Raw genomic sequence first — 57671 nt, 5'->3', positions numbered from 1 at the left:
GATTGCAGCGAGTCCGGGGACGGGCGCGTCGAATCCGATCGTGTAGTCGAGCTCGGTGCCGCCGTCGGCGGTGGGCGTCAACTTCTGCACGCCCCAGTGCCCACGTAGCGGACCGCCCTTGGTGATGCGGTACTCGATCAGCGAGTTGGGCTCGGACGTGATGGTGGTTTCCTCGAACGCGGGCATCGGCCCGAGCTTGAGACTCCGGGTAGAGCCGACTCCGTTGCGCGAGGTGTCGCCGTCGCGCACACGGTCGATCTTCGCCAAGAACAATGGGCCCAGGTTCTCGTGTTCGGACAATGCCGCGAAGACGACGTCGGGAGGCGAGGAGAACCGATGGGTGACATGAACGCGGGTTGGTGTCGGCATGACTCACAGTAGCGTCGATCGGGCAAAGAAAAAGGACCCACGCGAGTGGGTCCTTTTTCTCTGTCCAACTGTCGGGGTGGCGGGATTCGAACCCACGACCTCTTCGTCCCGAACGAAGCGCGCTACCAAGCTGCGCCACACCCCGTGTACCGCTGGAGAAGTCTAACTCACGACTGCCTCGGAACGCGAAACGCCCTCGTCGGAGACGTTTTTCGGACCCATTCTGGGGGCCGGAGTCAGGGTGATCAGGGTGGCTTCGGGCCGGCAGCAGAAGCGTGCCGGCGCGTAGGGCGAGGTTCCGACGCCTGCGGAGACGTGCAGCTGGGTGTGAGCGCCCCACTGGGACGGACCCTTCACCCGGGATCGGTCGATCTCGCAGTTCGTCACCAGCGCGCCGTAGAACGGCAGGCACAGCTGGCCTCCATGGGTGTGTCCGGCGAGGACGAGGTCGTATCCGTCCTGGGCGAACTTGTCCAACACCCGCGGCTCCGGTGAGTGCGTGATGCCCAGGCGCAGGTCGGCCAATGGATTGGGCTGCCCGGCGATGGTGTCGTACCGGTCGCGCTTCAGGTGGGGATCGTCGACGCCGGCAGCCGCGATGCGTACCCCGGCGACCTCGAGCTCGCGACGCACGTGCGTCACGTCGAGCCAGCCGCGCTCGGAGAACGCCGCGCGCAGATCACGCCACGGCAGCGATTCGCCCGTCGTGCGCTTGTGGTTCTTGTCGAAGTACTTGAACGGGTTCTTCGGCTTGGGCGCGAAGTAGTCGTTGCTGCCGAACACGAACAGGCCGGGACGCGCAAGCATCGGTCCCAGTGCCTGCACGACACTGGGGACGGCGCGCTGGTGGGAGAGATTGTCGCCGGTGTTGACGACCAGATCGGGCTCGAGCCGGTCCAGTTCGCGTAGCCAGTTCTGCTTCATCCGCTGGCCGGGCATCATGTGCAGGTCGCTGATGTGGAGTACGCGCAGAGTCGCCGAACCCGGTTCCAGCACCGCCATCGACGTCTCACGCAGCGTGAACGCATTGCGCTCGATGAGCGTGGCATATCCGACGCTCAACGCCGCGGCTCCCGCGGTCCCGATCACCGAACTCTTCAGCGGCGACGCTCTGACGGCGTCTCGCGCGTGCTCGGCAACCGAGCGCAGTTGCGTGGAGGCACCGCGCAGTTGGGTCGAGGTAGGGAGAAACGAGGGACTGAATTGTGCGGACACCTCATCCACGATACGGCAGCAACCGGATATGGACGTGCGAGCCGGCGACTGCGCCGCGTAGCGTTTCCGCCATGTCCGAACTCAAGGCTCGCCTCCGTACCGACCTGACCGCAGCGATGAAGGCGAAGGACAAACTCCGCTTGGCAACGCTGCGCATGATTCTCGCCGCCATCCAGACCGAGGAGGTCTCCGGTAAGGAGGCCCACGATCTGACGGACGACGACGTTCTCAAAGTGCTTGCCAAGGAAGCGAAGAAGCGCGGCGAATCGGCCGAGATCTACACGCAGAACGGACGCGGCGAGCTCGCTGCCAACGAGCATGCAGAAGCACAGATCATCAACGAGTACCTGCCCACTCCGCTCACGGACGAGGAGCTGGCCACCATCGTCGACACCGCGATCGCGCAGGTCGCCGAGGACCTGGGGGAGCGACCGGCGATGAAGCAGATGGGTCAGGTCATGAAGGTCGCGTCGGGACTCGCCGCGGGCAAGGCCGACGGATCGCGACTGTCGAAGGCCGTCAAAGACCGTCTGTAGTGCGCTGCGCGCAGTGGTGTGATTACGTGCCCCAGGAGGGCCCTAATCACACCACTGCCGCTGGCACTAGCGAGGAACGGTGATACCGGGAATCGCCGGGATCTGGATGCCCGGCGGCAGGTCCGGTATCTGAATGCTCGGCAGGGCCGGTGCCGGGGCCGGGGCAGGTCGAACCGAACCGTCACTGACATAGATCGTGATGTTCGATCCGGGGACCGCCGAGCCCGACGGCGACGTCGACACCACGGTGCCGCGTGCAGCCTGAGCGGCCGTCGTCACCGCCGTCACCTGGAAGCCCGCACTCTGCAGCGTGGACGTCGCAGACGACTGGCTCTGACCGGTGACATCGGGAACCTGGCCGTTGGCCGAGCCGCGGACGTACTTCTGGTCGACGGGTGGCAGCGTGACGGGCCCGAAGTTGGTGGCGATCGGGGCCATCGCGTCGAACCACGTCCGTGCCGGCTCGTTGCCGCCGAACAGGTTGCCCGAGCCGCAGGGGCGCAGCGGGAACGAGCAGATCTCGCTGGGCGTCGGTGAGTCGCCGTAGGTGTAGACGGCCGCGGCGTAGTTGTTGGTGAACCCGAGGAAGCCGGAGGACCGGTTCGACTCGGTCGTTCCGGTCTTACCGGCCATCGGCAGGTTCCAGCCGGCGGAGGCAGCGGCCGATGCAGACGTTCCGCCTGCCTGGTCGTCCTTGCTCATAGCGTTGGCGAGGGTGTTCGCCAGACCGGGCTCGACGACCTGCTCACATGCCTGGTGAGCCACCGGAACGGGCTTTCCGTCGCGGTCGAAGATCGAGTCGATGGGCGTGGGCGGGCACCATTTGCCGCCGGACGCCAACGTGGCAGCCACGTTGGACAGCTCCAGTGGGTTCACCCAGGTGGGTCCGAGGGTGAACGAGCCGAGATTCTGACTCTTCTGGAAGTCGGCCATCGACTGATCGGTGCCCGACGAACCCGGATCGTTGTACGAGCGCAGGCCGAGGCGGACGGCCATGTCGACCGTAGGCGTGACGCCGACGGACTCGATCAGCTTCACGAACGCGGTGTTGGGTGACTGAGCCAGTGCGTCGGTGATGGACAGCGAGGGTGGGTAATTGCCCGCGTTCTCCACGCAGTAGGTGGCAGCGGGGCAGTTTCTGGCTCCGCCGTCGCCGACACCCTTGACCTCCACGCGTTTCGGCACCTGCAGAGTCGCGCTCGTGCCGAGTCCGCGCTCCATGGCGGCAGCGGTGGTGAAGACCTTGAAGATGGAGCCTGCTCCGTTACCGACCAGAGAGTGCGGTTGCGGCTGCACGGTTTCGTCGGCGTCGGCATCGAGGCCGTAGGTGCGGCTGCTGCCCATCGCGAGCACCCGATGCTGGTCCTGGCCCGGTGCGACGACGTTCATCACGGTGGCGACACCGTCGAGCGAGGGACTGGTGTTCCCGACCAGAGCGGCCTTGGTGGAGTTCTGCACAGCAGGATCGAGTGTCGTGCGGATGAGGTACCCGCCCTTGTCGATCTGCTCCTGGCTGATTCCGGCATTGGCGAGGTATTCCAACGCGTAGTCGCAGAAGAACCCGCGGTCGCCTGCCGCGATGCATCCTCGGGGCAGGGTCTGGGGGTCCGGCAGCACGCCGAGCGGCTCGGACTTGAGGGCCTCCAGCTCGGCGGCGCGTTCGGGGAGGTTCTGGATCATCGTGTCGAGCACGGTGTTCCGGCGGTCGATGACGCCCTGTTCGTTGGTATACGGGTTGAGGGCGGAGCTGGACTGCACCATGCCCGCGAGCATCGCGGCCTGGACGGCGCTGAGCTGGCTGGCGTCGATGCCGAAGTACGTCTGGGCCGCGTCCTGGATGCCGAAGGACGCGTTGCCGAACGGCACCAGGTTGAGGTACCGGGTGAGGATCTCGTCCTTGGTGAGTTCCTTGTCCAGCGTCAGCGCCATCCGGATCTCGCGGATCTTACGAGCGGGCGTCGTCTCGATGGCTGCGCGACGCTCGGCGTCGGTCTTGGCCACCACGAGCAGCTGATAGTTCTTCACGTACTGCTGATCGATGGTGGACGCGCCCTGTTCCACCTGCCCGCTGGTGGTGTTGGTCAGGAACGCGCGCAGCGTGCCCTGCCAATCCACGCCCTGATGCTCGGCGAAGCGGCGGTCCTCGATCGAGACGATGGCGAGCTTCATCTCGTTGGAGATCTGGTCGCTCGGCACCTCGAATCGGCGCTGCTCGTACAACCACGCGATGGGGTTGCCGTTGATGTCGGTCATCGTCGAGACGGCGGGCACTGCGCCCTCGACCAGCTCGGCGGAGACGTTGTCGACGGTATCGGCGGCGCGGTTGGAGGCGTACCCGAACCCGCCGGCCAAGGGGAACATCACGCCGGCGAGCAAGGCACCGGCGAGCGCTGAACATCCGGCGAGCTTCGCCACGGTTTTTCCAACTGACACAGAGCACAGCGTACGTGTGCGGCGCTCGGACCGGCAGAGGCCCACACGCGCTGTGTGCTGCGCCCCTGCTCGGGACGGGCGTACCAGAAATGTGACCTTGCCGTCTTGCATTCGGGGCTCGCGTTACCTAAATTATGAACACGGTGTGATTCGCATAACACTTGATAATGAATGTGGGGCAGCTCCCAGAATTTGTGCTTCGTCCGACGAGGTACAAACTGCTTGGAGCCTCCGGGACGTCCAGTGAGGACGTCCGCAACGCAAAGGGGTATCCGCATGCACACGACAACCGCGCCGACGCGACTCGATGTAGAAGAAGCAGAAGCACGCATCGCCTGGGTTTCCCACGCCCGGTGCAAGGGCACCGACCCGGATCAGCTCTTCGTCCGAGGTGCAGCGCAGCGCAAGGCGGCGACCATCTGTCGGCACTGCCCGGTGCTGATGCAGTGCGGTGCGGATGCCCTCGACAATCGAGTGGAGTTCGGCGTCTGGGGCGGCATGACGGAACGCCAGCGCAGGGCCCTGCTCAAGCAGCACCCCGAGGTCGATTCCTGGTCCGAGTTCTTCGAGACCCAGCGCCAGCAGCAAGCAGCCATCTAGCCGCCTGCCGGGCGGGGCCGATTCAGCCCTTGCGGGTCAGCTGATCGGCCACCGCGCGGAGCGCAGCGAGGTCGGAGACCTCGAACGGCAGCGAGGGCACGCCGACGATGGGCACCCGGGGGTGGGCACCGGTGAAGCGTCGAAGCAATCGCACCTCCCGCGCTGCCGTCACGGCGCGTTGCGCGTGGATGCGGAGGACGGCGGCGGTCAACTCCGCGCCCGGGTCGTCGATTCGATCGAGGAGATCGGCTGCCGTCGCGGCGTGATCCGCCTGAACCGACGACAGCGTCGGGTGCGTCCGGTTCACCACCAGACCTGCCAACGGCATCTTCTCCGCCGACAGTCGCTCCACGAAGAACGCGGCCTCTCGTAGAGCGTCGGGTTCCGCTGCGGCCACGACGAGGAAACTGGTCCCGTCCTCGCGAAGCAACTGGTAAGTACGCGTCGCACGCTCGCGGAAGCCGCCGAACATCGAATCCAGTGATTGAACGAAAGCCGATGCGTCGGAAAGCATTTGGCTACCGATCACCGTGGAGACGCCGCGCATGGCCAGGCTCATCGCGCTGGTGACCACGCGGGTGATGCCGCGGCCGGGAGCGGTGAGCAGCCGGATGAAACGGCCGTCGAGGAACGAGCCGAGTCGCTGCGGCGCATCGAGGAAGTCCAGTGCATTGCGCGACGGCGGAGTGTCCACCACGATCAGATCCCACGACTTGTCCAGGGACAACTGCCCCAGCTTCTCCATCGCCATGTACTCCTGCGTGCCCGAGAAAGACGACGCCACAGTCTGATAGAACGGGTTGGCCAGCACCTGCTCGGCCTTCTCCGGCGTCGAGTGCTCGATGACCATCTCGTCGAACGTGCGCCGCATGTTCAGCATCATCGCGTGCAGTTCACCCTTGGCACCGGCACCCAGCTTCACCGGCTGCGGGCTGTTGTCGAGATCGCCGAGTCCGAGAGCCTGAGCCAGACGGCGAGCCGGGTCGATCGTCAGGACCACCACCCGCCTGCCCTGCTCGGCAGCGCGCAGCGCCATCGCGGCCGCGGTGGTCGTCTTGCCCACACCCCCGGCTCCGCAGACGACGACGATCCGCGACGTGGGATCGGTCAGGATGCGGTCGACATCGAGTTCGGTTGCTACTGGTCGAGTCATCGGACACCCTGTTCTGCCAGCTTGGCGGCGAGTTCGTACAAGCCGCCGAGATCGACACCGTCGGCCAACATCGGCAGCGACATCTGTGCAACGTCGAGCTCGTCGAGCGTGGTCGCGCTCTCCACCTGAGCCGAGAGCGTCGACGCATGCTCGATCGATTCGGTGAGCAGGCCCGCGAAGTCGGCCTCGGACAGGGTGATTCCGGTCTTGGCGAGGCCGTCCTGGATGGCCACGGCATCGATCTCGCCCTCGGCAATCGACTCCAGCGTCTCGGCCGGGAGGTACGTCGGTTCGGTGCGGTTGACGATGACCGTGCCGAGTCGCAGGTCCGCCGCTTCGAGCTCGCGCACCGCGTCGGCCGTCTCCTGGACCGGCAGCGCCTCGAGCAGCGTCACCAGGTGCACGACGGTGTCGGCCGAATGCAGCAACCGCACCACGCCCTCACTCTGCGAGCGAACCGGCCCGCCCTTGGCGAGATCGGCCATGGCCTTGGTGACATCCAGGAAGTTTCCGATGCGGCCGGTCGGCGGCGAGTCGACGACGATCTCGTCGTAGATGCGGTTGCCCTTCTTGTCGGTTCGCACCACACACTCCTTGACCTTGCCGGTCAGCAGTACGTCACGAAGACCGGGTGCGATGGTCGTCGCGAACTCGATGGCACCGATCTTGCGCATCGCGCGTCCGGCGAAGCCCAGGTTGTAGAACATCTCGAGGTACTCGAGGAATGCGGTCTCGATGTCGATGGCCAGTGCATAGACCTCGCCGCCGCCGTCCGCCGAGGCGACGCGCGTCTCCTGCGGGGGAAGCTGCGGCACGTCGAAGAGCTGTGCGATGCCCTGCCTGCCCTCCACCTCGACCAGTAGCACCCGCCGACCGCCTGCAGCGAGTGCGAGCGCCAATGCGGCAGCAACCGTCGTCTTACCGGTCCCGCCCTTGCCGGATACGAAATGCAGCCGCGCGGCATCTGCTTTCGCCGGCCATCCCTCTTCGTTCGATGTACCCACACCCCGACCATATAGAGAGTCGGGGCCGGTCGTCCGACGGAACCGACAATCACGTGTTCGCAGTGACGCACCCCTCGCGGTCGCTGAACGATAGGCTCACGTGCATGAGCGAAAAGATCATCTGGGAGTACTTCACCGCACCGGTTCTGATTCATGCGACCAAGCAGATTCTCGACAACTACGGCTCCGAGGGCTGGGAGCTCGTGACGATCATGGCGGGACCCAACGGCGGCGACACGTTGGTCGCGTACTTCAAGCGCCCGAAGGCCTGAGCGCGCGTGGCAAAGTGGAGCGAACGACTCTCCGAGCTGGGTATCGAGCTGCCCGACGTCGTCCCGCCGCTGGCGGCCTACGTCCCCGCGGTGCAGGTGGGTTCGCTCGTCCACACCTCCGGCCAGCTGCCGATCGTGGACGGGAACCTGACCTCCGTGGGCAAGGTCGGCGGCGACGTCACGGCTGAGGACGCCACCGCAGCGGCTCGCATCTGCGCCCTGAACGCGCTCGCCGCCGTGCACGCGCTCGTCGGCATCGACTCCGTCGCCCGCGTGATCAAGGCGGTCGGCTTCGTCGCCTCCGCTCCGGGATTCACCGGTCAGCCCGGGGTGATCAACGGGGCGTCGAACGTCATCGGTGAGATCTTCGGTGACGCAGGTAAGCACGCCCGCTCGGCCGTGGGTGTCGCCGAACTGCCCCTCGGCTCTTCGGTGGAAGTGGAGCTCATCGTCGAGCTCCGCTAGCGCGTCCGTCGTGCCGGCGCACAGGTTGTCCGCGCCGGCACGCGGAACGCCGCCGAAGTGCACCTTCGTACTCGGCGCGGGTTGCGCGCCGAGGTCCGCGTGTTCGTGGGTTACGGAATCAGGACGATCTTTCCCGGGAAGCTGGTATCGAGAGCCCGGTGCGCGTCGGCGATGTGCTCGAACGCGTAGGTGCGGTCCACGTGAACGACCAACTTCCCCTCATCCACAAGGGAACCCAGAGATTCGAGACCGACGTGATCGGGTTCGACCGAGATTCCCACGAAGGTGAAGCCCCGTTGCTCGACTTCCGCCTGCAGCGTTCGGTTGCTCCGGTCGACGATGGTGACCAGGGTGCCGCCGGGAACCAGCACCGACAGTGATCTCGATGCGTTGTCGGCCCCGATGCAGTCGAGCACGATATCCACCCCGGACACTGCACGAGTGAAATCCTGTGTCCGATAATCGATTACTTCGTCGGCTCCGAGACCGCGTACGAACTCCTCCCGCGGCCCGCTCGCGGTACCTATCACGTATGCGCCGAAGGCCTTGGCAATCTGCACGGCAAGGTGTCCGACACCGCCCCCGGCCCCGTGAACGAGAACGCGCTGACCGGGGCTGACGTGCGCCCCGTCCACCACGCTCTGCCACGCCGTCAACCCTGCCAGTGGTAGTGCGGCGGCCTGCTCGAACGACAGGGTACGAGGCTTTCGTGCGATTTGCCGAGACGGTGCAACCACCAGTTCGGCATAGGTGCTCGCAGGGCGCGGGAAGAACGGCATACCGAACACCTCGTCCCCCACCTGAAAACGCGTCACCCCCGGAACCACCGATTCGACGACGCCGGAGACATCCCAACCCAGGACGAAGGGAGGTTCACCCAGCAACGCGAACCCGCCACTGCGAATCGCTGTCTCGACCGGATTGAGTCCCACCGCGGCCACTCTGATGAGTACCTCGGTGGGAATGGGAACCGGAGCGTCGATCTCGACGATCTGCAGGACCGACGGATCGCCGAATGTGGTCTGTGAGATGGCCTTCATCGCAGTAGTTCCTCCGCTGTCGAATTTCCCTGCATCGCTTGCGTATCGAGGGTCGGCGTGGGTTTGCTTCCCTCGACGGCCCGTGGCACGAGCACCTCGGACAGTCGTTCTGCAAGCCCCCGCGCATTTCGTAGCGCTTTCATATCGTCGTCTGTCCAGGCTTGCCGTGCATCGGCGTCTTCCAGAGCGATGGAATAGGCATCGACGATTTCCGGGATGAGGCTCGATAGGTGCGATCCGACCAAGACTCGGCCGGAGATCGCTTGTTCGCCTGCCGACATCGTGGCCACCCCTCAGAGCGTGCACAAAGCCCCCGGCTTCGTGGGCAGCGTATCCGCCGCGAGTGGAGCCGCTGTGACCCTGTGATGAACTCCACTGCCCGATTAGTCAGGTTGCTGCGGCGGCAATGAATCTTTGCAGGTGCAGGCCTCGGTGCACCGAGCAGGCGTGGTCGACACCCTTGTCGACCGATTCGAGGAATTCGTCCAACAACACGGCGAAGCAGTCGGTCGACGAGGTGGATCGGTCGGTGAGGGTCTCGACGCCGTCGGTACCGCTCAGTTCGATGCGCATGAGGGACGGCATGATCGGCGTCCGCAGTGACAACTGCACTGTGCTGCGGGCCCCACCTTCGTGTTCGAGCGCCACCGTCCAACTGTCCGACGCCACCTCGCGGTGCGAGTAGGCAACGCGCGCAATGGTTCCCAGTGCAGCGTCGAGTAGATCGAACACGTGGGGCCCGATGTCGAGGATCGCCCCGTCGTCGTGCCGCCACTGCGAATTGGCGTACGCCCCGCCGAGGATCGCCCCGGAGAACCAGGTTCCCGATCCTGCTGCCCAGCTGCGTCCGGCCGCCGCGTCGAGGAATTGTCTTGTCTCCGGGGCGAATCGGAGAGTCAAGGTCACCATCGACCGCACGCCTGCTGCCGTGACGGCCGCCGCCAGTTCCTCCGCCTCGGCCACCGTGGCCGCAATCGGCTTGTCCAGCAACACATGTTTGCCTGCCTGAACTGCACGCAGCGCGTACCCGGCCTGTACAGCGGGCGGCACTGCGAACGCGACCGTGTCGACCGCACCCAGCAGGGCGTCGAACGACTCGAAGACCGGTGCTCCCATCTCGGCGGCGGCCTCGGGCCGCCGGGCCCACACTCCGGCGAAGTCGACGGCAGGATGAGCGAGCAACGAGGGGGCTTGAGTCTTGCGAGCCCAGGGGCCCGCTCCGACGAGTCCGATCTTCATGAGTGTCGACGGTAGTCCGCGTGGACAGCACTCGGGGTCGGCGACCTACAGTATTTCAATGGCCGTCTCGAACCCCCAGCATCCCGCGTACGGACTTCTTCGGCAGGTGACCCCCACCGCGTCGGTTCTGCTCGCCGACAACCCGGGGAAGATGACGCTCGACGGAACGAACACCTGGATTCTGCGAGCGCCGGGGTCGGATGAGTGCATCGTTGTCGATCCGGGTCCGAAGGATCGGGCCCATCTGGACGCCGTCGCCGCGTCGGGCGCGGTGGTTCTGACGCTCGTGACCCATCGCCACGCAGACCACACCGCTGGGCTCAAGCGATTCCACCGAAAGACCGCGGCTCCGGTGCGCGCACTGGGAGACAAGTTTCTGCACGGGGACGGCGTGAGCCTGGCCGACGGCGAGATCATCGAGGCCGCAGGACTTCGGATCGAGGTGCTGCACACGCCCGGTCACACCGCGGATTCGGTGAGTTTTGTGCTCGACGACGCAATCCTGACGGGAGATACCGTCCTCGGCCGCGGCACAACCGTGCTCGATCCGAAGGACGGCTCGCTCGCGGATTATCTGGAGTCGTTGGACCGGCTCGAAGCAGCCGGAGCGGGGAAGACCGTTCTTCCCGGGCACGGGCCGGAGTTGCCGGACACCGCCGAGGTGGCGCGAGCGTATCGCGCCCACCGTCGGCAGCGGCTGGATCAGGTTCGTTCGGCGCTCGCCGAGCTCGGCGAGAACGCGAAACCGATGCAGGTGGTACGGCACGTCTATGCGGACGTGGACAAGAAGTTGTGGCCGGCTGCGCGGATGTCGGTCAAAACGCAGCTGGCCTACCTCCGCGAGAGCTAGCGAGCTCGGCGTGCCAGACGCTCGGAGTCCGAGATCAGCACGGACTTGCCTTCGAGGCGCAGCCATCCGCGGTGCGCGAAGTCGGCCAGTGCCTTGTTGACGGTCTCCCGAGAGGCACCGACGAGCTGAGCGATCTCTTCCTGCGTCAGGTCGTGGGTGACGCGCAGCGATCCCGCTTCCTGAGTGCCGAAGCGCTGGGCGAGCTGCAACAGCGCCTTCGCCACGCGTCCGGGGACGTCGGTGAAGATGAGGTCGGCCAAGTTGTTGTTGGTACGACGCAACCGGCGAGCCAGGACGCGCAGCAGCTGCTCGGCGATCTCGGGTCGCTGGTCGATCCAGTCCTTGAGTGCAGCGCGATCCATGCTGACCGCGCGGACCTCGGTGACCGTGGTGGCCGAGGATGTGCGAGGACCGGGGTCGAAGATGGAGAGCTCGCCGAACATGTCCGACGGTCCCATGATCGTCAGCAGGTTCTCGCGGCCGTCGGGGGAGCGTCGCCCGAGCTTGATCTTGCCGGAAACGATGATGTAGAGCCGGTCTCCGGGCTCACCCTCGTTGAACACCACGTGTCCCCGGGGGAAATCGACAGGCTGCAGCTGCTTCGTCAGTGCCGCAACCGCAGAGGGTTCGACTCCTTGGAAGATGCCGGCCCGTGCCAGGACGTCGTCCACTTGCGCTCCTTTTGGGATGTCGGTGACGCGGCAACCCGCACCACCGAACGCGTTTGTTCACAGTTCGTGCCATGCACCGAACTGCGGTGCAGTTCAGGCGTCGACGTCGATCCGATGATCAAACACAACAATTACCTCAGGGGAGTCTACTTCGAGTCGGTGGAAACCGAGTGATCGACGCCACCACAGGTTGCCAGAGGTCTCGGGCGTCTGTTCCCGTTCACCCGAAATTCACCGAAATTACGACCAATGGGACGAAACGTCCGTTCAGCTGGCGCGTTGGTCGACCATGCCGTCGCGCGTGTCGACGGTCCGCGGCGGGGTCTGGCGGCGCTTGCGGGTGTTGAATCGGGCCAGTGCATGCGGGAAGCCCTCGTTCGCCAGAGTGGCGACCTCGGACTTGCTCGCCTGATCGAGGAACTCCTGCACTTCCTGCTCCCGGACGCCGAGCTTGCTGAGCCGGAACTCGACGCGTTCCATCGCTAGTGCGAAGAGCATGAGTAGTACCGGAAAGAGCACCACGGCGAGTCCTTGCATACCGGCCAGTTAACACCGAAAAGGTCTCGATACAAACACAGCTCACTGCTGCCGCGAGGAACGTTACGCATTCTTGTCCGTACAGTTGGGGAGTGGATTCGACAGCTCCGAAACGCCCCGACGTGCGCAAACGCGAGGAGACTCACCTCGGGCTCGTGCGCCGGGCCAGGCGGATGAACCGGACGCTGAACACTGCGTTCCCGCACGTGTACTGCGAATTGGACTTCACCACGCCCCTCGAACTCGCCGTTGCGACCATCCTGTCCGCGCAGTGCACCGACAAGCGCGTCAACATGGTCACCCCCGCACTGTTCGTGAAATACCGCACAGCCCGCGATTACGCCGAGGCGGATCGAGTGGAGCTCGAGGAGTACATCCGCACCACGGGCTTCTACCGCAACAAAGCGAACTCGCTGATCGGACTCGGGCAGAAGCTGCTGGAGAACTACGACGGTGAGGTGCCCGCGACGTTGAAGGACCTCGTCACGCTCCCCGGGATCGGCCGCAAGACGGCCAACGTGGTTCTCGGTAATGCCTTCGATGTTCCGGGAATCACCGTCGACACGCACTTCGGACGGCTCGTCCGGCGTTGGCAGTGGACCGAGGAGGAGGACCCGGTCAAGGTCGAGCACGCCGTCGGCGCACTGATCGAACGCAAGGAGTGGACGCTGCTCTCGCATCGAGTCATCTTTCACGGCCGACGCGTCTGCCATGCTCGTAGACCCGCATGTGGGGTGTGCGTCCTCGCCAAGGACTGCCCCTCCTTCGGGGCCGGTCCGACGGACCCCGCCGCCGCGGCCGCGCTGGTGAAGGGCCCGGAAACCGATCACCTCCTCGCCCTCGCCGGAATCGCGCCGTGAACAAGTCTGCTCTGCGTTGGTCACTGGTCGCACTGATCCTGGTGGTCGGGATGGTCTACGCGCTGTGGCCTCGCAACGACGCCGCACCCACCGCGCAGCCCATGGACTCTCCCGGCCTCGGGCAACGAGCACCGGGGACGGACGAACGTCGCGCAGTCGACACGCCCGAGGCCCTCGCACCACTGAGGCAGGACGCCGGTCTCGCGGGATGTCCGACGCCGTCGGGCACGTCAGCCGGCCCGCTGACGGGCATCACACTCGAATGCATCGGCGACGGTTCGTACGTCGACCTCGGCCAGGTGCTCGCCGGCCGACCCGCCCTGCTCAACATCTGGGCGTACTGGTGCGGGCCGTGTGCCGAAGAGCTGCCCTACCTGCAGCAATACGCCGAACGAGTGGGCGAGAAGATCGAGGTCTTGACGGTCCACAACGACGCCAACGAGGCCAACGGTCTGACGCGGCTCACCGACTACGGCATCACTCTGCCCGGAGTTCAGGACGGCGCAGGCCGCGTCGTCGCCGCCGTGGGAGCACCGAACGTGCTGCCCGTTTCCGTTTTGATATCTGCAGATGGCACTGTCGCCAAGGTGCTGCCACAACCTTTCCGTAGCGTCGACGACATCGCCGAGGCCGTGCGGGTGAACCTCGGGATCGATTCGTGAGTGCACCCGACTGGCTCGGGCGCATGCTCGACGTCGCAGGCAAGGCGGGCGGGCTGACCGACACCACCGGCATCAACCCCGTGCTGCAACGACAGGCGCAGCCGGCCGATCGAACCCGTTCGGCGGCCGTGTTGGTGCTGTTCGGCGGCCCGGCCGTCGCCGATCCCGCTGCACCAGGCGGCCTGCCCGCCGATGCCGATGTACTGCTGACTCAGCGTGCGTCGACGCTGCGAGATCACAGCGGGCAGATCGCCTTCCCCGGCGGGGCCACCGACCCGGGTGACGACGGCCCGATCGGCACCGCTCTGCGCGAGGCGCAGGAGGAAACCGGACTCGATCCGGCGGGCGTCGTGCCACTGGCGACGATGCCCGGAATCTACGTTCCGCCGTCGCGCTTCGACGTGGTTCCGGTGCTCTCGTACTGGGAGCGGCCGACCCCGGTACGCGTCGTCGATCCCGGTGAGACCGAGCGAGTGGTTCGAGTTCCGTTGCGCGAGTTGCTCGATCCGAACAACCGATTTCAGGTGCGACACCCCGCGGGCTACCAGGGTCCCGCGTTCGCTGTGCAGGGAATGCTGGTGTGGGGCTTCACGGGCGGTATCCTGGCGGGTCTGCTGGCTGTGTCGGGCTGGGAGCCCGAGTGGGACACGGGGGACATACGCGATCTGGAGGCCAGCTTGACTGCGGTAGGAGCGAGGCTCGATCGGTGACAGGTTCAGGGTGGGTCGATATCGCGGTGCTTGCCATCGCACTGCTGGCGGCAACGTCGGGATGGCGGCAGGGGGCGGTGGCGTCGGCGCTGGCGTTCCTCGGCGTCGTTCTCGGTGCCGTTGCCGGAATTCTGGTGGCACCGCACGTGCTCGAACATGTCGACGGTTCGCGAACACGAGTGTTCGTCGGTATCGCCCTGATCGTGGTGCTGGTGATCGTCGGTGAAGTTGCCGGCATGGTCCTCGGACGGGCACTGCGCAGCGGAATTCATTCGCGTGCAGCGCGATCCGTCGACAGCACCATCGGTGCCGGGTTGCAGGCCGTCGCGGTCCTCGCCGCCGCGTGGCTGCTCGCCATACCGCTGACGTCGTCCTCTCAGCCCGAGGTCGCGAGCGCGGTCCGAGGGTCGACGGTGCTCGGTCAGGTCGACGAAGTGGCGCCCGATTGGCTGCGGCAGGTACCCGAGGAATTCTCGGCGCTGCTCGACACCTCCGGGCTCCCGGACGTCATCGGACCGTTCGGTCGCACCCCGGTCGCCGAGGTCGCCGCACCCGATTCCGGTATCGCCGCTGGGCCGATTCCTGTGCAACTGCAATCGAGCGTCATCAAGATCAACGGCATCGCGCCCAGTTGCCAGAAGGCGCTGGAGGGCTCGGGATTCGTCGTCGGGTCCGATCTGGTGATGACCAACGCGCATGTCGTCGCAGGTACCTCCGAAGTGACCGTCGATTCGCCGAACGGGCCCCTGACGGCCGACGTCGTCCTGTTCGACCCCGAAGAAGACATTGCGGTGCTTCGGGTTTCGCAGCTCCAGGCCCCGGTGTTGCCGTTCGCGCCGATACCGGCCGAGTCCGGAACCGACGCCATCGTGCTCGGCTACCCCGGCGGCGGACCGTACACGGCGAGCCCGGCGCGTATCCGCGAGATCATCAACCTCAGCGGACCGGACATCTACCGCGCGGGCACAGTCCAACGTGAGGTGTACACCGTCCGCGGATCGGTGCGGCAGGGCAACTCAGGTGGACCACTGGTCAACTCGTCCGGTGAGGTACTCGGAGTGGTGTTCGGTGCCGCCGTCGACGACCCCGACACCGGATTCGTGCTGACCGCGACGGAGATCGCGGACGAACTCGCGCAGAGCTTCGCGTCGCCGGTGCCCGTCGCCACGGGCGACTGCATCGTCTAGCTTTCGCGGACGACCCTCAGGATCTCCTCGGACACCACGTCGGGCGCTTCCTGGTGCACGTAGTGGCCCACGTCCCGCACTGTTCGACGCGTCAGCCCCGGTGCCCAGTGCCGGTCGCGATCGAGGGTGGTCGGCAGGACGTACGGGTCGAGGTCGCCGCTGATCTGCGCGACGGGGATCGAAGTGCGTACGTCCACGGCGTCCATGAACCGGCGTCCCTCGGCACGGAACTGGCTGCGGAACGCCCACCGCTGATATTCGAGTGCGCTGTGCGCGGCACCCGGAATCCGGATGGCCGACCGCATCTTTGACGTGGTGTCGGTGAAATCGTCTGTCCGCTGCCACTCGGTGCCGGCGCGGCTGCTCATCAGCTCCTGCACCGCAATGCCGCCTCGCCGGGTCAGCAGCCTCTCGGGGCGCAATGGAACCTGGTAGCGAACGAAGTGCGGTAGCAGTGCGGCGCGCTGCGCCGAATCCTTCAACACGGCTCGTCGCAGAGAGATGGGATGCGGGGCGTTGATCAGCACCATCGAACGCACCGAGCGGGGGTGGAGCGCAACACCGGCCCAGCAGACGAGACCGCCGTCGGCGTGGCCGACGAACGTGGCGTGCGGATAGCCAAGGGCGCGAACGAGTCCGACGATGTCGCCGGCAAGAGTCCATCCGTCGTATCCGCGTGGGGGCTTGTCGGAGTCACCGTAGCCGCGCAGGTCGACGGCGATGGCGCGAACACCTGATCGCGCGAGCGCCTCGAGTTGATGTCGCCACGAGTACCAGAAGTCGGCGAAGCCGTGGAGCAGAACCACCAGCGGTGCGTCCGGTGCGTGTTCGCCGACCTCGACGACGTGGAACCGAATCCCGTTGGCGTGGATGTCGCGATGGATCCACTGTCCCGGATAACGGACCGTGGACGGATCGGGCTGATTCATACTGCTCGATTCGCCGGGCTACTACTTCTTGTAGCCGGGAACTCCGGGGATGGAATCGTGCTGGTTCGGCAGTACCGTCGACGCCTGCTTGAGCGAGTCGATGGTCTTCTCGGGCTTGCGGAGCTTCTTCACCCTGCGGTACCCCAGGAATCCGAACAGAGCCGCAGCCAACACCATGAATGCGAACACGATGAGGAACGCGGCCCAGCGGTACAGCCACACGTCGAGCAGCTCGGCGGCGAAGAAGAAGAAGAAGAACGAGCTGAACAGCAACACCGTCAGCGCGATGATGAAGAAGACGCTGCCCTGCAGACCCTTCTTGACCTCACCGGTGACCTCGGCCTTGGCGAGGGCGACTTCGGCGCGCACGAGCGTCGAGACCTGAGTGGTTGCGTCCTTGACCAGGTTTCCGATGCTGGCGCTACCAGGGGTGCGGGCATCGACATCGGTCAGAGGTATCGACGAAATCGTATTCGGGACGCCGTTGCCGTATCCCTTGTCATTGCTGACGCTCAACTCTCGACCCCTTGTAATTGCTCTGCTCGGTGTTGTGCGGAAGATCGTATCGACAGTAGTGCCTGGGTAGCAGGTTAACTGTTCCGCGGAGTGCGGGCGACGCTCGCCCTTGTTTGGACGCGTACCTCCGCGTCCGCGCGGGCAAACACGAGAATGTTGCACGAATCGGCAACGAACCGACCGGTCGCGTGAAATTCTCAGGTGTTCATCAGGTAATTTTCAGGGAACTTCCCCCTTCAGGAGCATTCGTGAGTTCAGCACACACCGTCGCCGCCGACGGTGCAATTCCCGCACCTCAGGTGCCGCGGTCACGCATCGTGATCGCCTCGATGGTCGGCACGTCCATCGAGTTCTTCGACTTCTACATCTACGCCACCGCCGCAGTGCTCGTCTTCCCGCGTCTGTTCTTCCCCGCGGGCAACGACACCACCGCGCTGCTGGCGTCGTTCGCCACCTTCGGTTTGGCATTCATCGCGCGGCCCGTCGGGTCGATTCTGTTCGGCCACTTCGGCGATCGCATCGGACGCAAGGCAACGCTCGTCGGCTCCCTGCTCACGATGGGTGTCGCAACGTTCGCGATCGGACTGTTGCCGACGTACGCCGCGGTAGGGCTGTGGGCTCCGGCTCTGCTGGCGATCATGCGCTTCACCCAGGGCGTCGGTCTCGGCGGCGAGTGGAGCGGTGCAGCGTTGCTGGCCACCGAAACCGCCAAGCCGGGCAAGCGAGCGTGGGCGGCGATGTACCCGCAGCTGGGAGCACCCATCGGGTTCTTCTTCGCCAACGGCATCTTCCTGCTCATCGTCATCGCGACGGGCTACGACTCCGTCAACTCGGGCACCGACCACGCGTTCCTCACGTGGGGCTGGCGAATCCCGTTCTTGCTCAGCGCCATCATGGTCATCATCGGCCTGTACGTCCGGCTCAAGCTGGAGGAGACGCCGGTGTTCAAGCTGGCCGTCGAGCGTGGACAGAAGGTCAAGACCCCGCTGGCGCAGGTGTTCAAGACCAGCTGGCGTCAGCTGATCATCGGCACTTTCGTCATGCTCGCCACCTACACGCTGTTCTACATCATGACCACGTGGGTGGTCAGCTATGGAACGGGCAAGGTCTCCGACGTCAACGGGCCGAAGCTGGCCATTCCGTACACCGACTTCCTGGAACTTCAGCTCATCGCGGTGCTGTTCTTCGCGGCGTTGATTCCGGTGGCCGGGCTGCTGGCGGACAAGTACGGCCGTCGTCCGACGCTCATCGTCATCACGTCGGCGATCGTGCTGTTCGGTCTGTCGTTCCACTGGTTCGCCGACCCGTCCTCTGCGTCGGCTGGCAAGATGCTGGTGTTCATGTGCGTCGGCCTCGGACTGATGGGCCTGACCTTCGGCCCGATGAGTGCCGTTCTGCCGGAACTGTTTCCGACGAACGTGCGCTACACCGGCTCAGGAATCTCGTACAACACCGCGTCGATCCTCGGTGCCGCAGTGGCACCGTTCATCGCGACCTGGCTGGTGAGCAGCTACGGCGTCGGCTGGGTGGGCGTCTACCTTGCCATCGCTGCGGCATTGACCCTGATCTCGTTGATCATCATGAAGGAAACACGGGATCAGTCGCTCGACAGCGTGTAGAGCGGCTGCGCCGCATGTGCACGGAACTTCGTAGCCCACTACGAAGTTCCGTGCACATGCGCGAAGCGCTTACCGGCCCTTCTTGATCGCCTCGAATACCTTCGGGTCGACGAGGGTGGAAACGTCACCGAGTTCGCGGCCTTCGGCCACGTCGCGCAGCAGGCGGCGCATGATCTTGCCCGATCGGGTCTTGGGCAGTTCGGGGACGATGGAGATCTCGCGTGGTCGGGCGATCGGTGAGATCTCCTTGGAGACCTGGGCTTTGAGTTCGGCGATCAACGCGTCGCCGGTGTTCTCCTCGCCGGCCCGAAGGATGACGAACGCGACGATGCCCTGTCCGGTTGTGTCGTCGGCGGCACCGACGACTGCGGCTTCGGCGACACTGTGGTGGGTGACCAGTGCCGATTCGACCTCGGAGGTGGAGATGCGGTGGCCGGAGACGTTCATGACGTCGTCGACGCGGCCGAGGACCCACAGGGCGCCGTCGTCGTCGTACTTGGCGCCGTCGCCGGCGAAGTACCAGCCCTCTTCGGCGTAGCGCGACCAGTACGTGTCTTTGTACCGCTCCATGTCGCCCCAGATGCCGCGCAGCATCGACGGCCACGGCTCGTCGAGGACGAGGTATCCGTTGCCGCCGTTGCCGAGTGGCTTGGCGTCGTCGTCGACGATCTTGGCGGAGATGCCGGGCAGCGGGGCCATCGCGGAGCCGGGCTTGGTGGCGGTGACGCCGGGCAGCGGGGAGATCATGATCGCGCCGGTCTCGGTCTGCCACCAGGTGTCGACGATCGGGGCGGTGCCGCCGCCGACGACGTCGCGGAACCAGCGCCACGCCTCGGGGTTGATCGGCTCACCGACGGAACCGAGCAGGCGGATCGAGGACAGATCGTGTGCCTCGGGAATCTCCTTGCCCCACTTCATGAACGTGCGCACGAGGGTGGGGGAGGTGTAGTAGATCGAGACCTTGTACTTCTCGATGACGTTCCAATGCCGGTGCTCGTCGGGCGAATTGGGTGTGCCCTCGTACACGACCTGGGTGGCGCGGTTGGAGAGCGGGCCGTAGACGATGTAGGAGTGTCCGGTGACCCAGCCGATGTCGGCGGTGCACCAGTAGACGTCGGTGCCTGCTTTGTGGTCGAAGACGTTGTGGTGGGTGTACGAGGTCTGCGTCAGGTAGCCGCCGGAGGTGTGGATGATGCCCTTGGGCTTACCCGTCGTACCGGAGGTGTACAGGATGAAGAGGGGATGCTCGGCCGGGAACGGCTGTGCCTCATGCTCTTTCGACGCCTTCGCGACGGTCTCGTGCCACCACAGGTCGCGTCCGTCGGTCCACGCGACGTCGGAGTCGGTGCGCTTGACGACGAGGACGTGTTCGATCGAGGCGGCTCCGTCGACGGCTTCGTCGACGGTGTCCTTGATGGGGGCGGGCTTGCCGCGTCGCCACTGGCCGTCGGTGGTGATGACGAGCTTGGCTTCGGCGTCGTCGATGCGTGAGCGCAGTGCGGTGGCGGAGAAGCCGGCGAAGACGACCGAGTGGGTCAGGCCCAGGCGAGCGCAGGCGAGCATCGAGACGATGGCCTCGGGGATCATGGGCATGTAGATCGCGACGCGGTCGCCGGAGACGAGGCCGAGGTCGGTCAGGGTGTTGGCGGCTTGGCTGACGTCGGCGAGCAGATCGGCGTAGGTGACGTCGCGGCTGTCGCCTGGCTCGCCCTCCCAGTGAATGGCGACCTGGTCACCATGGCCGTCGACGACGTGGCGGTCGACGCAGTTGTAGGCGACGTTGAGCTCGCCGTCGGCGAACCACTTGGCCACGGGGGCGTCGGACCAATCGAGTACCTCGGTGAACGGGGTGTGCCAGTGGAGTCGGCGAGCCTGTTCGGCCCAGAAGCCGAGTCGATCCTCTTCGGCGGCGGCGTAGAGCTCGGCTCCGGCGTTCGCCTGAGCCGAGAACTCGGCCGAGGGTGCGTAGGAGGCAACCGCGGTCTCGTCGGTTCCGGAGGTACTGGTCGTCATCTCGAATAGCTCACTTTCGTCCGGTGCATTTCGCTCATGAAACTGCACTTCCGTGCCGGTCTCGAGCCCCTTGTGAGGGTAGTCACATGTGATCGCAATCGCACCGTTGCAATCGCCTGCAACCCCCTGATCTGCGGTGATCGGTAGTTTCTGCACGATGGGCGGTCATCGTGGTTGTCGGCGAGCCGCCCCGGCGACGCGGATGTCCGAAGTGTGAGAAATCGACTTGCCGAAACGTTTCGATCATGTTTCCGGCTTACTCACGGGTCAGCAAAAACTGGGGGAGTTCACATGTTCGTTTCAGGATGTGTCTAAAGTCCATTCCATCAGATCGTTGGAACGGCCCACCTGCCGTGCCATGCGGTCGCCCACGAAACCCCGGGCGTCGCGCCCGAGGAACTGAGCACGGACGACCCCGTGTTCACATCTGGATGGAGGATTTCCTTGCGTATCAAACGTGCCGCGGTAGTCACCACGGCTGTGCTGATGAGTGCGAGCCTGCTCGCCGCCTGTGGCGGCGGGGGCTCCGGCTCCGGCGGTAGCGCCGACGGTATCTACAGCATCTACATCGGCGAGCCCGAGAACCCGCTGATCCCCGGCAACACCACCGAGAGCGAGGGCAGCCAGGTTCTCGAGGCGCTCTTCACTCCGCTGGTCACGTTCAACGACGAGGACAACAGCGTCGAGTACAACGGCGTTGCCGAGTCCGTCGAGTCCGAGGACAACACCACCTGGACCGTCAAGCTCAAGGACGGTTGGACTTTCCACGACGGCACCCCCGTCACGGCCGAGTCCTACACCAAAGCCTGGAGCTACAACGCGTTGAGCACCAACGCTTTCGGTGCCTCCTACTTCTTCGAGAACATCGAAGGCTACGCAGACCTGCAGGGCAGCGACACCACCGAGCCCGTCGCGACCGAACTGAGCGGCCTGAACGTCGTCGACGACACGACCTTCACCGTCCAGCTCACCGGACCGTTCGCGATCTTCCCGCTCACGCTGGGATACACGGCATTCGACCCGCTGCCCGAGGCGTTCTATGCCGACCCCGACGCCTACGGCGCTCGCCCGATCGGTAACGGCCCGTTCAAGGCCGACGAGGACTTCGTTCCCGGACAGGGATTCACCGTCACCAAGTACGACGACTACGCAGGCGACAATGCGGCACAGTCCGCAGGCGTCAACTTCAAGGTCTACACCGAGGTGAGCACCGGCTACAACGACGTTCAGGGTGGCGGACTCGACGTCATGCTCGACCTCCCCGAGGACGCGTGGGCCACTGCCCGCGATACGTTCGGTGACCGTTACGGTGAGCGTGCTCGCCCCGACATCACCTCGCTCGGCTTCCCCACCTACGATCCGCGCTTCCAGGATCCGAACGTGCGCAAGGCGTTCTCGATGGCCATCGATCGCCAGGCCATCGCGACCGCGATCTTCACCGATACCCGCACTCCGGCAGGATCTTTCGCCTCTCCCGTCGTCGACGGCTACCGCGAGGACGCCTGCGGTGCCAACTGCGAGCTCAACGCGGACGAGGCCAACCGCCTGCTCGACGAGGCCGGATTCGATCGCAGCCAGCCGGTGGACCTGTGGTTCAACGCCGGTGCAGGCCACGATTCGTGGATGACTGCGGTGGGCAACCAGTTGCGTGACAACCTGGGCGTGAACTACGCACTGCGCGGCGATCTCCAGTTCGCGCAGTACCTGCCGCTGCAGGACGCCCAGGGTATGACCGGCCCGTTCCGCTCGGGTTGGATCATGGACTACCCGTCGATCTACAACTTCCTGTCCCCGTTGTACTCGGCAGCCGCAACCCCGCCGGCCGGTAGCAACTACGTCTTCTTCAACGACCCGGCATTCGACGCCGCGTTGGCCGAGGGCAACAACGCAGAGGACATCGACGCTGCAACAACGGATTACCAGAAGGCCGAGGACATCCTGATCGATCAGATGCCCGCGACCCCGCTGTTCTACGGCCTGAACCAGGCCGTGTGGTCCGACCGCGTCTCCGACGTCAAGATCGACAACCGAGGCAACATCATCCTCGAGGACGTCGTAGTCAGCTGACGACGCACCCAGGTGGGTGGCAGCCGAGTGTGATCGGTTGTCACCCACCGGGTCTCGTTCAACCGTGGGGCGTAGCCGTCCCACACCGACCTGCGCCGGCAAGACCCGAGGCGCAGGTTCGTCCCTTGTTCAAGGAGAAGACACACAGTGGGTCGCTACATCACTCGCCGATTACTGCTGACGATTCCCGTCCTGATCGGCTCCTCGTTCTTGATCTTCGCGATGGTCTACGCGCTGCCGGGTGATCCCATCCGCGCCCTTGCCGGAGATCGTCCCCTCGCCCCCGGCGTCGTCGCCCAGCTGCGAGATGAGTTCAACCTCGACGACAACCTGTTCGTCCAATACTTCAAATACATCGCCGGCTTCTTTCAGGGCGACTTCGGAACCGACTTCTCCGGACGCCCCGTCCTCGACACCATCGAGCGGGCACTTCCGGTCACGGTCCGATTGACCATCGTGGCCGTCGTCATCGAGACCATCATGGGTATCGCCGCAGGCGTGCTCGCCGCCCTCAAGCGCGGATCCTTCTTCGACAACCTGGTGCTCATCTCGACGACGCTGCTGGTGTCGGTGCCGGTGTTCGTTCTCGGCTTCATCGCCCAGTTCACCCTCGGTCTCAAGTTGGGGCTCTTCCCGATCTCCGGCATCAACGACGGCTGGTCGAGTTACCTGCTTCCCGGATTGGTGCTCGCATCGCTGTCGATGGCCTACGTGGCTCGTCTGACGCGCACCTCGGTGGCTGAATCGATGGCTGCGGACTACATCCGCACCGCGAAGTCGAAGGGAATCAGCAATAGGCGCATCATCGTGCGACATGCGTTGCGCAACTCGCTGATTCCCGTTGTCACCTTCATCGGCGCCGATGTCGGTGGCCTGCTCGGAGGCGCCATCGTGACCGAGACGGTGTTCAACCTGCCCGGTCTCGGCCGCGCGATCTACGACGGCCTGGCCCGCCAGGAAGGTGCCGTCGTCGTCGGCATCGTGACGCTCTTCGTGTTCTTCTACATCTTCTTCAACCTCGTGGTGGACGTTCTCTACGCGGTACTCGATCCAAGGATTCGCTATGAATAAAGAAGATTCGAGCGCAGCTCAGCACGCCGCAGACGAGGGCCAGCCCGGTAACGTCGTCACCGGCGAGGCCGTCGAGTTGGTCGGTCAGGCCAGCCTGTGGGGCAACGCGTGGAAGTTCTTGCGTAAGAGCCCGTTCTTCATCATCGGCACGTTCCTGCTGCTGGTGCTGTTGGTGATGGCGGTGTTCCCGCAGCTGTTCGCCCGCGGCATCGACCCGCGTGTGTGTTCGCTGTCGAATTCCGGTCAGAAACCCAGTGCAGCACACTGGTTCGGCACCGACATCCAGGGCTGCGACTACTACGCCAACGTCATCTACGGTGCGCGGATCTCGCTGTCCATCGGTGTGCTCTCGGTGATCGGCGTGCTGATCATCGGCGTTCTGATCGGTGCTCTCGCCGGCTACTTCGGCGGTGCGATCGACAGCATCCTGGCACGCTTCACCGACGTGTTCTTCGGGATTCCGCTGTTGCTCGGTGCCCTGATCCTGCTCACCGTCACCGCCCAGCGCACCATCTTCACCGTGTCGTTGGCCCTGGTGGCCTTCGGTTGGATGACGGCGATGCGCCTGGTGCGATCGTCGGTGATCTCGATCAAGAACAGTGAATACGTCCAGGCGGCACAGGCATTGGGAGCGTCGACCTACCGCATTCTGGTGCGACACATCCTTCCCAACGCGCTGGCTCCGGTGATCATCTACGCCACCATCTCGGTGGGTACGTTCATCGCGGCCGAGGCGACATTGACGTTCCTCGGAATCGGATTGCAGGCGCCCGAGATCTCCTGGGGCCTACAGATCAACCTCGGCCAGGCCAGGTTCCTGACGGCGCCGCACCTGGTGCTGTTCCCGGCCGCGTTCCTCTCCGTCACGGTGCTCGCGTTCATCATGCTCGGTGACGCACTCCGTGACGCACTCGATCCGAAACGGAACTGACATGGGCATCCAGAAGGACACGGTCCTGACCGTCACCGATCTGACGGTCGAGTTCGAGGTCGAGAAGGTATGGCGCAAGGCCGTCGACACCGTCTCGTTCTCGGTCGCTTCCGGCGAGGTGCTGGCCATCGTCGGCGAATCCGGATCCGGTAAGTCGACGACGGCGATGGCCGTCCCGGGCCTGCTGGCCGATAATTCGCGGGTGTCGGGCAGCATCAAGCTCGGCGAGAAAGAGCTGGTCGGGCTACCCGAGAAGCAGCTTGCACCCATTCGCGGCAAGAATGTGGCGGTCATCTTCCAGGAGCCGATGACGGCTCTCAACCCGGTGTATTCGATCGGCTGGCAGATCACCGAAGCCATCCGTGCCCACACCTCGCTGTCGAAGAAGGAAGCGAAGGCGCGGGCCGTCGAGCTCCTGAAGCTCGTCGAGATGCCGGATCCGGAGACGCGGGTGAACTTCTACCCGCACCAACTCTCCGGTGGTCAGCGTCAGCGCGCGATGATCGCCCAGGCTCTGTCCTCGGACCCGTCGTTGCTGATCGCGGACGAGCCGACCACCGCCCTCGACGTGACGGTGCAGGCGGAGATTCTCGACCTGATGCGCGATCTGCGTAACCGCATCGACGCGTCGATCGTGCTGATCACCCACGACATGGGTGTGGTGGCAGACATGGCCGACCGCATCGCGGTGATGAAGGACGGCGTCATCGTCGAAACGGACGCTGCGCAAACCATATTCAAGAATGCGTCGCATCCGTACACGCAGCAGTTGCTCGCCTCGGTTCCGCACCTGGGCAGCAGCATCGAGGCCGTGGCAGCCGGGAAGATCGCCGAGCCCAGTGCCGTCGAGGACACCCGGGCACTGAACATCGTGGACGGTGTCATCGAGTACCCGGGTCGCACCGTGTTCCGGGCAGTCGACGGGGTCAGCCTCGATATCGAGATGGGTGAGGTCGTCGGTCTCGTCGGTGAATCCGGCTCGGGTAAGTCCACGATCGGCAAGGCCGTAGTGGGACTGAACAAGCTCACCGGCGGCTCGTTGTCGATCGCGGGGGTCGACATCACCAACCTGTCGAATCGTGAACTGCGTTCGGTGCGGAGCAAGGTCGGCATCGTGTTCCAGGATCCGGGTTCGTCGCTGAACCCGCGCTGGCCCATCGGGCAGTCGATTGCCGAGCCGATGCTGTTGCACACCGAGCACAGCGCGGCAGACCGAAATCGCAAGGTCGAGGAACTGCTCGACCGGGTTCACCTGTCGCGGACCATGCGCAACCGCTACCCCCACCAGCTGTCGGGTGGCCAGCGTCAGCGCGTCGGTATCGCCCGGGCGCTGGCTTTGGAGCCGACGCTGCTGGTGGCCGACGAACCCACGTCGGCACTCGACGTGTCGGTGCAGGCCAAGGTACTCGAGCTGTTCAAGGAACTGCAGCGGGAGTACGGGTTCGCATGCCTGTTCATCAGCCATGACCTCGCAGTTGTGGAGGTGCTGGCCAAGCGCATCGCGGTGTTGAACAAGGGCAAGTTGGCCGAGTTCGGTACGACCGATCAGATTCTGCGTCGTCCGACCAACGAGTACACCAAGCGGTTGCTCGCGGCCGTCCCGGTGCCCGACCCGGCCGAACAGGCCAAGCGTCGTCAGGCCCGCGCCGAGCTGTTGGCGGCAGGGGCGAAGTAGGGGGTAAGGGGAGGGGGTACCGTCGTCTGTCGTGACGGACCCCCTCGCCCCGCTGCTGGAACTGCCCGGAGTTCTCGACTCCGCCGAACGTGCGCGCGACGCCCTCGGCGCGGTGCATCGGCACAAGGCCAATCGCCGCGGCTGGCCGGCCACCGCTGCCGAGGCCGCTGTTCGGGCAGCTCGTTCGTCGTCGACGCTCGAGGGCGGTTCGATGGACTTTCCCCGCGAGGGCGAGGAGGGTGACCCCATTCTCGCCGGTGCGTTGCGGGTCGCGGCCGCCCTCGACGGTGATGCGCTGCAGAACACGCTCTCGACGTGGAAGCGCGCACCGCTGCAAACCCTCGCGCGACTCCATCTGTTGGCCGCAGCCGACCTCGTCGACGACGCCTCCGAGCTCGGCCGCCCCCGCAGCGAGGCCGGTGTCGGTGATCGACTCGACCTGCTCGCTCAGCTGGTGACCGGTGGAACGTCTGCGCCTGCCCCGGTGATCGCAGCCGTGGTGCACGGTGAATTGTTGACGCTCAAAGCTTTCGGATCCGCCGACGGCATCGTTGCGCGCGCTGCATCGAGACTGGTCGCGGCGTCGTCGGGATTCGACCCCCACAACCTCGGGGTGCCGGAAGTGAGCTGGATGCGTCGGGCAAATGCCTACCGAGACGGCGCGACGGGATTCGCCGAGGGCACCGCCACCGGCGTCGGGAGTTGGGTGATCCTGTGCTGCGGAGCATTCGAAGCCGGTGCAGCAGAAGCGACTTCGATTGCCGAAGCTGCGGTATAGCCCACGCACGTAAAAGGGCGGCGATGCCGACTTGCGTCGACGTCGCCGCCCGTTAGCACGGAGCGCCTGGTTACCAAGCGTGCTCAGGTGGGCTGTGGTGGAAAACCACGTGGCCTCGGCGAAGGTTCGACGGTGATGAGGTCATCCCTGCAACCGGTGCAGGGTTCTTGCTGATCATCGACGAATCTCGCAGGCCCACAGCGCTTCTGCCATTAGGTGGCCGCTCCGCGTGGGTGCCTGGTGTCCGTGCTGGGAAGGGCGGTCGGGAGAGCGAATCTTCTCTTCCGATTCGATCTTGGCCTTCCGTTCTTCCGTACGTCATTTGTACCCCGTGACGCGCCTCACATCAAGGGGTTGAGCCTCATCGTTTTCTACGGAGTAGTCCGTAGGTGACCAGACCGGCGGCCAGTGCGCTGAAACTTGCTGCGGCACTGACCGCTACGGTTTTTCCGGATGGGGTCTGAATCCGTGATCGCAGCGAGACCGGGTTCGAGAAGGTGAGGATCGGCCATCCGTTGGAGGCGGCCTCCTTGCGCAGTGCACGATCGGGGTTGACGGCCGTCGGGTGTCCGACGGCGCGCAGCATCGGAACGTCGGTGATCGAATCGGAGTAGGCGTAGCTCGACGTCAGATCGTAATCATGTTGTGCGGCCAGGGAGTTCATGGCGTCGACTTTTCCCGCGCCGTAGCAGTAGAAGTCGACCTCGCCGATGTACTTGCCGTCCACGGTCACCATCGTCGTGGCCATACTGTGGTCGGCACCCAGCATTTCGGCAATGGGGTGGACGATCTCGCCGCCGGACGCCGAGACGATCACGACGTCGTGTCCTCGGAGCTTGTGATCGGCGATGAGGTCGGCAGCTTCTGCGAACACGAGGGGGTCGACGATGTTGTGCAGCGTTTCGGCGACGACGGCTCGCACCTGTTCGACATCCCACCCGGCGGTCATGCTCGCGATGTGGGCGCGCATGCGTTCCATCTGATCGTGATCGGCACCGGAGAGCAGGAACAGGAACTGTGCGTAGCTGCTCTTGAGGACCGCGCGTCGATTGATGAGTCCTTGGTCGAAGAACGGCTTGCTGAATGCAAGCGTGCTGGACTTCGCGATGATCGTTTTGTCGAGGTCGAAGAAAGCCGCGACGCGCGCTGGGCGTCGGCCGGCCGGGGCGTCGTCGTTACTCGCGCTTTGGGTCACGTTTGTCACCATAGTGGCCGGTGGTGACCGGTGGATGTCGTGCGGTGACACTGGCGGACTCGGCTCGACACGGACGAGAAAAACCGACGGTTGAACTTGCAAACAAGGACGTCCACGGGTGTAGTATTTTCTACGAGCCCGGTTCATTCCGGGCGGTGTTCAGCCCGACCCCCCGGGGCTGAACCAGACGACCCTCGCCTCCTCCCCCCCTGGCGAGGGTCGTCCTCTTTTCCGGGGTAGGCCGAAATTTGGTACAGCAGTACCGATATTCATCCACAGGCCCGAATCTATCCACATTTTCCCAAGTCGCGCGCATCTCGAGCACATTCTCACGCAGGCTTGGTGTCATGGAAACGGACTCCCGGCAACGAAGCGTGCACCCGGCCGTGACGATGTCGATCGAACTTCGCGGCCTCCGCGAGGACGTGTATCGAATCGCTGCGGCCGCGGATTGTGTTGTGGAAGAGCAGAACTTACTGGTCGGTATCAGCTCGACGCGGTCGATCTGGGATCGCGCCGGGACTGTTCTGATCGATTTTGCGTCCGCCGAGACCGCTTTGTCGGCCGGATATTCGCGACGCGCGGGCGTCGTTCTCGTGACTGCTTCGACGCCGTCACTCGACGACTGGCGCACTGCCACCGCGCTCGGTGCCGAACATGTGATCTCGCTGCCCGCGGACGAGGATGTGTTGGTACGCATACTGGGCGAGCCGGCGTCGGCACCGACAGGAGACGGCGGAGTCATCGCCGTGGTCGGCGCGCGAGGTGGTGCGGGTGCATCGACGTTCGCAGCTGCACTCGGGCTCTGCGGTAGTCGCGCGAGCCGCCGCGTGCTGCTCGTCGAGGGCGACCGGTACGGCAGCGGGCTCGATCTGTTGCTCGGCTGGGAGAACACGCCCGGTCTCCGTTGGTCCGGGTTGGTCGTCGAAGGTGGTCGAGTATCCGCTGACGCCTTGCACGGTGCATTGCCCTCGCGGGACGGGCTGTCGGTGTTGGCGCTGGGCAGATCCGAGAACCGCAGCGTCGGGCTGACTGCCGTCGCTGTGACAGCTGTGCTCGACGCTGGACGCGCAGCAGGCGACCTGGTGGTGTGCGACGCCCCGCGCCATCCCAGCGACGTCTCCGACGCTGTGTACGACGCGGCGGACCTCGTCGCGCTGATGCTTCCGGCAGAGCTCCGTGCTGTGACCTCCGCCGAGGCGGTGGCCGCGTATGTGGCGGATCGAAATGCCAACGTCGGCCTCGTCGTGCGGGGGCCTGCGCCGGGCGGGCTTCGAGCGGACGACATCGCGGTGGCCCTCGAACTGCCGTTGTTGGCGTCGATGCGCGCCGAGCCCGGGTTGGCCGAGCGTCTGGAACGAGGGGGCCTGATGCTCGGTCGGCGTTCGCGATTAGCCGCTGCTGCGAACGAGGTGCTCGATACGTTCGCGCACAAGCCCGGTGGCCAGGGGTGGGCAGCATGAGTGCCGTCGTCACTGCGGAGCTGCTGGACCGCGTCCGTGATCGCTTGGCGGCTTCGGCCGTTGCCCCGGTCCCTGCTACCGTCGCCGCGGCCATTCGTGCGGAAGCGGGTGGGGTGCTCGGAGACACCGATATGCTTGCGGCCCTGCGTGTTCTGCAGACGGAGCTGACCGGAGCGGGCCCGTTGGAGCCACTGCTGTCCGAGCCGGGAGTGACCGATGTACTGGTCACCGCCCCGGATCAGGTGTGGATCGACCGTGGCCGCGGTCTCGAGCGCACCGAGGTTCGCTTCGTCGACGAGGCGGCAGTGCGTCGCCTGGCGCAACGGCTCGCGCTCTCGGCCGGCCGTCGACTGGACGATGCGCAGCCCTGGGTCGACGGTCGACTGCCGGGAGTGGGGCAGGGAGCGTTCGGCGTTCGCCTGCACGCTGTCCTGGCCCCGGTGGCGAGCGGGGGCACGTGTGTGTCTCTTCGGGTGCTGAGACCGGCGACTCAGGGGCTTGCAGCGCTGCGCGCATCGGGCGCCGTCACAGAAGACGGGTACGAGCTGTTGCGTCGAATCATGTTGGGCCGCCTGGCATTTCTCGTTGTCGGAGGCACCGGCGCGGGAAAAACTACCCTCTTGGCCGCACTTCTGGGTGAGGTGGATCCAGCCGAGCGAATTGTCTGCGTCGAGGACGCGGCAGAGTTGGCACCTGCCCATCCTCACGTGGTTCGTCTGGTTGCGCGAGCGCCCAATGTCGAAGGTGTGGGCGAAGTATCGGTGCGGCAGCTGGTGCGTCAGGCGTTGCGAATGCGACCCGATCGACTCGTGGTCGGTGAGGTGCGCGGGGCGGAGGTCATCGACTTGATGACGGCACTCAACACAGGTCACGACGGCGGAGCCGGAACCATCCACGCGAACTCCCCGGCCGAAGTGCCTGCTCGACTCGAAGCCCTCGCAGCACTGGGCGGAATGGGGCGAGATGCGCTGCACAGTCAACTCGCCGCGGCGGTTCAGGTGGTGTTGCACGTCCACCGCAGCGCCGACGGTACTCGACGACTACGTGAGATCGGAGTGGTCGACGTCGATCCCACCGGGCGCGTCCACATCGCGGCGGCCTGGTCGGCGGACGCCGATGCGACGCCGGGCGAGGCTCGGCTCCTCGAACTGCTCGACCGTCGATGCGGAGATTCCCGATGACGGCCGCGCTGCTGGTCCTCGCTGCTGCAGTGAGCCTGTGGCCGAACGGTTTCCGTCGGTTGCCTCGTCCGGTACGAACGACGCCCATCGCGCCGCGATGGATTGTGCCGGTGTGCTGCGCTGTGGTTGCGGCCGTGACGGTGTGGTTGTTCGGCGGAATCTGGGCCGTGAGCGCGGCAGCGGTGGCGGGTGGTACCGGTTGGCAGCGCTATCGTCGGCGACTCGAACGCGGCCGGCGCGCCGACGAATTGAACTGGCTCGCAACCGGGGTCGAGGTGGTCATCGGCGAGCTCCGCGTCGGGTCCCATCCGGCCACGGCCAGCGCGGTTGCTGCGGACGAATGCGGCGGTATCGCGTCGGCAGCACTGCGCGGTGCGGCCTCGCGATCGAGGCTCGGTGGCCGACCGGCCGACGGCATCGCGTCCTCCGATCCGCTGCTGGACCCGGAGCTGAACCGATTGGCGGCCGCGTGGCGGGTGGCCGATGAGCACGGACTTGCACTTGCCGAGCTGCTCGATGCGGTCCGCGAGGACATGCTCGGACGCAGACGATTCCGTGAACGAACCGATGCCTCGCTCGCCGGTGCCCGTGCCACCGCGCTGGTGCTTGCAGGTCTTCCGATCCTCGGCGTCGCACTCGGGCAGTTGATGGGCGCGAACCCGTTGCAGATTCTGCTCGGCGGTGGGCTCGGAGGAATGTTGTTACTCATCGGCACGGCGCTGGGCTGCGCGGGACTGCTGTGGACGGATGCGATCACCGGCAAGGTGACGACGTGATGTGGGCGACGATGCTCTGTGTGGCAACGGCGTTGATCATACTGCCCTCGGTCGCGGGCGGGTTGCGCAGGCTGGCACCCGAGAGCAGCGTCGATACCGACGCCGTCGATGCGCCGATACCCGACCCCCTCGCGGTGGCCACGACCTTCGATCTGCTCGCCGCATGTCTGCGGTCCGGCTTACCGATATCGACCGCCGCTGCGGCAGCGGCGCAGTCCGCACCTGCGTCGTTCGGTGTCGCGCTGCGCAAGGCAGCCGATCTGCTCGAACTCGGTGCCGATGCGCAGACCGCCTGGGACAGCGTCGCGCAGGATCCGGAGACCGAGGCTCTGGCCAGGATGGCACGGCGGTCTGCCCGAGCGGGGTCGTCCATGGCGTCGGCGATGACGGAACTCGCTGCGACCCAACGAACCCGGGCCGAAGACGCCTCGGCTGCTGCGGCCGAGCGCGCCGGTGTGCTGATCAGTGGGCCACTGGGTCTGTGCTTTCTGCCCGCCTTCATCTGCCTCGGCATCATCCCCGTGGTGGTCGGACTGGCAGGCAACGTATTGGGCGGCGGTCTGCTGTGACCGCCGCGCACACACATGTCCGGTGCGGAGATGCCGCATCGGAGAACAGGGAGGGGAATCGAGATGATCGAGAACGCACTGCAGGAGTTGAAGACTCGGATCATGCTGTTCGGCGTGGAGGACGATGGCATGTCGACCGCGGAGTACGCGATCGGCACCATCGCGGCTGCGGCATTCGGGGCGGTGCTGTACACGGTGGTGACCGGCAACAGCATCGTGACGGCACTGACGGGGATCATCGATCGAGCGCTGAACACTGCCGTCTGAGCTTGGGCGGTGACGGACTCTCGTTCGCTTGCGGACGAGGATCAGACGATGGTGCCGTGACGGTGGAGGCGGCGTTCGCGATCGCGTCCATCGTCGCGGTGATCGTGGTGTGCATCGGGGCGATCGTGTCGGTGACGATGCACATCGGCTGCGTCGATGCGGCCAGGGAGGCAGCGCGATTGGCGGCCAGGGGTGATATGGCCCAGGCTGTGTTGATGGGGGAGAGGGTTGCGCCGGACCGTGCTCGGGTCACGGTGACCGAGGATGGGGAGTTCTTCGTCGCGCGGGTGGAGGTGGCGAGTCCGCTGCCGGGATTGACGTTGTCCGCGGAGGCGGTTGCTGCTGCGGAACCGGTTGCGCCCGAATGAGAATGCAGGACGACGAGGGTGGGGCGACGGTGTTGGCGGCGCTGGCGATGTCGGCGTTGATTGCGGTGGTGGTGATGGTGATTCACGTCGGCTCGGCGGTGGGTGCTCGTCATCAGGCGCAGTCTGCGGCCGATCTTTCGTCGTTGGCCGGGGCGGGAGCGCTGGATCGTGGGATGGCGGATGCGTGCGAGCGGGCGCGATCAGTGGCGAGCAGGATGTCGACTGAGCTGCGAGAGTGCACGATCGACGAGTGGGATGTGATCGTGACGGTCGGCCAGCCGGTGTTCCTGGGTCGCTTCGGGATGTCCGACGCGATCGCCTCGGCACGGGCGGGTCCGGGGTGAGGGACAGCCCGTCCGCCGGCCCGCCCGCCAGAATCGCAAACGCGCGCGCGTTTGCCAGGTGCGCGTGGAATCGTCCCGTCTGGCCGACGATTTCGCGTGCGTTCAGCGAATGCGCGCGCGTTTGCCTCGAACCCAAGCCTCGAACCCCAGCCTCGAACCCCGGCCTCGAATCCCAGCCGCGAATCCACGGGCTGGGATGTCCGCAGCGGTCAGCGTGGCGTGAAAGTGCGGGACCCGGACTGCAGGGGAGCGAATCGGGTGAGTTGAGTGACGTGCTCCGGGGTCAGTTCCGCAAGTGAATTGACCTGCAGCAGTTGCATGGTGCGCACTATTTCCTCGCGCAGTATCTCGATCATCCGGTCGACGCCGGCGCGCCCTCCGGCCATCAGGCCGTACAGATACGCCCGGCCGACGAGCGTGAACGATGCACCCATCGCGATGGAGGCGACGATATCGGCACCGTGCATGATGCCGGTGTCGACGGCCACCTCGAAATTGGAGCCGACTTCGCTCACCACCTGAGGCAGCAGATGGAACGGGACCGGAGCGCGATCGAGTTGTCGGCCCCCGTGATTGGACAGAATGATCCCGTCGACTCCGAGTTCGGCGAGACGGGCCGAATCTGCCACTGACTGAACACCTTTGACGACCAGCTTGCCGGGCCAGATCTCCCGGATCACGTCGAGATCCTCGAACGAGATGGACGGGTCCATCGCCGAGTTGAGTAGTTCTCCGACCGTGCCGCCGGTAGAGGACAGCGACGCGAACTCGAGCTTGGCCGTGGTGAGGAAGTCCCACCACCACCAGGGGCGCGGAATGGCGTTGGCGATCGTCGACGCGGTCAACTGCGGCGGGATGGAGAATCCGTTGCGCTTGTCGCGCAGGCGTGACCCGGCTACCGGTGTGTCGACCGTGAACAGAAGGGTGTCGAAGCCTGCCTTGGCGGCACGCTCGACCAACCCGAACGAGATGTCGCGGTTGCGCATCACGTAGAGCTGGAACCAGTTGCGACCGTTCGGATTGGTGGCCTTGACGTCCTCGATCGACGTGGTGCCCAGGGTCGAGAGGCAGAAGGGAATGCCGGCCGCTCCGGCTGCGGCAGACCCGGCGTACTCACCCTCGGTCTGCATCAGGCGGGTGAACCCCGTCGGTGCGATGCCGAACGGCAGCGCGGAGGGCCCGCCGAACGCCGTCGTCGAGGTGTCGACGTGGGAGACGTCGCGCAGGATCGAGGGGTGGAATTCGACGTCGCGGAAAGCCTGTCGAGCCCGCGACAGCGAGATCTCGGCGTCGGCGGCACCGTCGGTGTAGTCGAATGCCGCGCGCGGGGTGCGTCGACGGGCGATGGTGCGGAGATCGTCGATGGTGAGTGCGGCGTTGAGGCGTCGCCGACGCAGATTCAGATCGGGCTTCTTGAACGAGAGGACCTCGCGCAGGTCGGTAGTTTTGGGCATCTGCCGGGTGATGGGCATGTCATGGTCTCGATTCTGTGCAGTGTTTCGGTCAATGTTGACAACGACGGGTCAGGGAAGCATCCAGGCCAGTACCGAGCTCTGCAGTCCGACCAAGAGGCAGATGGCAAGCAGCAGGCCGAGGCTCCACCAGATGACTTTTCGGAATATCTCGGACTCTCGCCCGACCAAACCCACCGCGGACGCGGCGATGGCGAGATTCTGCGGGCTGATCATCTTTCCCACCACACCACCCGAGGTGTTGGCGGCGACCAGCAGGGTGGGGTCGATGCCGGCGTTGATCGCGGCGGTCTGCTGCAGCGTCGCGAACAGTGCGTTCGCGCTGGTGTCCGAACCGGTGACTGCAGTGCCCAGCCACCCGAGGATCGGGGAGAGGTAGGCGAAGAATGCGCCGGTGCCGGCAATCCAGGTACCGATGGTGATGGTTTGCCCCGACTGGTTCATCACGTAGGCAAGTGCAAGGACCGCGCCGACCGTGAGTGCGGAGAATCGAAGTTTGATCAGGGTGCTTCCGAACAGGCGGACGGCGTCGGGAGCGCTGACGCGATAGACAGCAGCGACGATGACGCCACAGATCAGCAGCAATGTTCCCGGTGTCGACAGCCATGTGAACTTGTAGATGGTGGTGGTGGCAGGTGAGCCCGCCGCGGTGAGGATGTTGCCGTCGAGGCCGGGCCACGGAACCGCGATGTCGGTCGACGCCAGGAACCTGGTGACCGGCGACCAGAGTTTGGCCACGCAGAACACCGCGATGATCAGTAGATAGGGAAACAGTGCAAGCCACACGCGCTGCGTCGTCAGGGGCGTGGCCTCGAGGGTGCGAGTGGCGACGGGTGCAGGTGTGATCGGAGCGGGGCCCGAGCTGCCCGAGCTGCCCGAATCGAGATTGCCGTCTCGGTCCAAGAGGATGCGTTCACGGGCTTCGTCGGATCCGGCCGGCTTCCAGAACCGCAGGACGACCACTGCGGCAGCGATGCCTGCCAGCGAGGCGATGATGTCGGTCAGCTCGACCGAGATCCAGGTTGCACTGACCCACTGGGCAATGGCGAACACGACACCGACGGCCACGGCGACCGGCCACGTCTGTGCGACACCGCGTCGACCATCGGTGAGGAACGCGATGAAGAGTGGTACGAACAGGGCGATGAACGGGGTCTGGTGGCCCACGTACGCGCCGATCTCGTGGTAATCGATGCCCGTCAGGTTGCCCGCGGTGAGGATCGGAATGCCGATGGCTCCGAACGCAACCGGAGCTGTGTTGGCGAGCAGTACGACGACGGCTGCGCGCATCGGAGCAAAACCGATGGCCAGGAGCATGACGCCCGTGATCGCGACGGGGGCACCGAATCCGGCGAGCGCTTCGAGTAGTCCACCGAAGCCGAACGCGATGATGATGGCCTGGATGCGCGGATCGTCGGAGATGGCGTCGATGATGCGGCGTAGATCGTCGAATCGCCCGCTCGCCACGGTCAACTCGTACAACCAGATCGCGCAGATCACGATCCACACGATCGGGAACAACCCGAAGACGAAGCCTTGGGTGGCAGACAGCCCGGCCAGGTTCACCGGCATGTCGTAGGCGAAGATCGCGACGGCCAACGCGACGGCGAGCCCGGCCAGGCCGGCGAAGTGGGCTTTCCATCGAAGAATGCCCAATGCGACGAAGACCGTCAGCAGCGGTAGACACGCCACCGCAGCGGACAATCCGATGCTGCCCGCGAGCGGTTCGAGATCGGGTGTGTACACAGCTGCTCCATTCCGAGACCTTTAAGGTTTGTGAGGTCTGACCACATGACGAATGCTATGGATCACACTCGATGGGGTCAAGAGGCTCGGGGCACATTTGTTGTTCTGGTTGGATGACCGGTATGGCTGACGACGCTGGACGGGCGCAGAACGAACCGCTTTCGTGGAAGCCGGTGCGGCGTGCCCGCGCGCACGAGCTGGTCATCGACGCGATCGAGGAGCGGATCATGGCAGGTGATCTCCGGGTCGGGGATCCGCTGCCGCCCGAGCGGGAATTCGCAGCTCAGCTCGACGTCAGCCGGGCCGGGGTCCGGGAAGCGGTACGCGTCCTCGAGAGCAGCGGAATTCTGCGCTCGTCACCGGGATCGGGGCCAGGGGCCGGCACCTTCGTTGCGGCTCTGCCGCGGCCGGCGCTCACTCGTCTCCTTCGCCTGCACGTAGCGCTCGCCAACTTCAGGATCGACGACTTGATCAGCACCCGAGTGGCTCTCGAGCGGGCAAGTGTTCACCTTGCTGCTGTCGCGCCTGATCAGGACAAGCTCGAGCAGGCCAGGAACGCGGTGGACATCATGGCAGCGCGGGGTGTCACCCGAGAGGTCTTCAACGACGCCGACACGAACTTTCACATCGCGTTGGCCGAGGCCTCGGGTAATGACTTCGTTGCGTCGCTCACCGCGGCAATCCGAGAATCGATGCGTGCGCCCATCCTCGCTGCGTTGTTGGAGATCGAGGATTGGGACTCGTTGGCAGACACGCTGAATGCCGAACATCGGCAAATTCTGGCCGCCGTCGAAGCCGGTGATGCGGAGCTCGCAATGAAGTCGGCCGAAGAACACATCCGATCGTCCGCTGCGGCACTGTCCATTCGCAACAAGACGGACCCGTCGTGACCCATCGGCGGTGACACCGTCCCTGGATACGCATCGGGTTGCACGCGCACAGGCTGTTTCGGGATCGGTGTCCACCGGTTCGAGCTGCGCCACGACGGTTGTCGTGCCGAGCCGTGCATTCGCCCGGAGGTGCGATCGGCCACAGGGTCTACCGACGAATTCGAAATGAGGACCAAAGTAACTAGTGGCAGCGGACCGGCCCGCGTCATCGTGGACACAAGAGGCGTCCGCGTCGTCGTGGCTGCCTGACCCGACAGTTTTCTCGAAAGGTGCGAGAACGCCATGAACGCTGTGCATGGAAAATCGACGCAGGGGGTCCGTGTGCACCGCATCGCGCCGACTCCGCTCGTCGGAATCGCCGTCGTGATTGCCTACATCATCGTCGTTGCGGGCATGCAATTCGCCTCGGGTATCGACTACGGCGACTGGTTCGCCACCACCGACAATGTCTACCGAACCGCGGTCATTCCATTGGCGGTGGGATCGGTGCTTCTCGTCGCGTTTCTCTTCTGGGCGCGATGGGACTCGATCTGGCGGGACTCGGTGCGGCTGCCCATGTCGGTAGTTCTCTGGGTGCCGCCGATTCTGTTCGGTCTTGCCATCGTCCCGCGGCTGATCGCCGTCGACTGGGCGGTGGTCGGCGCAGACCTGATCGTGGCCGTGGCGCTGACGGCGGTGCTCGTCGGATTCGCCGAGGAGGTGCTGTTCCGTGGAATCTTTCTGCGCAGCATGCGAAGCGGCGGGCGGCCGGAGGCCTGGTGCGCGTTGTGGACAGCGGTCGCATTCGGTCTGTTCCACATTCCGAACATCTTCATGGGACAGGGACCGTCCGGCATCTTCCAGGTTGTGCTGGCGACGTTCAGTGGCTTCGTTCTCTACCTGTTCCGGCGCGGGTTCGGGCTGATCGTCGTCGCGATGTTCTTCCACGGACTGTGGGACTTCTCGGTGTTCCTCGATGGAGACTTCGGCGACGGGGTGCTGCACGATCTGAGCCTGCCCGTCATTCTGCTCGTCGTCATTGCGACAGCCGCGGCTGCTGTGGTCATCGTCAAACGTGAACGCGCGGTTGTGCAATGAATCCTGGCTCACCCCTCGCGAGTGATGGCCGCCAGTACCGCAGTCAACACTCGAACAGCACCGTCTTTGTCCAGTGGATCGTTGCCGTTTCCGCACTTGGGTGATTGCACACAGGACGGGCAGCCGGTCTGGCATTCGCACGAGACGATGGCGTCTTTCGTGGCCGTGAGCCAATCGGCGATGGCCACGTGACCGCGATCGGCGAATCCCGCTCCGCCGTCGTATCCGTCGTAGACGAAGACCGTGGGCAGGCCCGTATCGGGATGCAAGGCCGTCGAGACTCCGCCGATGTCCCAGCGATCGCAGGTCGCCACCAGAGGGAGCAATCCGATGGCAGCGTGTTCTGCCGCGTGCAGCGATCCGGGGAACCGTTCGTACGGAACACCGCTGTGCTCCAACAACTCCGGTGTGATCGTGTACATGACGGCTCGGGTGTCGAGGGTCTGTGCAGGCATGTCGAGTTCGATCGAATCGAGTACCTCGCCGGAGAGGAGGCGTCGCAGATATCCGACGACCTGATGGGTGACGTTCACCTGCACCAGCGCGACGCGTACCTCGCCGTAGTCGATGGATTCGTGCACCGCGGTGATCGAGATGTCGGTGACCTCGCGGGCCGAGGTGTTCCACTCGGGCTGCTCCGCGTGGACCAGCGCGAGACCGGCATCGAGATCGAGTTCGTCGACGACGAACGACTCACCCTGGTGGATGTGGACGGCACCCGGGTGGGCGGTGGCAGGAGCTCGACCCCCGTCGACGGTGCCCAGCATGCGGCCCGACTCGCCGTCGACGATGGCCACCTGCACACCGGTGCCGCCGCGAATGTTCACCGCACCGTGCGGTGAGAGTTGCTGGCCCTCGGGCGTGATGAACCAGCCGTGCGGACGCTTGCGCACGTAGCCCTTCAGCTCGAGCTCTTCGAGTACCGATCCCGCGCTCAAACCCTCGGCCTCGGCCAGCGTGATCGGCAGTTCGACTGCAGCGCAGAGCAATTGCGGAGCCAGGATGTACGGGTTGGTGGGGTCGGTGACGGTGGCCTCGACGGCCTTGTCCAACAGTGCCGCCGGGTGATGCACCAGATACGTATCGAGCGGATCGTCGCGCGCCACGAGCACCAGCAGGGAGCCCTCCCCGCGTCGTCCGGCCCGGCCGCCCTGCTGCCAGAACGACGCGACGGTACCGGGGAAACCCGCCACGATCACGGCGTCCAAACCGGCGATGTCGACACCCAGTTCGAGCGCATTGGTGGTGGCGACGCCGAGTAGGGTGCCGTCGGACAGATCGGATTCGAGCTTGCGTCGGTCCTCGGCCAAATACCCTGCGCGATAGGCGGCGACGCGTCGTACCAATTGCGGATCGACGTCGGCGAGAATTCTCTGGGTTCCCAGCGCGGTCACCTCCGCGCCGCGCCTGGACCGCACGAATGCCAGAGTTCGGGCACCCTCCACCAGTAGGTCGGCCATGATGCGCGACGCTTCCGCACCGGCGGACTTCCTTACCGGAGCGCCGTTTTCGCCGGTGATCTCCTTGAGCAGCGGTGGTTCCCACAGGGCGACGGTGCGCGCCCCGTGCGGGGACCCGTCCTCGGTGATCTCCTCGCAGGGCGCTCCGATGAGGCGACTGGCTGCTCGCCCCGGTTCGGACGTCGTCGCACTGGCGAGCACGAACACCGGGGATGCTCCGTACCGTGCGCACAGACGTCGCAACCGACGCAGCACCAAGGCCACGTTGGATCCGAAAACGCCACGGTAGTAATGGCATTCGTCCACCACGACGTATCGGAGATTGCGGAGGAAGCGCGACCACCGCTCGTGCGAGCCGAGGATGCCGAGATGCAGCATGTCGGGATTGGTGAAGATCCACCGCGCATTGGCGCGGGCCCACTGACGTATTTCGATCGGGGTGTCGCCGTCGTACGCGCTGGGGAACACCTCGGCGAGTTCGTCTGACACCGAACGTAACTCGTCGGTGATCGAGATCGTGGTGCGTAGCTGATCGGCACCGAGGGCCTTGGTGGGGGCCAGATACAGTGCGGTTGCCCGGGCATCGGTGGACAGTGTCGTCAGAATCGGCAGTTGATACGCCAGCGATTTACCCGAAGCGGTGCTCGTCGAGAGCACCACATGATTGCCTTCGGCCGCGAGTGTTGCCGCCTGTGCCTGATGCGTCCACGGTTGTGAGATCCCACGAGAGGTGATCACCTGCACCACTTCCGGGCCCACCCACGACGGCCAGGAGGCGAACTGCGAGGCCCGTGCCGGCAGTTCGGCGACGTGGGTCAACGGGCTTTCGCTCGCGGGCGATCCAGCCAACACTCGATCGAGCAACCGCTGCCCGTAACTCCCGACATCCGCACTGCCGTGCGGATGTGTCTCGCTCACTGCCGGTCTCCATGCATTCGTTCGATCTACAAGTGCCGTCGGGCTCTTCGCGACCTGGGATCCTTATGCTAGCGCGGACCCTGCTTGGTTCGTTCGTGCCCTGGTGGCAGCGGCTGTTCGCCCGTCGGACGTTGTCCGTTTCGACAACACGGACAAATTGTTCGAAAAGGGTCGACTTTCGACTGTTGCGAACGCTGAACTCATGGTTCACTTGTCCCGGTCGCAGCTTCTGTGTTCGTTCTACGCTCGCAGGATCTATCGTTGCGGGCGCGGTACTGGAAGAGCTCGTCCGTCAGGGGGAATCCTGAGGGGGATTCGTAGAAAGTGCAGCGGTCGGAACCGGCCCGATGGACCGAAAGTGCGCTCCATCGAATCCGGTGTTAGAAAGAGAAGGAAAAGCATGGCTCAGGGAACTGTGAAGTGGTTCAACGCCGAAAAGGGCTTTGGATTCATCGCACCAGAAGACGGCTCCGCTGACGTCTTCGTCCATTACTCCGAGATTCAGGGCAGCGGCTTCCGCACCCTCGAGGAGAACCAGCGCGTCGAGTTCGAGGTCGGTCAGGGCACCAAGGGTCCTCAGGCAACGGGCGTTCGCGCAGTCTGATTCTCTTCTTTTCGGAGTCGAGAACCGTCATCCCCCTTTCCCCTCGGTCTTACAGGACCGATGGGAAAGGGGGATGTTTCGTTTCCGCGAACCACCGGGGTGTGCCGAAAGCCGTGAGCGCGGGCGTCGATGTCCTAATGTCCATGCTGTGAACCAGCTGTCGTTCTTCTCCGCCGAGTCGTTGCCGCCCGCGGTGACCGATCTCAGTGGGCTGCTGGCTGCCACCGGCCATGTCGTCACCTCCGCGGGATCGGCCCGAATTTCCGTCGTGGTCGACGCACAATGGCGCGCGGATGCCATCGCCGAACTCATCGAGCAATGCGGTCTGACGCCGGAGCTCGGTCGATCGGAAGAGGACAGGCCACTGGTGCGTACGGCGTCGGTGCCCGAACTGTCCGCATTGGCGTCTCTGTGGACCAAGGGCGCGGTCAAGGCCGTCCCGCCCGGGTGGGTACCGGGTTCGCGCGAACTGCGCGCCTGGGTGCTCGCGTCGGGTCGCCCCGAGGCGGAGGGCGAACGCTACGTGTTGGGCCTCGATCCGCACGCGCCGGAGACTCACTCCGTCCTCGCTCAGTCGTTGATGCGCGCGGGCATTGCTCCGACGCTCATCGGCACTCGCGGCTCCAATCCGGGCCTGCGAATCACCGGTCGACGGCGGCTGTTGCGCCTCACCGAGAACGTCGGGGAGGCTCCACAGAACGTGGACGCGCGTACCAATTGGCCCCACGCCGAGTAGGACGATCTATGACTGATCTGCGAGTATTTGGCCGACGTATGTCAGTCTGTTAGTAGTGGGACAGGCAAATCTGCCTGTGAAAACGCACTAGGGAAGGTTCGGCAGCAAGGTGGCAGCACGTAACAACGGCACGGGGGACAGCTCCGCCGAGCCACGTCGTCTGGTCATCGTCGAGTCTCCGACCAAGGCAAAGAAGATCGCCCCGTACCTCGGGAGCAACTACGTCGTCGAGGCCTCCGTCGGCCATATTCGCGACCTTCCCCGCGGTGCCGCGGACGTCCCCGCCAAGTACAAGGGTGAGCCCTGGGCGCGTCTCGGCGTGGACGTCGACCACGATTTCGAGGCCCTCTACGTCGTCTCGCCCGAGAAGAAGAGCAAGGTCGCAGAGCTCAAGAGCCTGCTCAAGGACGCCGACGAGCTCTTTCTCGCCACTGACCCCGACCGCGAGGGTGAGGCCATCGCCTGGCATCTCCTCGAGACCCTGAACCCCAAGATCCCTGTTCGACGCATGGTGTTCCACGAGATCACCAAGCCGGCCATCCTCGCTGCTGCGGCCGACACCCGCGACCTGGACCAAGACCTCGTCGATGCCCAGGAGACCCGTCGTATCCTCGACCGTCTCTACGGCTACGAGGTCAGCCCGGTGCTGTGGAAGAAGGTCATGCCGAAGCTCTCGGCAGGCCGAGTGCAGTCGGTCGCCACGCGCATCGTCGTCCAGCGTGAACGCGAGCGGATGGCGTTCCGGAGTGCCGAGTACTGGGACATCTCCGCCACGCTCGACGCCGGAGCCGACGCCACGCCGCGCAGTTTCGGTGCCCGTCTGGTCAATGTCGACGGCAATCGCGTCGCCGCCGGCCGCGACTTCGGGGCCGACGGCAAGCTCAAGTCCGACGCGGTGACCGTCCTCGACGAACCCCGTGCTCGACGCCTCGCCGAGGCTCTCGAAGGCGTCGATCTGACGGTCGCGTCCGCCGAGGACAAGCCCTACACGCGTAAGCCGTACCCGCCGTTCATGACGTCGACGCTGCAGCAGGAAGCCGCCCGCAAGTTGCGCTTCAGCTCCGAGCGCACCATGCGTGTTGCGCAGCGACTGTACGAGAACGGCTACATCACGTACATGCGTACCGACTCGACGACGCTGTCCGCGTCGGCGATCTCGGCGGCACGCACCCAGGCGACCGAGCTCTACGGACCGGAGTACGTCCATCCGTCGCCGCGTCAGTACACCCGCAAGGTCAAGAACGCGCAGGAGGCCCACGAGGCGATCCGCCCGTCCGGTGACGTCTTCCAGACGCCCGGTCAGTTGCACTCGGCTCTGCAGACCGACGAATTCCGGCTCTACGAGCTGATCTGGCAGCGCACGGTCGCGTCGCAGATGGCCGACGTTCGCGGCACCACGCTGACACTGCGCATCACCGGAACGGCAGGAACCGGTGAGGAGTGCACCTTCTCCGCGTCGGGTCGCACCATCACGTTCGCCGGCTTCCTCAAGGCGTACGTGGAAAGCGTCGACGATCAGGCCGGCGGACAGTCCGACGACGCCGAATCTCGTTTGCCCGCACTGGTTCAGGGCCAGGCCGTCACCGCAACTCAGCTCGATCCCGACGGTCACACCACCAACCCGCCCGCACGATTCACCGAGGCGTCGCTCATCAAGACGCTCGAGGAACTGGGAATCGGTCGGCCGTCGACGTATTCGTCGATCATCAAGACCATCCTCGACCGCGGGTACGTCTACAAGCGCGGCAGCGCACTGGTGCCGTCGTGGGTGGCGTTCTCGGTGGTTGCGTTGTTGGAGGCGCACTTCGGGCGTCTGGTGGACTTCGACTTCACCGCAGGCATGGAGGACGACCTCGACGCCATCGCGGGAGGCCGTGAGCGACGCGGCAATTGGTTGCAGAGCTTCTACTTCGGCGGCGAGACCGGTGCCGAAGGTTCGGTGGCCCGCTCCGGTGGCCTGAAGAAGATGGTCGGCCAGAATCTCGAAGAGATCGATGCGCGCACCATCAACTCCATCCGCTTGTTCGACGACTCCGAGGGTCGCGAAATCCATGTGCGCGTAGGCCGTTACGGTCCGTACCTCGAGCGCATGGTGAAGAACGACGACGATCCCGACGGCGATCCGATCAGCCAGCGTGCCAACCTGCCCGACGATCTCCCGCCGGACGAGTTGACGATCGACTTCGCCGAAAAGCTCTTCGCCACACCGCAAGAGGGACGCAAGCTCGGTGTCGACCCGTTGACCGGTCACGACATCGTGGCCAAGGAAGGCCGTTTCGGGCCGTACGTCACCGAGATCCTGCCCGAGCCGGAACCCGAACCCACACCTCCCGAGCCCGACATCGTCCCGGTGCCGTCCGGTAACGACGGTAACGACGGTGACGGCGGCGGTGGCGTCAAGACTGCGGTGAAGAAGGCCGCGGCCAAGAAGGCTCCGGCCAAGAAGGCGACCGGCCCCAAGCCGCGCACCGGTTCTCTGCTCAAGTCCATGGACCTGGCGACCATCACGCTAGAGGATGCGCTCAAGCTGCTCTCGCTGCCGCGCGTCGTCGGAGTCGATCCGGAGTCCAAGGAAGAGATTCTCGCGCAGAACGGTCGCTACGGCCCGTACCTGAAGAAGGGCACCGATTCTCGCTCGCTCGCCGACGAGGATCAGATGTTCACCGTCACGCTGGAAGAGGCGCTCAAGATCTACGCCGAGCCCAAGCGTCGGGGTCGTCAGGGTGAGGCCAAGCCGCCGCTGCGTGAGCTGGGCGTCGACCCGGTCAGTGAGAAGCCGATGGTGATCAAGGACGGTCGCTTCGGGCCGTACGTCACCGACGGTGAGACCAACGCGAGTCTGCGCAAGGACGATGAGGTCGAGTCGATCACCGACGATCGTGCGTCGGAGTTGTTGGCGGACAGGCGTGCTCGTGGACCGGTGAAGAAGAAGGCTCCGGCCAAGAAGCCTGCTGCGAAGAAGGCTCCGGCGAAGAAGGCCGCAGCGAAGAAGGCTCCGGCCAAGAAAGCCGCGGCCAAGAAGACCGCTACCAAGACCACTGCTGCGAAGAAGGCTCCGGCCAAGAAGGGCCCGGCGAAGAAGACCGACAGCGAATAGCCGGTCGAGCTCGAAGTTGTGGACGTTTGTCGTGCCGAACGCGTCCGTAACTTCGAGTTCGCGGGTTCGGGTTGTCGGCCCCAACCACTAGGGTTGCGTGCATGGCGGGTGTGTTCGATCGATTGGTCGGTCAAGAGGATGTCGAGGCCGATCTGACGGCCGCAGCGGTGGCTGCTCGCACCGGCGTCGACTCGTCGGCGATGACGCATTCGTGGCTGTTCACCGGCCCGCCCGGGTCCGGTCGTTCCATCGCCGCCCTGTGTTTCGCGGCAGCACTGCAGTGCACCACCGAGGGCGTTCCGGGGTGCGGGCACTGCCAGGCCTGCTCGACGACCATGGCCGGTACCCACGGGGATGTGCGGCGCGTCGTGCCCGAGGGATTGAGCATCAGCACCAAGGAGATGCGCGACATCGTCTCCATCGCCTCGCGTCGACCCAGCACCGGGTTGTGGCAGGTGGTCGTGGTCGAGGACGCCGACCGGCTCACCGAAGGTGCCGGAAACGTACTGCTCAAGGTCGTCGAGGAGCCGCCCGCGCGGACGGTATTCCTGTTGTGCGCGCCGTCGGTCGATCCGCAGGACATCTCGGTGACGCTGCGCTCGCGATGCCGTCACGTCTCGCTGGTGACGCCCACGGTGCCGGCGATCGCGCAGGTGCTGCAGACCCGCGACAAGCTCGACGCCGAAACGGCCGAGTGGGCCGCGTCGATCAGCGGTGGCCACGTGGGCAGGGCGCGTCGACTCGCCACCGACGAGGACGCGCGGGCGCGGCGTAAACGGGCACTGGCGCTGGCGTCGGCTGCGGCCCGCCCCAACCAGGCGTACCTCGCGGCGGAGGAGCTGGTGAAGGCCGCCGAAGACGAGGCCAAGGAGATGAGTGCCTCCCGCGACGAGGCCGAAACCGAGGAACTGCGGACGGCTCTGGGCGCAGGCGGTACCGGCAAGGGTGCGGCGGGCGCGCTGCGCGGCTCCGCCGGGGTGCTCAAGGATCTCGAGAAGCGGCAGAAGTCGCGCGCCACCAGAACCGGTCGCGATTCACTCGATCGCGCGCTGATGGATCTGGTGGGCCTGTATCGAGATGCCCTTGCGCGCTCGTACGGATCAACCGCGACCGCCACTCACCCCGACATGGCCGAGCAAGTCGAGCGCATGGCAAAAGCGGTGCCGCCCGAGGCGCTGCTGAAGAGTATCGAGGCGATCCTCGAATGCCGAGAGTCGTTGGCGGTCAACGCAAAGCCGAAGTTTGCGATCTATGCGATGGTGGCGACGCTCGGGGATGTCCTGCGCTAGGAGCAGGCCTGCATCGAGGCTCGGGGGAGGGCGATTTTAGTTTCGACGGGCTCCTCCGTTAGACTCACCAACGCCGAAAGGCACGCCGCCTTAGCTCAGTCGGTAGAGCATTTCACTCGTAATGAAAAGGTCAAGAGTTCGATTCTCTTAGGCGGCTCCACCAGCAGGCCCCTGACATGCAACAGTGTGTCAGGGGCCTTTTCGGTAGCGCGAGCCAGCGCCGAATCGACCTGTTCGCCCCGTCGATCCTGCAAGATCGGTTCATGCGAACTGACGAGGTGCACAGCGCTCGTGACCTGATGACAGCCATCGTCACCATCGGCAACGGGGGCTACGACACACTCGTCGTGTCCGAGGTGCCCACGCCAGTGCCGGGTCCGGGTGAGGTGCTCGTGCGAGTTCTGGCGGCAGGGATGAACAACACCGAAATCAACACGCGCGTGGGCTGGTACTCCGACGGCGGGTGGAACGATGCGACGCCCTTTCCGCTGATTCAGGGCACAGACTGCTGCGGGGTCGTGTGCGCGGGTGCCGGGACCGAGGAATCCATCGTCGGTCGCCGGGTCCTGGTTCGATCGTGCATGCGTGTCGACGGATTCTCGTCGGGCGAGACGCGCTGGCTGGGTTCGGATATGGACGGCGCGTTCGCCCAGTTCGTCGTCGTTCCGGCGAGCGAGGTCTTCGTGGTCGATTGTGATTGGACCGACGCCGAGCTGGCGACCATTCCGTGTGCCTACGGCACGGCGGAGAACATGATCGCTCGCGCGGGAGTGCGCCCAGGGTCTACGGTGCTTATCACCGGTGCCTCGGGCGGAGTCGGTTCTGCTGCAGTGCAACTCGCCGCCCGACGCGGCGCGCGCGTGATCGGCGTCGCGAGCCGCGCCAAGCACGACCAACTCCGCGAACTCGGCGTCGACGAGGTCTACGGGCGCGACGCAGATCTGGTGGGCACCCTCGGCACGCGCAGCGTCGATGTGGTGATCGACAATGTCGCGGGCGACGGTTTCGGTCCTCTGCTCGACCTTCTCGTTCGTGGGGGAACGTACGTGTCCTCGGGTGCGATCGCAGGACCCCTCGTCGCCTTGGATCTACGGACGATGTACCTGAACGATCTGACACTCCTCGGCTGCACAGCGTGGGACGAGGACGTGTTTCCGAACCTCGTGTCCTACATCGAAGCCGGTGAGATTCGTCCGTTGCTGGCCGAGTCGTTTCCGCTCGAGCAGATCGCGGCGGCGCAGCAACGCTTCCTGGAGAAGGACCACGTCGGAAAGTTCGTGCTCGTTCCTCCCGTGGTTCTCGATCAGGCGTGATCTCCAGGCACACTGGATGGAGTGTTCGCCTCCCTCGCCCCGGCTCGCCGTCGTCTCGTGTTCGCTGTACTCGCTCTCCTCCTGGTCGGAATCGTCGCGGCAGTGGCTGCTTTCGTCGTCATGCGCCCCACGAGCGACCCCGTCGCGAGCGTCGACCAGTCCGTTCCCGGCCCGGTGTTGCTGGTCCCCGGGTTCGGCGGTTCCACCGAGTCGCTGGACGTGCTCGCGGCGGACCTACGGGATGACGGCCGCGATGCGACCGTCGTAGCCCTGCCCGACGGCGGCGTCGGCGACCTGACCGTGCAGGCGGGCACCCTGCGCGACGCCGTCGACGCGGCTCTGACTCGGACGGGAGCGACCTCGGTCGACGTCGTCGGCTATTCCGCCGGCGGGGTGGTCGCCCGGATCTGGGCTGCCGATCTGGGCGGTTCCGAGCAGGCCCGACGCATCGTGACCCTCGGCTCCCCGCACCACGGCACCCAGGTGGCGGCTCTGGCGGCCCAGTTCGTGCCCGACCAGTGCGCGGCCGCTTGCCAACAACTCGCCCCGGACAGCCCCGTACTCACCGCCCTGAACTCCGGCGACGAGACGCCCGAGGGCCCGCAGTGGGTGTCGATCTGGACCGAACTGGATCAGGTGGTGACCCCGCCGAACTCGGCTCGACTCGACGGCGCGATCGACATCCCCGTTCAGAGCGTGTGTGCGGACTCCACCGTCGACCACGGAAATCTGCCCCGCGATCCTCTCGTCGGCGCGATGGTCTCGGCCCAGTTGGACGGCGACTCCACCGTCGAGCTCGGCACAGCCGACTGCAGCCGTCTCAGCTCGTGATGTCCTTGGTCGTGAAGTTCGCCCACGCCGCTCCCAGGAGGACCACGACGTAGACGCCCTGTAGACCGACGCCGCGCATCAGGTCCCGCGTCGGCACCGGGTCGCGGAAGAGATCGACGAAGGCCAGCCAGTACCGCGTCGGAAGATACGGCGCGATGGCGTCGGCGGCGTCCAGCGTCAGCAGCAGCGAGCTGGCGATGAGGAACGCCAATGCGCCCAGCGTCGCGGCGAGCGGAGAGTCGGTCAAGGTCGACAGAAACAGGCCCATGGCGGCGACTCCGAGCATGGACAGCGTCACGTAGAGCACGGCGATGACGGTGCGCGCGGCGACCTGCTGATCGGTCAGCACCGTGCCGGACACGCTGGAGACGCCTGCCAACGTCGTGGTGTCGAACAGCGTCGTGCCGACGAAGTATGCGACAGCGGCAACGATGACCACGGCCAGCAGCACGAAGGCGGCCACCGAGATCAGCTTCGCCACCAGCAGCTTCGTCCGTCCCACCGGGCGGGCGAGCAGGTAGCGCAGGGTGCCGGCCTGGGCCTCCCCGGCGACGGCGTCGCCCGCGATGACCGACACCGCTACGGGCAGAAAGAGTGGCAGCACGATCGCGAGCGCGGCGAGCGGGAAGAGCTGGCCGTTGGTGAGTACCGCAGAGAGGAAGGCTGGGCCTTCGCCGGGCCGCGGACCGACATCGGTGAGGGCCAGCAGGCCCGCGACGATGGTGGGCAGCAGATTGAGCAGGAGTATGACGACCCACGTGCGGGGGCGGCTCAGCATCGCGCGCAGCTCGACGCCGATCATGCGGTCACCTCCGTCCGGGTGGAGCGGACGGGACCGTCGACTCGGTCGGCGCTGGTGCCGGTGGCGGCCAGCACGGACTGCTCCAGACTCATCTGCTGCGTCGTCAGCTCACTCACCCGCACCCCGCCTTCGACGAGTAGTCGATTGAGCAGGGCAGCATCCGGGTGTTCGATCACGAGCTGCTGCCCTTCACGGTGCATCACGGTGGCGTTCTGGACTCCGGAGAGCACCGTCACCGCGTCGGCCGGGTCGGGGGTGCGCACGAGCACCCGCCCGGTGGGCTGCTGGAACGCGGAGAGCTGATCCTGCAGAACGAGGCGACCCCGATCGAGCACTCCCACTCGGTCGCACAGTTGCTCCACCTCGGCCAGCAGGTGGCTGGAGAGGAACACCGTGGTGCCCTTTGCATGCAGGCCCAGGAGCAACTCTCGAATCTCCAGAATTCCCTGTGGATCGAGACCGTTGGTCGGCTCGTCGAGGATCAGTAGCTCGGGCGTGCGCATCAGTGCCGCCGCCAAGCCGAGGCGCTGTCGCATGCCGAGCGAGTACTGCTTGACCGGTCTGCGTCCCACCCCGCCGAGCCCCACCTGTTCGAGGGCCTCGCCGACGCGGGCGGTCCGGCTGCGACGGGAACCACCCGGCCCGGCCGCGTCGAGCAGGGTGAGGTTCCGGCGTCCGGAGAGGTTGGGGTAGGCGGCGGGGTTTTCGATCAGCGCGCCGACCCGGGGCAGTACGCTCCTGCGTCGCCGCGGCATCTCCTCGCCGAGTACCTGCATCTGCCCGGAGGTGGCCAGGACCAGCCCGAGCAGCATGCGCACGGTCGTCGTCTTGCCGGAGCCGTTGGCGCCGACGAAGCCGTAGATGTCGCCGGCACGCACGTCCAGGTCGACGCCGTCGACGGCCCGCACCGATCCGTAGCTCTTGGTCAGACCGGTCGTGCGGATCATGTGGCTGCTCCTTCGAGCTGCTGGGCGGCGGTGGCCAGGGTTTCCGCGGTGACGGTGCCGGAGAGCAGGTAGCGACGCCGGTCGGCGGTGGGCTCGGTGATCAGGACGTTGAGCGGGCCGATCGACAGTGCGACGCTGCCGCCGGCGACGATTGCGCCCGGGGCAGCCCGCAGTTGCTCGACGAGCCCGCGCGCGGCGCGGCGCGGCAGCGGAGCGGCGATCAACTCCGTCACACCGCGGCCGTATATTCCCACCGCAGCCTGGCCGCCGCGGTCCCTCAGACCGAGTCCGGACAGAGTCGACGGAAGACGGGCGGAGTCGATCCGGTCGGCGAACGAGGCGACGTCGAGACCGTCCTGCTGCTGCACATCGGTACCCGGCGGCGGGACGAAACGGACGGTAGCGGCGTCGGGGGTGGCGGAGGAGAAGTCGAGGAACGCGGTGCTGACGATTGGGCGAGCGGCCCCGTCGCCCAGCACGTCGACCTGCAGCGGCAGCCCAGTCTCCGGGTCGGCCCACACGTCGACCTCGGTGATGGTGCTCTGCGGCTCGCCGGGGATCAGCCGGAGACCGGGGGCGTCCAGGCCGGCAATCCGACGAGTCGGCAGCCGGGTGACCTCATCGGCGGTCGCCTCGCTGAGCAACCGCTGCCCGAGCTCCGGGGGCAGCAGGTCGGCTTGGCGAGGCAGGCGCAGACTCGGCTCGGGGACCGGGGTCACCACGGCCGTGTTCTGTTCGTAGTCCCAACTCCACAGTCGCGCCGGGCTCCGGTACAGACCGCGCTCTCCGGCGAGGCGCACGGTGTCGATGCGCCAGCTGTCCGGGCTTCGATACCAGGCGCGCAGGGTCGTGGTGTCGCCCAGCAGATCCGGTAGGCCGCCGAGTCCGTCGGTGACCGGCAGTGTGACGCCACCGACCGCTTGGGCGTAACCCGAATACGGGGTCGCGGTGGAGGACTGGACGCGAGAGAGCAGTTCGGCCGCACCGATGTCCGACGCGCCGACGGGCAGGCGCTCGACCACCGAGGGCGTGGCGACGAGCACGGCGACGCCGAGCATCACCGCCAGCCACCGCCACTTCTTGTGCACCTCTTCGACCGTACGGACGTACCCGTTGTGCTGCATGTGGGCGGTACAAAGCCCGCGGCTAGCCGACGAGCACGAACTCCACGAAACCGTAACTCACACCGTTGATCTGGAGTTCGATCGAGTGCGGGCCGGGGTAGTACTTCCGCGTGGTCAACGTCCGAAACGAGTGTTGCCGCGCAACGTCGATGGTCTCACCGGGCGCGATCGTTCTCGTCGTCAGCTTGAACGTCTTGCCTGTCATCCCGCCGTTGGCTTTTGTGTGGTGAACGATGTAGTCGATCGCGACCTTGGCCGGCTCGGTGCCGACGTTGCGGATCGAGGCTTCGAAGTGCACGCTGTCGCCGATCCGTAGCTCCGCAACGTCGAGGGTGGGGCCGTCCACGTCCAAGTCGGCCGGATAGAACCCGAGTAGCGCAAGTGCGTCACGGTGTCCGTTCTTGATCACCGTCCGAAGCGCATGTCGCACAAGCCGGTCGGTGTTCGCGTCCGGCGCGTCGAGCCACCGCTCAGCGGATCGGACGACCAGATCCGGAACGTCTCGGCTGAAGTCGTTGAGGTGGTTGGCGACAGAACGCCGAACGTAGTCACTGTCGTCCCGGTAGAGCTCATCCAGGATCGGCACCGTGACGCCCGGCCGCGCAAGAATCGCAGGGACGCGCACCGACCACGGCAGGTATGGGCGGGTACCTTCCGACGCCAGACGGCGCACGTGCTCGTCCGATGACTGCGTCCATTCGAGCGCGATCTCGAGCGCCCGATCCGCATCGGCTCGCAGAAAAGTGCGGATGGCGAACTCGGAGGTGAGTCGACCGGTGAGTTCGCCCAGCAGCGACATTCCGTCGTCGAACGCGGCGGATGTCTGCTCGTCCACGGCCTTCGATGCCACGGCGCTCGTGACCGGCCAGATCGACCAGCCCTGCAGATCCGGATCCTCGGCGGCCCGTCGGATGGTGCGAGCGAACTCCGCGTAGTCGCCGGGTAATCCCGCGAGAAGGGCATCGCGCAGTAGATCGGCGCGGGCCCGCAGCGCGAGCGGTCCCAACTGATCGACCGCTTCTTCGAGTACGGACAGATCTGCGCTCGGTGCTGCGGTCCGGATGGTTCGCAACAGCGTGCGGGCTGCATCCGGGCCGATGAGTTCGTCGGCGAAAGGCATGAGTGCTTCTTACCCGACGCGCTGCGCGCCGAGTAGGTCGATTGCCCGAATAGCGGCGCGTCGACCCTCGGCAGATGCCCGCAGCGGGGTCGCGAAAGGTTCGGTTCGGCAAAAACCGTCACATGGGTCGTTTGTATCCGATATACATACTCTCGGTCGCGGGGCTCAATCCCCGCGTCGTGGTATCCCCCTCGGCGTACGGAGAAATTTCATGGACATCTCTTCCTTCATTTCCAGCCTGCTCTCGACCGGCAGCAGCACTGGCAGCACGATCTCCGATATCCCGATCCTGCAGCTTCTCTCGTCCGGTTCCGCTTCCTGAGCGACCCCCGTATAGCAGGCCTCGTCGACGCGTCGACGAGGCCTGCTTTCGTGGATCAGCTCGGTGATTTCTTGCTTGTGCTTAGTTCTCGAACGTTTCGTCGGTGCGAGAAGGCCGGTGTGACCGACATCGACGTGCTTGCGACCGTCTGACCGGGTTACGAGGCGAGACCTACGCCCGCGCCAAGACGACGATGGCCGTGGGTGCGCCGCCGAGTGTGCTCGAACCTCAACCGATTCCGCCGAGCGCGGACTTGGCCCGCCGCTCGACAGCAGGTTGCGCAGGACGGTGAGATCACCAGGCCGACACCCTGCTGTCCCACTGTTGCAATGGCGACGGAAGGATTCGAATTGGGATAATCTTCGCAGATCATCAGTGCGCGGACACGCTGGTCGACTCCGGTTTTCGGTGGGGCGAGTATCTACTCCGATCCCGGTCGGCCCCGCGACGCACTGGGCTACAACCCTGGGGGGTCGCGTCATGCCCGTCTCGTGTACCGAGTGGAACCGCAGTGCGTGTCTACGATGTCGATTCGGTGAGGACGCGCTGTGAGTGGCTGGGTGTGGGTGGTGATCCTCAACGGGATCACCGCTACGGCGTACCTGGGGATAGTGCTGTTCATCGTCCGCGGACTGCTGCGGACCGGGCAGTTGCGGAACAACCGCCTGGCGGTGGCAACAGCGGCGATCTTTCTGACCTGCTCTGCGCACCACCTCATCCATGCAGTGCATCTGCTGTCGGGGTTCGACAGCCATGCATCGCATCTCGACTCCGGCGTGGGGATGCTCGACGCGATGCGGGAGACGATGGGCGACGGCCTCGACGTCGCGGTGACGGCGTCGACGGCTCTCGCCGGCGTGATCTACCTGGGGATGCGCCGCTTCTACGGCCCGTTGATCGGCTCGCCCTCCATGTTCGACGATGCCAGCGAGGCACGGTACCGACAATTGGCGGCGAACCTGCCGCACACCACGGTCTTCGTCGTGGATCCCGACTTGCGATTTGTGCTCGTCGAGGGGGCTGACCTGGTGGCGGAGGGCTACGACCCACATCGGATGGAGGGCCAACTGCTGCGTGACACCGTCTCGCCGGAGGCGTACGCCCGCCTCGAGCCTCATTATCGGTCGGCCCTCGCGGGTGAAGAGTCTTCTTTCGATACCGTCAGCCCCCAAACGGGCGCAATCTTTCAGGTCGAAGCAAGGCCGCTGCGCGATGCCTCGGGTCAGATCATCGGTGCGATGGTGCTCTCCGAGGACGTCACTGCCGAGCGCGAGTCCACCGCCGCATTGGAGCAGGCGCGCGCGTTTCGCGACGCGGTGTTGACCGCGTCGCCGGACATCACGACCATCACCGATGTGGACACCGGCCAGGTGACGTGGGCTTCTCGAAGCCTGCGGTCGCTGTTGGACGGGCAGCTCGGGGAGTGGGAAGTCGACGGACTTTCACCGAGGCACCGGCTCGGTCGCTCCGACGACCTCGACGACCCCGAGGATCATCTGGACGGTGCGGTGGCGGAGGACATCGGCGTCGTCCGAGCCGCGGACCGGCAGGCGGCGTCGCTGCCCGAGGGGGAAAGCATCACGATCCGCTATCGGGCGCGAGCTGCCGACGGTTCGTTGCGGTGGCTGTCGCGACGCACAACTCCGTTTCGACGGGAACCGTCTGGGGAGGTTGCGGAGGTGCTCTCGGTGGTGCGAGAGGTGACCGACGTCGTCGAGGCAGAGCTGGCGCTCGAGCGCGCAGCTCTGCAGGATCCGTTGACCGGGCTGCCCAATCGGATGCTGCTGCTGGACCGGATCGGCTCGGCGATCGAGCGCGGTGAGACCACCGGCGCTGCTGCAGCCGTGCTGTTCTGCGATCTGGACGGGTTCAAACGCGTCAACGACACCGGAGGTCATGCTGCCGGTGACGCAGTTCTCGTCGAGGTCGCTCGACGTCTGCGGTCGGTGCTGCGAGCCAACGACTCGATCGCCCGGGTCGGCGGCGACGAGTTCGTTCTCGTCGTCGATGCGCTGCCCGCCGAACGTGGTTCCGACAGGCTTGCGGGTGCCGGCTTGGCAGAGCGCGTAGCCGAGCGCATCCGAACGGTTCTCGCAGCTCCGATCGTGTACCAGGGCAGCCAGTATGTGGTGTCGGTCAGCGTGGGCATGGTGCTGGTTCGCAAGGGTGCCAGCGCGCAGGAAGTGCTGCGGGACGCGGACTCCGCCATGTACCGAGCCAAGCAGCTCGGTAAGGACCGGATCGAATTGTTCGACGACGCGCTGCGCGCGAACGCCCTCGAGCGTGCCTACATCGAACAGACCTTGCGGGGTGCCCTCGATCTCGAACACCGCGGTGGTGCGACACTGACCGTTGCCTATCAGCCGGTCTACGACCTCGGCAGCAGAGCGCTCACGAGCTTCGAGGCACTCGCGCGACTACGCGACGACGACGGCGCTGGAATCACACCGGACCGATTCATTCCCGTGGCCGAGGACACCGGACTCATCTCCGACCTCGGGGAGCGGGTGCTGGACGACGCGCTGGGCACTCTGGTGCGGTGGCGTGCGGCGAACCCGCCCGATTCGGAATCGGACATCCCCGTCACGATGGCCGTCAACCTCAGTGCCCGGCAGGCTCAACACATGGATATGGCCGCGGTGGTGGGCGCGGCTCTGGGGCGGCACCGAATGGCTCCGGCGGACCTCGTTCTCGAGCTCACCGAGTCGGTGCTGCTCGAGTCCGGGTCCTCGATGCTGCGTCAGCTCGGCGAACTGCGTGCCTTGGGTGTCGGCATCGCCATCGACGACTTCGGTACCGGATTCGCGAGCTTGCGGTACCTGGCCACGCTGCCGGTGAGCGCAGTGAAGATCGATCGATCGTTCACCGCCACGATGACCAGCGACGAGACGAGCAGCAGCATCGTCCGGGCGATCATCAATCTCTCCCGAGACCTGCATCTGGGATGCGTGGTCGAAGGGATCGAGACCCTCGCCCAACTCGACGCCCTGCCGAGTTCTGTTCAAGGGCAGGGTTATCTGTTGGGTAGACCGGACGAGATTCCGTCGAACAGCTGGGTCTCATAGCATCGGACGGGAAGGATTCACGACGGAAGGGCGTTGAGCATGGGTAATGGACGATGCTCTCTCTGCCCCCACTCGATTGTGGACGCCGTCGCGCGTCCTGATCACGCGATCCGCGTCCGAGCTTCCCCACACCGCGGAGATCGTTCGCCGGTGCGAAGCGGCGGGTGTGACCGACATCGACGTGCTGCCGGGCGACCGTCTGACCGGGTTACGCGGCGAGACCGAGCGAGAGACCTACGCGCGAGCCAAGACGACACTGGCTGTGGTGGTCGCACCACCGAGTGTGCTGAAACCGCAACCGATTCCGCCGAGCGCTGACTGGCGTATCGACCTGGCGAAAGGATGCCCTGCGCACTGCCAGTACTGCTATCTGGCGGGGTCATTGTCCGGGCCGCCCATCACCAGGGTGTTCGCCAACCTCGACGACGTCCTGGCCGGAATCGGTACCCATGCAGGCCGTGGCACCATTACCTCCGGCACCGAAGAGCGGGGCCACGAGGGAACCACGTTCGAGTTGTCTTGCTACACAGATCCATTGGGTATCGAACACGTGACCGGATCCCTCGCCGAGGCCGTGCGCAGAGTTGGGGCGGCGACTGTCGGTCAACGCCGATGACATCGCCCATCGATTCGAGGGTGGAACCGCGAGGATGCCTGCTCGGATCGAGGCGCTACGGCAGTTGGCGCTCGCCGGATATCGAATCGGGCTGACCATCGCTCCGATCATGCCCATTCCGGAGTGGCGCGAACAGTACGGGCGACTGCTCTCGAACGTCGCCGACGCGCTGCGCGGCGTTCCCGATCTGGACCTGACCGCCGAGATCATCACTCATCGGTTCACGCCGTCGAGCAAGGACGTGCTGTTGAGTTGGTACCCGGGCACGAAGCTCGAGATGGACGAAAGTGCCCGCGCAGCAAAGAGAAACAAGTTCGGCGGCGTGAAGTACGTATACCCGAAGGACACGATGTCGGAAATGCGGACGTGGTTTGTGAAAGAACTCGACTCCGTTCTACCCGAAGCGCAACTTCTGTACTGGACCTGACGAAGGCCGATCTCCCCCGCCGTGGGGTGAAGGTCGTTCTACGTCGCACTGTCGCGTAGTCGTCGTCGAAGAACCTGCACAGTTCGCGGCGAGTGGATCAGAGAGCGTCGAATCGATCTCGAGGATAGTGCCCCATGGGGTGGTGTAATTCGGATCGGTGAACCATCCGGTTCATGATCAACGAGTTGTGTTGTATGTTAGGCGCTTTCGAGCTGAGGTGTCAACGACTCAGCGGTCGTGTCGGTTGATA

The 57671-nt window shown here is 65.4% G+C and carries 52 protein-coding genes, 2 tRNA genes and 1 pseudogene (1 of these 55 running past the window's edge); 33 read left to right on the top strand and 22 right to left on the bottom strand.

Annotated features, from left to right (window positions below):
* The 3 genes from MTX34_RS21455 to MTX34_RS21445 all read right to left on the bottom strand — a co-directional run.
* Positions 1-369: the 5' portion of an SRPBCC family protein gene (locus tag MTX34_RS21455; RefSeq protein ID WP_243610741.1), read on the bottom strand. The gene continues 57 nt to the left of window position 1, outside the view; the window shows 369 of its 426 coding nt (coding positions 1-369); it begins with the start codon at positions 367-369; the stop codon falls past the left edge of the window.
* 71 nt (positions 370-440) lie between these two features.
* A tRNA-Pro gene (locus tag MTX34_RS21450) sits at positions 441-514 on the bottom strand.
* Positions 515-531: 17 nt separating this feature from the next.
* Entirely contained in the window at positions 532-1470 is a 939-nt protein-coding gene (locus MTX34_RS21445; RefSeq protein ID WP_243610764.1) for a metallophosphoesterase, read from the bottom strand.
* A gap of 185 nt (positions 1471-1655) precedes the next feature.
* Between MTX34_RS21445 and MTX34_RS21440 the strand changes: the two genes are divergently transcribed.
* On the top strand, positions 1656-2120 hold the full coding sequence (locus MTX34_RS21440) for a GatB/YqeY domain-containing protein (protein WP_243597023.1): 465 nt from the start codon (positions 1656-1658) through the stop codon (positions 2118-2120).
* A gap of 66 nt (positions 2121-2186) precedes the next feature.
* Here MTX34_RS21440 and MTX34_RS21435 read toward each other — a convergent pair whose 3' ends face one another.
* Entirely contained in the window at positions 2187-4535 is a 2349-nt protein-coding gene (locus tag MTX34_RS21435; RefSeq protein WP_308198555.1) for a penicillin-binding protein, read from the bottom strand.
* Between the two features lie 294 nt (positions 4536-4829).
* Here MTX34_RS21435 and MTX34_RS21430 point away from each other — a divergent pair, with 294 nt between their 5' ends.
* Positions 4830-5153, top strand: coding sequence for a WhiB family transcriptional regulator (locus MTX34_RS21430; RefSeq protein ID WP_008712729.1), 324 nt, complete (start codon positions 4830-4832; stop codon positions 5151-5153).
* A 22-nt stretch (positions 5154-5175) separates the two neighbouring features.
* On the opposite strand, the gene MTX34_RS21425 is transcribed toward MTX34_RS21430, so the two are convergent.
* Both MTX34_RS21425 and MTX34_RS21420 read right to left on the bottom strand, forming a co-directional pair.
* A complete protein-coding gene (locus MTX34_RS21425) occupies positions 5176-6306 on the bottom strand; it encodes an ArsA-related P-loop ATPase (protein WP_243597022.1) in 1131 nt (376 codons plus the stop codon).
* The gene (locus tag MTX34_RS21420) at positions 6303-7310 is read right to left on the bottom strand and encodes an ArsA-related P-loop ATPase (RefSeq protein WP_243597021.1); all 1008 of its coding nucleotides are present in this window, start codon (positions 7308-7310) and stop codon (positions 6303-6305) included. The genes MTX34_RS21425 and MTX34_RS21420 overlap by 4 nt, the downstream gene beginning before the upstream one ends.
* A 104-nt stretch (positions 7311-7414) precedes the next feature.
* Here MTX34_RS21420 and MTX34_RS21415 point away from each other — a divergent pair, with 104 nt between their 5' ends.
* Together MTX34_RS21415 and MTX34_RS21410 are read left to right on the top strand one after the other, a co-directional pair.
* Complete coding sequence (locus MTX34_RS21415) at positions 7415-7582, top strand: DUF4177 domain-containing protein (protein WP_094609297.1); 168 nt, start codon at positions 7415-7417, stop codon at positions 7580-7582.
* 6 nt (positions 7583-7588) lie between these two features.
* Positions 7589-8047 (top strand): RidA family protein, encoded by a 459-nt coding sequence (locus tag MTX34_RS21410; protein ID WP_243597020.1) that lies wholly within the window; start codon positions 7589-7591, stop codon positions 8045-8047.
* Positions 8048-8157: 110 nt separating this feature from the next.
* On the opposite strand, the gene MTX34_RS21405 is transcribed toward MTX34_RS21410, so the two are convergent.
* The 3 genes from MTX34_RS21405 to MTX34_RS21395 all read right to left on the bottom strand — a co-directional run bounded on the left by MTX34_RS21405 (position 8158) and on the right by MTX34_RS21395 (position 10326).
* Positions 8158-9087 carry an NADP-dependent oxidoreductase gene (locus MTX34_RS21405; protein ID WP_243610740.1) on the bottom strand — a complete coding sequence of 310 codons (930 nt, stop codon included), beginning with the start codon at positions 9085-9087 and terminating at the stop codon, positions 8158-8160.
* The gene (locus MTX34_RS21400; RefSeq protein WP_243597018.1) at positions 9084-9377 is read right to left on the bottom strand and encodes a hypothetical protein; all 294 of its coding nucleotides are present in this window, start codon (positions 9375-9377) and stop codon (positions 9084-9086) included. Before MTX34_RS21400 ends, MTX34_RS21405 begins: the two co-directional genes overlap by 4 nt.
* A gap of 97 nt (positions 9378-9474) precedes the next feature.
* Positions 9475-10326: a Gfo/Idh/MocA family protein gene (locus MTX34_RS21395; RefSeq protein ID WP_243597017.1), complete on the bottom strand. Its 852-nt coding sequence runs from the start codon at positions 10324-10326 to the stop codon at positions 9475-9477.
* Between the two features lie 58 nt (positions 10327-10384).
* Here MTX34_RS21395 and MTX34_RS21390 point away from each other — a divergent pair, with 58 nt between their 5' ends.
* Positions 10385-11176, top strand: coding sequence for an MBL fold metallo-hydrolase (locus MTX34_RS21390; protein WP_243597016.1), 792 nt, complete (start codon positions 10385-10387; stop codon positions 11174-11176).
* Here the strand turns inward: MTX34_RS21390 and MTX34_RS21385 are convergent.
* Positions 11173-11847 (bottom strand): Crp/Fnr family transcriptional regulator, encoded by a 675-nt coding sequence (locus MTX34_RS21385; protein ID WP_027494494.1) that lies wholly within the window; start codon positions 11845-11847, stop codon positions 11173-11175. The two genes, MTX34_RS21390 and MTX34_RS21385, sit on opposite strands and share 4 nt — an antisense overlap.
* Positions 11848-12114: 267 nt before the next feature.
* Positions 12115-12384 carry a hypothetical protein gene (locus MTX34_RS21380; protein ID WP_121872047.1) on the bottom strand — a complete coding sequence of 90 codons (270 nt, stop codon included), beginning with the start codon at positions 12382-12384 and terminating at the stop codon, positions 12115-12117.
* Between the two features lie 173 nt (positions 12385-12557).
* Between MTX34_RS21380 and nth the strand changes: the two genes are divergently transcribed.
* The 4 genes from nth to marP are packed head-to-tail and all read left to right on the top strand — an operon-like array spanning position 12558 to position 15803.
* On the top strand, positions 12558-13244 hold the full coding sequence (gene nth, locus MTX34_RS21375; protein WP_243597048.1) for an endonuclease III: 687 nt from the start codon (positions 12558-12560) through the stop codon (positions 13242-13244).
* A gap of 50 nt (positions 13245-13294) precedes the next feature.
* Positions 13295-13906 carry a TlpA disulfide reductase family protein gene (locus MTX34_RS21370; RefSeq protein WP_243597047.1) on the top strand — a complete coding sequence of 204 codons (612 nt, stop codon included), beginning with the start codon at positions 13295-13297 and terminating at the stop codon, positions 13904-13906.
* A gap of 23 nt (positions 13907-13929) precedes the next feature.
* The gene (locus MTX34_RS21365) at positions 13930-14616 is read left to right on the top strand and encodes a CoA pyrophosphatase (RefSeq protein WP_243597046.1); all 687 of its coding nucleotides are present in this window, start codon (positions 13930-13932) and stop codon (positions 14614-14616) included.
* Positions 14613-15803 carry an acid resistance serine protease MarP gene (marP, locus tag MTX34_RS21360; protein ID WP_243597015.1) on the top strand — a complete coding sequence of 397 codons (1191 nt, stop codon included), beginning with the start codon at positions 14613-14615 and terminating at the stop codon, positions 15801-15803. The genes MTX34_RS21365 and marP overlap by 4 nt, the downstream gene beginning before the upstream one ends.
* Here marP and MTX34_RS21355 read toward each other — a convergent pair.
* Together MTX34_RS21355 and MTX34_RS21350 are read right to left on the bottom strand one after the other, a co-directional pair.
* The gene (locus tag MTX34_RS21355) at positions 15800-16732 is read right to left on the bottom strand and encodes an alpha/beta fold hydrolase (RefSeq protein WP_243597014.1); all 933 of its coding nucleotides are present in this window, start codon (positions 16730-16732) and stop codon (positions 15800-15802) included. The two genes, marP and MTX34_RS21355, sit on opposite strands and share 4 nt — an antisense overlap.
* A gap of 21 nt (positions 16733-16753) precedes the next feature.
* Positions 16754-17248: a phage holin family protein gene (locus tag MTX34_RS21350; protein ID WP_243597013.1), complete on the bottom strand. Its 495-nt coding sequence runs from the start codon at positions 17246-17248 to the stop codon at positions 16754-16756.
* A gap of 248 nt (positions 17249-17496) precedes the next feature.
* Between MTX34_RS21350 and MTX34_RS21345 the strand changes: the two genes are divergently transcribed.
* Complete coding sequence (locus MTX34_RS21345; protein ID WP_243597012.1) at positions 17497-18867, top strand: MFS transporter; 1371 nt, start codon at positions 17497-17499, stop codon at positions 18865-18867.
* Between the two features lie 69 nt (positions 18868-18936).
* Here MTX34_RS21345 and acs read toward each other — a convergent pair whose 3' ends face one another.
* Positions 18937-20880: an acetate--CoA ligase gene (acs, locus tag MTX34_RS21340; RefSeq protein ID WP_243610739.1), complete on the bottom strand. Its 1944-nt coding sequence runs from the start codon at positions 20878-20880 to the stop codon at positions 18937-18939.
* 444 nt (positions 20881-21324) lie between these two features.
* Here acs and MTX34_RS21335 point away from each other — a divergent pair, with 444 nt between their 5' ends.
* From MTX34_RS21335 to MTX34_RS21315, 5 genes are all read left to right on the top strand, one after another.
* Positions 21325-22947 carry an ABC transporter substrate-binding protein gene (locus MTX34_RS21335; RefSeq protein WP_243597010.1) on the top strand — a complete coding sequence of 541 codons (1623 nt, stop codon included), beginning with the start codon at positions 21325-21327 and terminating at the stop codon, positions 22945-22947.
* Between the two features lie 147 nt (positions 22948-23094).
* A complete protein-coding gene (locus MTX34_RS21330; protein ID WP_094638620.1) occupies positions 23095-24018 on the top strand; it encodes an ABC transporter permease in 924 nt (307 codons plus the stop codon).
* Entirely contained in the window at positions 24011-24949 is a 939-nt protein-coding gene (locus MTX34_RS21325) for an ABC transporter permease (protein WP_243597009.1), read from the top strand. Before MTX34_RS21330 ends, MTX34_RS21325 begins: the two co-directional genes overlap by 8 nt.
* Position 24950: 1 nt before the next feature.
* Positions 24951-26624 carry an ABC transporter ATP-binding protein gene (locus MTX34_RS21320; protein WP_243610738.1) on the top strand — a complete coding sequence of 558 codons (1674 nt, stop codon included), beginning with the start codon at positions 24951-24953 and terminating at the stop codon, positions 26622-26624.
* Between the two features lie 31 nt (positions 26625-26655).
* Positions 26656-27402, top strand: a complete 747-nt coding sequence (locus MTX34_RS21315) for an oxidoreductase (protein WP_243610737.1) — start codon at positions 26656-26658, stop codon at positions 27400-27402.
* 361 nt (positions 27403-27763) lie between these two features.
* Here MTX34_RS21315 and MTX34_RS21310 read toward each other — a convergent pair whose 3' ends face one another.
* On the bottom strand, positions 27764-28609 hold the full coding sequence (locus MTX34_RS21310; protein WP_243610736.1) for an HAD family phosphatase: 846 nt from the start codon (positions 28607-28609) through the stop codon (positions 27764-27766).
* 335 nt (positions 28610-28944) lie between these two features.
* Between MTX34_RS21310 and ssd the strand changes: the two genes are divergently transcribed.
* The 7 genes from ssd (at position 28945) to MTX34_RS21275 (ending at position 33565) form a co-directional block, all read left to right on the top strand.
* Positions 28945-30060 (top strand): septum site-determining protein Ssd, encoded by a 1116-nt coding sequence (gene ssd / locus MTX34_RS21305; protein ID WP_243610735.1) that lies wholly within the window; start codon positions 28945-28947, stop codon positions 30058-30060.
* Complete coding sequence (locus tag MTX34_RS21300; RefSeq protein WP_243610734.1) at positions 30057-31241, top strand: TadA family conjugal transfer-associated ATPase; 1185 nt, start codon at positions 30057-30059, stop codon at positions 31239-31241. The genes ssd and MTX34_RS21300 overlap by 4 nt, the downstream gene beginning before the upstream one ends.
* Positions 31238-32017 (top strand): type II secretion system F family protein, encoded by a 780-nt coding sequence (locus MTX34_RS21295; RefSeq protein WP_243610733.1) that lies wholly within the window; start codon positions 31238-31240, stop codon positions 32015-32017. The genes MTX34_RS21300 and MTX34_RS21295 overlap by 4 nt, the downstream gene beginning before the upstream one ends.
* Entirely contained in the window at positions 32014-32586 is a 573-nt protein-coding gene (locus MTX34_RS21290; RefSeq protein ID WP_243610732.1) for a type II secretion system F family protein, read from the top strand. The genes MTX34_RS21295 and MTX34_RS21290 overlap by 4 nt, the downstream gene beginning before the upstream one ends.
* Before the next feature lie 63 nt (positions 32587-32649).
* A complete protein-coding gene (locus MTX34_RS21285) occupies positions 32650-32853 on the top strand; it encodes a DUF4244 domain-containing protein (protein WP_032395244.1) in 204 nt (67 codons plus the stop codon).
* Between the two features lie 56 nt (positions 32854-32909).
* Entirely contained in the window at positions 32910-33221 is a 312-nt protein-coding gene (locus MTX34_RS21280) for a TadE family type IV pilus minor pilin (protein ID WP_243610731.1), read from the top strand.
* Positions 33218-33565: an Rv3654c family TadE-like protein gene (locus MTX34_RS21275; RefSeq protein ID WP_243610730.1), complete on the top strand. Its 348-nt coding sequence runs from the start codon at positions 33218-33220 to the stop codon at positions 33563-33565. Before MTX34_RS21280 ends, MTX34_RS21275 begins: the two co-directional genes overlap by 4 nt.
* A 209-nt stretch (positions 33566-33774) precedes the next feature.
* On the opposite strand, the gene MTX34_RS21270 is transcribed toward MTX34_RS21275, so the two are convergent.
* Both MTX34_RS21270 and MTX34_RS21265 read right to left on the bottom strand, forming a co-directional pair.
* Positions 33775-35037: an alpha-hydroxy acid oxidase gene (locus tag MTX34_RS21270; protein WP_243610729.1), complete on the bottom strand. Its 1263-nt coding sequence runs from the start codon at positions 35035-35037 to the stop codon at positions 33775-33777.
* Positions 35038-35088: 51 nt separating this feature from the next.
* Entirely contained in the window at positions 35089-36783 is a 1695-nt protein-coding gene (locus tag MTX34_RS21265; protein WP_243610728.1) for an L-lactate permease, read from the bottom strand.
* Positions 36784-36905: 122 nt separating this feature from the next.
* On the opposite strand from MTX34_RS21265, the gene MTX34_RS21260 reads away from it, so the two are divergent.
* Together MTX34_RS21260 and MTX34_RS21255 are read left to right on the top strand one after the other, a co-directional pair.
* Positions 36906-37673, top strand: coding sequence for a FadR/GntR family transcriptional regulator (locus tag MTX34_RS21260; RefSeq protein ID WP_243610727.1), 768 nt, complete (start codon positions 36906-36908; stop codon positions 37671-37673).
* 282 nt (positions 37674-37955) lie between these two features.
* Entirely contained in the window at positions 37956-38750 is a 795-nt protein-coding gene (locus tag MTX34_RS21255; RefSeq protein WP_243610726.1) for a CPBP family intramembrane glutamic endopeptidase, read from the top strand.
* Between the two features lie 8 nt (positions 38751-38758).
* Here MTX34_RS21255 and MTX34_RS21250 read toward each other — a convergent pair whose 3' ends face one another.
* Positions 38759-41128 (bottom strand): DEAD/DEAH box helicase, encoded by a 2370-nt coding sequence (locus tag MTX34_RS21250; RefSeq protein ID WP_243610725.1) that lies wholly within the window; start codon positions 41126-41128, stop codon positions 38759-38761.
* A 400-nt stretch (positions 41129-41528) separates the two neighbouring features.
* On the opposite strand from MTX34_RS21250, the gene MTX34_RS21245 reads away from it, so the two are divergent.
* From MTX34_RS21245 to MTX34_RS21215, 7 genes are all read left to right on the top strand, one after another.
* A complete protein-coding gene (locus tag MTX34_RS21245) occupies positions 41529-41732 on the top strand; it encodes a cold-shock protein (protein WP_005248460.1) in 204 nt (67 codons plus the stop codon).
* Between the two features lie 148 nt (positions 41733-41880).
* Positions 41881-42468, top strand: coding sequence for a hypothetical protein (locus MTX34_RS21240; RefSeq protein ID WP_243610724.1), 588 nt, complete (start codon positions 41881-41883; stop codon positions 42466-42468).
* 109 nt (positions 42469-42577) lie between these two features.
* Positions 42578-45565, top strand: coding sequence for a type I DNA topoisomerase (gene topA / locus MTX34_RS21235; RefSeq protein WP_243610723.1), 2988 nt, complete (start codon positions 42578-42580; stop codon positions 45563-45565).
* Between the two features lie 101 nt (positions 45566-45666).
* A complete protein-coding gene (locus tag MTX34_RS21230; protein WP_032395240.1) occupies positions 45667-46854 on the top strand; it encodes a DNA polymerase III subunit delta' in 1188 nt (395 codons plus the stop codon).
* Positions 46855-46938: 84 nt separating this feature from the next.
* Positions 46939-47014 (top strand) — tRNA-Thr (locus tag MTX34_RS21225).
* 103 nt (positions 47015-47117) lie between these two features.
* A complete protein-coding gene (locus tag MTX34_RS21220) occupies positions 47118-48167 on the top strand; it encodes a zinc-binding dehydrogenase (RefSeq protein WP_243610722.1) in 1050 nt (349 codons plus the stop codon).
* Between the two features lie 21 nt (positions 48168-48188).
* Positions 48189-48998, top strand: coding sequence for a triacylglycerol lipase (locus MTX34_RS21215; RefSeq protein ID WP_243610721.1), 810 nt, complete (start codon positions 48189-48191; stop codon positions 48996-48998).
* On the opposite strand, the gene MTX34_RS21210 is transcribed toward MTX34_RS21215, so the two are convergent.
* Genes MTX34_RS21210 through MTX34_RS21195 form a run of 4 tightly spaced genes read right to left on the bottom strand, consistent with a single transcriptional unit; the run spans position 48988 to position 52991 of the window.
* A complete protein-coding gene (locus MTX34_RS21210) occupies positions 48988-49800 on the bottom strand; it encodes an ABC transporter permease (protein ID WP_243596991.1) in 813 nt (270 codons plus the stop codon). The two genes, MTX34_RS21215 and MTX34_RS21210, sit on opposite strands and share 11 nt — an antisense overlap.
* On the bottom strand, positions 49797-50747 hold the full coding sequence (locus MTX34_RS21205; protein ID WP_243610720.1) for an ABC transporter ATP-binding protein: 951 nt from the start codon (positions 50745-50747) through the stop codon (positions 49797-49799). Before MTX34_RS21205 ends, MTX34_RS21210 begins: the two co-directional genes overlap by 4 nt.
* On the bottom strand, positions 50744-51835 hold the full coding sequence (locus tag MTX34_RS21200) for a hypothetical protein (protein ID WP_243610719.1): 1092 nt from the start codon (positions 51833-51835) through the stop codon (positions 50744-50746). Before MTX34_RS21200 ends, MTX34_RS21205 begins: the two co-directional genes overlap by 4 nt.
* A gap of 58 nt (positions 51836-51893) precedes the next feature.
* Positions 51894-52991 carry a DNA alkylation repair protein gene (locus MTX34_RS21195; RefSeq protein ID WP_243610718.1) on the bottom strand — a complete coding sequence of 366 codons (1098 nt, stop codon included), beginning with the start codon at positions 52989-52991 and terminating at the stop codon, positions 51894-51896.
* Between the two features lie 870 nt (positions 52992-53861).
* On the opposite strand from MTX34_RS21195, the gene MTX34_RS21190 reads away from it, so the two are divergent.
* Positions 53862-56378: an EAL domain-containing protein gene (locus tag MTX34_RS21190; protein ID WP_243610717.1), complete on the top strand. Its 2517-nt coding sequence runs from the start codon at positions 53862-53864 to the stop codon at positions 56376-56378.
* A 46-nt stretch (positions 56379-56424) separates the two neighbouring features.
* Positions 56425-57421 (top strand): annotated as a pseudogene (locus tag MTX34_RS26175) (spore photoproduct lyase family protein).
* Positions 57422-57671: the final 250 nt, after the last annotated feature.

The organism is Rhodococcus sp. ARC_M5 (assembly GCF_022810405.1).
Lineage (GTDB): Bacteria > Actinomycetota > Actinomycetes > Mycobacteriales > Mycobacteriaceae > Rhodococcoides > Rhodococcoides navarretei.
Note: the sequence above shows the minus strand (reverse complement) of the source record. Positions and strands in the feature narration are given on the sequence as shown.

Excerpts from the sequence above, each read along its gene's own strand:
- MTX34_RS21355 (WP_243597014.1), bottom strand. The coding sequence starts at position 16,732 with ATGAATCAGCCCGATCCGTCCACGGTCCGTTATCCGGGACAGTGGATC.
- MTX34_RS21395 (WP_243597017.1), bottom strand. The coding sequence starts at position 10,326 with ATGAAGATCGGACTCGTCGGAGCGGGCCCCTGGGCTCGCAAGACTCAA.
- MTX34_RS21260 (WP_243610727.1), top strand. The coding sequence starts at position 36,906 with ATGGCTGACGACGCTGGACGGGCGCAGAACGAACCGCTTTCGTGGAAG.
- MTX34_RS21415 (WP_094609297.1), top strand. The coding sequence starts at position 7,415 with ATGAGCGAAAAGATCATCTGGGAGTACTTCACCGCACCGGTTCTGATT.
- MTX34_RS21285 (WP_032395244.1), top strand. The coding sequence starts at position 32,650 with ATGATCGAGAACGCACTGCAGGAGTTGAAGACTCGGATCATGCTGTTC.
- acs (WP_243610739.1), bottom strand. The coding sequence starts at position 20,880 with ATGACGACCAGTACCTCCGGAACCGACGAGACCGCGGTTGCCTCCTAC.
- MTX34_RS21390 (WP_243597016.1), top strand. The coding sequence starts at position 10,385 with ATGGCCGTCTCGAACCCCCAGCATCCCGCGTACGGACTTCTTCGGCAG.
- MTX34_RS21270 (WP_243610729.1), bottom strand. The coding sequence starts at position 35,037 with ATGCCCATCACCCGGCAGATGCCCAAAACTACCGACCTGCGCGAGGTC.
- MTX34_RS21275 (WP_243610730.1), top strand. The coding sequence starts at position 33,218 with ATGAGAATGCAGGACGACGAGGGTGGGGCGACGGTGTTGGCGGCGCTG.
- MTX34_RS21365 (WP_243597046.1), top strand. The coding sequence starts at position 13,930 with ATGCTCGACGTCGCAGGCAAGGCGGGCGGGCTGACCGACACCACCGGC.
- MTX34_RS21320 (WP_243610738.1), top strand. The coding sequence starts at position 24,951 with ATGGGCATCCAGAAGGACACGGTCCTGACCGTCACCGATCTGACGGTC.
- ssd (WP_243610735.1), top strand. The coding sequence starts at position 28,945 with ATGGAAACGGACTCCCGGCAACGAAGCGTGCACCCGGCCGTGACGATG.
- MTX34_RS21325 (WP_243597009.1), top strand. The coding sequence starts at position 24,011 with ATGAATAAAGAAGATTCGAGCGCAGCTCAGCACGCCGCAGACGAGGGC.
- nth (WP_243597048.1), top strand. The coding sequence starts at position 12,558 with ATGAACCGGACGCTGAACACTGCGTTCCCGCACGTGTACTGCGAATTG.
- MTX34_RS21295 (WP_243610733.1), top strand. The coding sequence starts at position 31,238 with ATGACGGCCGCGCTGCTGGTCCTCGCTGCTGCAGTGAGCCTGTGGCCG.
- MTX34_RS21195 (WP_243610718.1), bottom strand. The coding sequence starts at position 52,991 with ATGCCTTTCGCCGACGAACTCATCGGCCCGGATGCAGCCCGCACGCTG.
- MTX34_RS21300 (WP_243610734.1), top strand. The coding sequence starts at position 30,057 with ATGAGTGCCGTCGTCACTGCGGAGCTGCTGGACCGCGTCCGTGATCGC.
- MTX34_RS21310 (WP_243610736.1), bottom strand. The coding sequence starts at position 28,609 with ATGGTGACAAACGTGACCCAAAGCGCGAGTAACGACGACGCCCCGGCC.
- MTX34_RS21380 (WP_121872047.1), bottom strand. The coding sequence starts at position 12,384 with ATGCAAGGACTCGCCGTGGTGCTCTTTCCGGTACTACTCATGCTCTTC.
- MTX34_RS21210 (WP_243596991.1), bottom strand. The coding sequence starts at position 49,800 with ATGATCGGCGTCGAGCTGCGCGCGATGCTGAGCCGCCCCCGCACGTGG.
- MTX34_RS21255 (WP_243610726.1), top strand. The coding sequence starts at position 37,956 with ATGAACGCTGTGCATGGAAAATCGACGCAGGGGGTCCGTGTGCACCGC.
- MTX34_RS21425 (WP_243597022.1), bottom strand. The coding sequence starts at position 6,306 with ATGACTCGACCAGTAGCAACCGAACTCGATGTCGACCGCATCCTGACC.
- MTX34_RS21220 (WP_243610722.1), top strand. The coding sequence starts at position 47,118 with ATGCGAACTGACGAGGTGCACAGCGCTCGTGACCTGATGACAGCCATC.
- MTX34_RS21245 (WP_005248460.1), top strand. The coding sequence starts at position 41,529 with ATGGCTCAGGGAACTGTGAAGTGGTTCAACGCCGAAAAGGGCTTTGGA.
- MTX34_RS21205 (WP_243610720.1), bottom strand. The coding sequence starts at position 50,747 with ATGATCCGCACGACCGGTCTGACCAAGAGCTACGGATCGGTGCGGGCC.
- MTX34_RS21430 (WP_008712729.1), top strand. The coding sequence starts at position 4,830 with ATGCACACGACAACCGCGCCGACGCGACTCGATGTAGAAGAAGCAGAA.
- MTX34_RS21230 (WP_032395240.1), top strand. The coding sequence starts at position 45,667 with ATGGCGGGTGTGTTCGATCGATTGGTCGGTCAAGAGGATGTCGAGGCC.
- MTX34_RS21370 (WP_243597047.1), top strand. The coding sequence starts at position 13,295 with ATGGTCTACGCGCTGTGGCCTCGCAACGACGCCGCACCCACCGCGCAG.
- MTX34_RS21405 (WP_243610740.1), bottom strand. The coding sequence starts at position 9,087 with ATGAAGGCCATCTCACAGACCACATTCGGCGATCCGTCGGTCCTGCAG.
- MTX34_RS21440 (WP_243597023.1), top strand. The coding sequence starts at position 1,656 with ATGTCCGAACTCAAGGCTCGCCTCCGTACCGACCTGACCGCAGCGATG.